43 protein-coding genes, 2 rRNA genes and 1 pseudogene (2 of these 46 only partly in view) are annotated in these 57,671 nt (G+C 63.6%); 27 read left to right on the top strand and 19 right to left on the bottom strand.

What is annotated here, in order from left to right; all coding sequences use genetic code 11:
• On the top strand, positions 1-1,572 hold the 3' portion of the coding sequence (locus tag AC0ZJQ_RS07280) for a patatin-like phospholipase family protein (protein WP_476477597.1). 612 nt of this gene lie to the left of the window's left edge; the window shows 1,572 of its 2,184 coding nt (coding positions 613-2,184); its start codon lies off the left edge, out of view; the stop codon is at positions 1,570-1,572.
• Here the strand turns inward: AC0ZJQ_RS07280 and AC0ZJQ_RS07275 are convergent.
• On the bottom strand, positions 1,569-2,009 hold the full coding sequence (locus AC0ZJQ_RS07275) for a MarR family transcriptional regulator (protein WP_008570121.1): 441 nt from the start codon (positions 2,007-2,009) through the stop codon (positions 1,569-1,571). The two genes, AC0ZJQ_RS07280 and AC0ZJQ_RS07275, sit on opposite strands and share 4 nt — an antisense overlap.
• Before the next feature lie 174 nt (positions 2,010-2,183).
• Positions 2,184-4,310: a DNA helicase RecQ gene (recQ, locus tag AC0ZJQ_RS07270; RefSeq protein ID WP_476477596.1), complete on the bottom strand. Its 2,127-nt coding sequence runs from the start codon at positions 4,308-4,310 to the stop codon at positions 2,184-2,186.
• Positions 4,311-4,464: 154 nt separating this feature from the next.
• Here recQ and AC0ZJQ_RS07265 point away from each other — a divergent pair, with 154 nt between their 5' ends.
• The 4 genes from AC0ZJQ_RS07265 to AC0ZJQ_RS07250 are packed head-to-tail and all read left to right on the top strand — an operon-like array spanning position 4,465 to position 8,209.
• Positions 4,465-5,052 carry a UPF0149 family protein gene (locus tag AC0ZJQ_RS07265; protein ID WP_008570123.1) on the top strand — a complete coding sequence of 196 codons (588 nt, stop codon included), beginning with the start codon at positions 4,465-4,467 and terminating at the stop codon, positions 5,050-5,052.
• Positions 5,053-5,068: 16 nt separating this feature from the next.
• Positions 5,069-5,488, top strand: a complete 420-nt coding sequence (locus AC0ZJQ_RS07260; RefSeq protein WP_008570124.1) for a YbaN family protein — start codon at positions 5,069-5,071, stop codon at positions 5,486-5,488.
• Between the two features lie 44 nt (positions 5,489-5,532).
• The gene (gene lapG, locus AC0ZJQ_RS07255) at positions 5,533-6,246 is read left to right on the top strand and encodes a cysteine protease LapG (protein WP_008570126.1); all 714 of its coding nucleotides are present in this window, start codon (positions 5,533-5,535) and stop codon (positions 6,244-6,246) included.
• Positions 6,247-6,271: 25 nt separating this feature from the next.
• Positions 6,272-8,209, top strand: coding sequence for a bifunctional diguanylate cyclase/phosphodiesterase (locus tag AC0ZJQ_RS07250; protein WP_476477595.1), 1,938 nt, complete (start codon positions 6,272-6,274; stop codon positions 8,207-8,209).
• Positions 8,210-8,306: 97 nt separating this feature from the next.
• On the opposite strand, the gene AC0ZJQ_RS07245 is transcribed toward AC0ZJQ_RS07250, so the two are convergent.
• Positions 8,307-8,651 carry a tryptophan synthase subunit beta gene (locus tag AC0ZJQ_RS07245; RefSeq protein ID WP_476477594.1) on the bottom strand — a complete coding sequence of 115 codons (345 nt, stop codon included), beginning with the start codon at positions 8,649-8,651 and terminating at the stop codon, positions 8,307-8,309.
• A gap of 58 nt (positions 8,652-8,709) precedes the next feature.
• Positions 8,710-14,034 carry a retention module-containing protein gene (locus AC0ZJQ_RS07240; protein WP_476477593.1) on the bottom strand — a complete coding sequence of 1,775 codons (5,325 nt, stop codon included), beginning with the start codon at positions 14,032-14,034 and terminating at the stop codon, positions 8,710-8,712.
• A 427-nt stretch (positions 14,035-14,461) separates the two neighbouring features.
• Here AC0ZJQ_RS07240 and AC0ZJQ_RS07235 point away from each other — a divergent pair, with 427 nt between their 5' ends.
• Genes AC0ZJQ_RS07235 through AC0ZJQ_RS07225 form a run of 3 tightly spaced genes read left to right on the top strand, consistent with a single transcriptional unit; the run spans position 14,462 to position 19,398 of the window.
• The gene (locus AC0ZJQ_RS07235) at positions 14,462-15,814 is read left to right on the top strand and encodes a TolC family outer membrane protein (protein ID WP_102829375.1); all 1,353 of its coding nucleotides are present in this window, start codon (positions 14,462-14,464) and stop codon (positions 15,812-15,814) included.
• A gap of 31 nt (positions 15,815-15,845) precedes the next feature.
• Positions 15,846-17,996 carry a type I secretion system permease/ATPase gene (locus tag AC0ZJQ_RS07230; protein ID WP_476477757.1) on the top strand — a complete coding sequence of 717 codons (2,151 nt, stop codon included), beginning with the start codon at positions 15,846-15,848 and terminating at the stop codon, positions 17,994-17,996.
• A gap of 49 nt (positions 17,997-18,045) precedes the next feature.
• Positions 18,046-19,398: an HlyD family type I secretion periplasmic adaptor subunit gene (locus AC0ZJQ_RS07225; RefSeq protein WP_476477592.1), complete on the top strand. Its 1,353-nt coding sequence runs from the start codon at positions 18,046-18,048 to the stop codon at positions 19,396-19,398.
• 52 nt (positions 19,399-19,450) lie between these two features.
• Here the strand turns inward: AC0ZJQ_RS07225 and AC0ZJQ_RS07220 are convergent, their stop codons facing one another.
• A complete protein-coding gene (locus AC0ZJQ_RS07220; RefSeq protein ID WP_476477591.1) occupies positions 19,451-20,032 on the bottom strand; it encodes a tRNA-uridine aminocarboxypropyltransferase in 582 nt (193 codons plus the stop codon).
• Positions 20,033-20,119: 87 nt separating this feature from the next.
• Here AC0ZJQ_RS07220 and AC0ZJQ_RS07215 point away from each other — a divergent pair, with 87 nt between their 5' ends.
• The gene (locus AC0ZJQ_RS07215; protein WP_476477590.1) at positions 20,120-20,791 is read left to right on the top strand and encodes a glutathione S-transferase; all 672 of its coding nucleotides are present in this window, start codon (positions 20,120-20,122) and stop codon (positions 20,789-20,791) included.
• A gap of 22 nt (positions 20,792-20,813) precedes the next feature.
• On the opposite strand, the gene AC0ZJQ_RS07210 is transcribed toward AC0ZJQ_RS07215, so the two are convergent.
• Complete coding sequence (locus AC0ZJQ_RS07210) at positions 20,814-20,939, bottom strand: PA1414 family protein (protein ID WP_306047907.1); 126 nt, start codon at positions 20,937-20,939, stop codon at positions 20,814-20,816.
• Between the two features lie 223 nt (positions 20,940-21,162).
• Positions 21,163-22,881 (bottom strand): bifunctional isocitrate dehydrogenase kinase/phosphatase, encoded by a 1,719-nt coding sequence (gene aceK, locus AC0ZJQ_RS07205; RefSeq protein WP_476477589.1) that lies wholly within the window; start codon positions 22,879-22,881, stop codon positions 21,163-21,165.
• A gap of 158 nt (positions 22,882-23,039) precedes the next feature.
• Between aceK and AC0ZJQ_RS07200 the strand changes: the two genes are divergently transcribed.
• A complete protein-coding gene (locus AC0ZJQ_RS07200) occupies positions 23,040-23,954 on the top strand; it encodes a DMT family transporter (protein WP_165594923.1) in 915 nt (304 codons plus the stop codon).
• A 58-nt stretch (positions 23,955-24,012) separates the two neighbouring features.
• Here AC0ZJQ_RS07200 and cysK read toward each other — a convergent pair whose 3' ends face one another.
• Positions 24,013-24,987 (bottom strand): cysteine synthase A, encoded by a 975-nt coding sequence (cysK, locus tag AC0ZJQ_RS07195; protein ID WP_008566970.1) that lies wholly within the window; start codon positions 24,985-24,987, stop codon positions 24,013-24,015.
• A gap of 125 nt (positions 24,988-25,112) precedes the next feature.
• Here cysK and AC0ZJQ_RS07190 point away from each other — a divergent pair, with 125 nt between their 5' ends.
• From AC0ZJQ_RS07190 to AC0ZJQ_RS07175, 4 genes are all read left to right on the top strand, one after another.
• Complete coding sequence (locus tag AC0ZJQ_RS07190) at positions 25,113-26,183, top strand: DUF748 domain-containing protein (RefSeq protein WP_476477588.1); 1,071 nt, start codon at positions 25,113-25,115, stop codon at positions 26,181-26,183.
• 141 nt (positions 26,184-26,324) lie between these two features.
• A complete protein-coding gene (locus AC0ZJQ_RS07185) occupies positions 26,325-27,173 on the top strand; it encodes an AAA family ATPase (RefSeq protein WP_102829368.1) in 849 nt (282 codons plus the stop codon).
• Between the two features lie 52 nt (positions 27,174-27,225).
• Positions 27,226-27,624 (top strand): GFA family protein, encoded by a 399-nt coding sequence (locus AC0ZJQ_RS07180; protein ID WP_008566965.1) that lies wholly within the window; start codon positions 27,226-27,228, stop codon positions 27,622-27,624.
• 46 nt (positions 27,625-27,670) lie between these two features.
• On the top strand, positions 27,671-28,849 hold the full coding sequence (locus AC0ZJQ_RS07175; protein WP_008566963.1) for a vWA domain-containing protein: 1,179 nt from the start codon (positions 27,671-27,673) through the stop codon (positions 28,847-28,849).
• 43 nt (positions 28,850-28,892) lie between these two features.
• Here AC0ZJQ_RS07175 and AC0ZJQ_RS07170 read toward each other — a convergent pair whose 3' ends face one another.
• Genes AC0ZJQ_RS07170 through AC0ZJQ_RS07160 form a run of 3 tightly spaced genes read right to left on the bottom strand, consistent with a single transcriptional unit; the run spans position 28,893 to position 30,685 of the window.
• Positions 28,893-29,408: a DUF2937 family protein gene (locus AC0ZJQ_RS07170; RefSeq protein ID WP_155553189.1), complete on the bottom strand. Its 516-nt coding sequence runs from the start codon at positions 29,406-29,408 to the stop codon at positions 28,893-28,895.
• Positions 29,402-30,184 (bottom strand): class II glutamine amidotransferase, encoded by a 783-nt coding sequence (locus tag AC0ZJQ_RS07165; protein ID WP_155553187.1) that lies wholly within the window; start codon positions 30,182-30,184, stop codon positions 29,402-29,404. Before AC0ZJQ_RS07165 ends, AC0ZJQ_RS07170 begins: the two co-directional genes overlap by 7 nt.
• Positions 30,185-30,214: 30 nt before the next feature.
• A complete protein-coding gene (locus tag AC0ZJQ_RS07160; RefSeq protein WP_301620165.1) occupies positions 30,215-30,685 on the bottom strand; it encodes an MFS transporter in 471 nt (156 codons plus the stop codon).
• Between the two features lie 198 nt (positions 30,686-30,883).
• Here AC0ZJQ_RS07160 and AC0ZJQ_RS07155 point away from each other — a divergent pair, with 198 nt between their 5' ends.
• Positions 30,884-31,324 carry a universal stress protein gene (locus tag AC0ZJQ_RS07155; RefSeq protein WP_008566959.1) on the top strand — a complete coding sequence of 147 codons (441 nt, stop codon included), beginning with the start codon at positions 30,884-30,886 and terminating at the stop codon, positions 31,322-31,324.
• A 30-nt stretch (positions 31,325-31,354) separates the two neighbouring features.
• Here the strand turns inward: AC0ZJQ_RS07155 and AC0ZJQ_RS07150 are convergent, their stop codons facing one another.
• Positions 31,355-32,047 (bottom strand): DUF6901 family protein, encoded by a 693-nt coding sequence (locus tag AC0ZJQ_RS07150; protein ID WP_008566958.1) that lies wholly within the window; start codon positions 32,045-32,047, stop codon positions 31,355-31,357.
• Between the two features lie 134 nt (positions 32,048-32,181).
• Positions 32,182-34,095 (bottom strand): ATP-binding cassette domain-containing protein, encoded by a 1,914-nt coding sequence (locus AC0ZJQ_RS07145; RefSeq protein ID WP_476477587.1) that lies wholly within the window; start codon positions 34,093-34,095, stop codon positions 32,182-32,184.
• A 212-nt stretch (positions 34,096-34,307) separates the two neighbouring features.
• On the opposite strand from AC0ZJQ_RS07145, the gene AC0ZJQ_RS07140 reads away from it, so the two are divergent.
• A complete protein-coding gene (locus AC0ZJQ_RS07140; protein WP_476477586.1) occupies positions 34,308-36,230 on the top strand; it encodes a transglycosylase SLT domain-containing protein in 1,923 nt (640 codons plus the stop codon).
• A 39-nt stretch (positions 36,231-36,269) separates the two neighbouring features.
• On the opposite strand, the gene AC0ZJQ_RS07135 is transcribed toward AC0ZJQ_RS07140, so the two are convergent.
• The 3 genes from AC0ZJQ_RS07135 to yegS form a co-directional block, all read right to left on the bottom strand.
• Entirely contained in the window at positions 36,270-37,070 is an 801-nt protein-coding gene (locus tag AC0ZJQ_RS07135) for an MOSC domain-containing protein (RefSeq protein ID WP_167138138.1), read from the bottom strand.
• A 46-nt stretch (positions 37,071-37,116) separates the two neighbouring features.
• Complete coding sequence (locus AC0ZJQ_RS07130) at positions 37,117-38,049, bottom strand: chemotaxis protein CheV (protein ID WP_314020250.1); 933 nt, start codon at positions 38,047-38,049, stop codon at positions 37,117-37,119.
• A 123-nt stretch (positions 38,050-38,172) separates the two neighbouring features.
• Complete coding sequence (gene yegS, locus AC0ZJQ_RS07125) at positions 38,173-39,072, bottom strand: lipid kinase YegS (RefSeq protein WP_165594918.1); 900 nt, start codon at positions 39,070-39,072, stop codon at positions 38,173-38,175.
• Between the two features lie 378 nt (positions 39,073-39,450).
• On the opposite strand from yegS, the gene AC0ZJQ_RS07120 reads away from it, so the two are divergent.
• The 11 genes from AC0ZJQ_RS07120 to AC0ZJQ_RS07070 all read left to right on the top strand — a co-directional run bounded on the left by AC0ZJQ_RS07120 (position 39,451) and on the right by AC0ZJQ_RS07070 (position 53,025).
• The gene (locus AC0ZJQ_RS07120) at positions 39,451-40,884 is read left to right on the top strand and encodes an undecaprenyl-phosphate glucose phosphotransferase (protein WP_008566951.1); all 1,434 of its coding nucleotides are present in this window, start codon (positions 39,451-39,453) and stop codon (positions 40,882-40,884) included.
• Between the two features lie 160 nt (positions 40,885-41,044).
• Positions 41,045-41,482 (top strand): low molecular weight protein-tyrosine-phosphatase, encoded by a 438-nt coding sequence (locus tag AC0ZJQ_RS07115; RefSeq protein ID WP_037019287.1) that lies wholly within the window; start codon positions 41,045-41,047, stop codon positions 41,480-41,482.
• Positions 41,483-41,497: 15 nt separating this feature from the next.
• The gene (locus AC0ZJQ_RS07110; RefSeq protein ID WP_008566948.1) at positions 41,498-43,711 is read left to right on the top strand and encodes a polysaccharide biosynthesis tyrosine autokinase; all 2,214 of its coding nucleotides are present in this window, start codon (positions 41,498-41,500) and stop codon (positions 43,709-43,711) included.
• Between the two features lie 130 nt (positions 43,712-43,841).
• Positions 43,842-44,915, top strand: coding sequence for a glycoside hydrolase family 5 protein (locus AC0ZJQ_RS07105; protein WP_458989457.1), 1,074 nt, complete (start codon positions 43,842-43,844; stop codon positions 44,913-44,915).
• Positions 44,916-44,935: 20 nt separating this feature from the next.
• Positions 44,936-46,123, top strand: a complete 1,188-nt coding sequence (locus AC0ZJQ_RS07100) for a polysaccharide pyruvyl transferase family protein (protein ID WP_167138129.1) — start codon at positions 44,936-44,938, stop codon at positions 46,121-46,123.
• A 2-nt stretch (positions 46,124-46,125) separates the two neighbouring features.
• A complete protein-coding gene (locus AC0ZJQ_RS07095) occupies positions 46,126-47,355 on the top strand; it encodes an oligosaccharide flippase family protein (RefSeq protein ID WP_165594914.1) in 1,230 nt (409 codons plus the stop codon).
• Between the two features lie 61 nt (positions 47,356-47,416).
• Entirely contained in the window at positions 47,417-48,667 is a 1,251-nt protein-coding gene (locus AC0ZJQ_RS07090; RefSeq protein ID WP_476477585.1) for a Coenzyme F420 hydrogenase/dehydrogenase, beta subunit C-terminal domain, read from the top strand.
• A 44-nt stretch (positions 48,668-48,711) separates the two neighbouring features.
• The gene (locus tag AC0ZJQ_RS07085) at positions 48,712-49,965 is read left to right on the top strand and encodes a hypothetical protein (RefSeq protein WP_476477584.1); all 1,254 of its coding nucleotides are present in this window, start codon (positions 48,712-48,714) and stop codon (positions 49,963-49,965) included.
• Positions 49,925-50,803: a glycosyltransferase family 2 protein gene (locus tag AC0ZJQ_RS07080; RefSeq protein WP_165594912.1), complete on the top strand. Its 879-nt coding sequence runs from the start codon at positions 49,925-49,927 to the stop codon at positions 50,801-50,803. The genes AC0ZJQ_RS07085 and AC0ZJQ_RS07080 overlap by 41 nt, the downstream gene beginning before the upstream one ends.
• Positions 50,793-51,560 (top strand): WecB/TagA/CpsF family glycosyltransferase, encoded by a 768-nt coding sequence (locus AC0ZJQ_RS07075; protein ID WP_165594911.1) that lies wholly within the window; start codon positions 50,793-50,795, stop codon positions 51,558-51,560. Before AC0ZJQ_RS07080 ends, AC0ZJQ_RS07075 begins: the two co-directional genes overlap by 11 nt.
• A gap of 364 nt (positions 51,561-51,924) precedes the next feature.
• A complete protein-coding gene (locus AC0ZJQ_RS07070) occupies positions 51,925-53,025 on the top strand; it encodes a polysaccharide biosynthesis/export family protein (RefSeq protein WP_008566939.1) in 1,101 nt (366 codons plus the stop codon).
• A gap of 654 nt (positions 53,026-53,679) precedes the next feature.
• Here the strand turns inward: AC0ZJQ_RS07070 and AC0ZJQ_RS07065 are convergent.
• From AC0ZJQ_RS07065 to AC0ZJQ_RS07055, 3 genes and pseudogenes are all read right to left on the bottom strand, one after another.
• A pseudogene (locus AC0ZJQ_RS07065) lies at positions 53,680-54,832 on the bottom strand (IS3 family transposase).
• Between the two features lie 372 nt (positions 54,833-55,204).
• Positions 55,205-55,320 (bottom strand): 5S ribosomal RNA (rrf, locus tag AC0ZJQ_RS07060).
• 130 nt (positions 55,321-55,450) lie between these two features.
• A 23S ribosomal RNA gene (locus AC0ZJQ_RS07055) occupies positions 55,451-57,671 on the bottom strand; it runs 670 nt beyond the window's last position.

The following is a 57,671-nucleotide window of genomic DNA, read 5'->3' as shown; positions in this document are numbered from 1 at the left end:
CTGGTGGACGGCGGCATGGTCGACAACATTCCGATGGACGTGGCGCGCGACATGGGCGTCGACCGGCTGATCGTGGTCGACATCGGCACGCCGCTGATGCGCCGCGAAGACCTGCTCACCGTGTTCGACGTGCTCAACCAGACCACCACCATGATGACGCGGCGCAACTCCGAGGAGCAGCTGGCCACCCTGCGCGCCGAGGATCTGCTGATCGAGCCGCCGCTGGCGGCCTACGGCTCCACCGATTTCGGCAGCGCGGCGCAGCTGATCGACGCCGGCTACCGCGCCACCCGCGCGCTCGAAGGGCGCCTGACCGGCTTCGCGCCGCCCAGCGGCGGCAACCCGGCGCTGAGTCTGGCGCGCTCGAACGATCCGCGCACGCCGGTGATCACCGCAGTGCGTATCGAGAACGACTCGAAAGTCGGCGACGCGGTAATCCGCCGCCACATCCGCCAGCGTCTCGGCGAGCCGCTCGATCTCGCCGATCTGCAGAAGGACATGGGCACGCTGTATGGCCTGGACTATTTCGACCGCGTCGAATACCGCGTCGCCCATGGCAAGCTGGGCAACACGCTGGTGATCCGCACGCGCGAGAAGCGCTCCGGCACCGACTACCTGCGCCTCGGGTTGAGCCTGTCCGATGATTTCCAGGGCGACAGCGCCTTCAACATCGGCGCCAGCTACCGCATGAACGGCATCAACGAGCTGGGCGCCGAGTGGCTGACGCGGGCGCAACTGGGTGATCGCCAGGAGCTGTTCAGCGAGTTCTACCAGCCGCTGGATGCCGGCTCGCGCTGGTTCGTTGCGCCGAACGCGTTCCTCGAAGCACAGAACGTCGAGGCGACGCTGGAGCACGACCCGATCGCCGAATACCGCCTGCGCCGCTACGGCTACGGGCTGAACCTCGGCCGGCAGATCGCCAACAACGGCGAGATCCGCTTCGGCGTCGGCCAGGCGTGGGGCGAGGCGGACGTGCGCGTCGGCGAGCGCGACCTGCCGGATTTCAGTTTCAGCGAGGGTTACTACGCCCTGCAGTACTCGTTCGATACGCTCGACGACGTGGATTTCCCCCACGAAGGCGAGGACATCAGCCTGACGCTGCGCCAGTACACACCGGGGCTCGGCTCGGATGAACGCTACCGGCAATGGCACATCCGCCTGGACAAGGCGCTCGGCTATGGACCGCACACCTGGGTGCTGGGCGGCCGCTACGGGCGCACGCTCGACGACACCGAGGTGGTGACCTCCAGCTTCCTGCTCGGCGGTGCTCGCCAGTTGTCAGGCTTTCGCCAGGACGCGCTGTCGGGGCAGAACATCAGCCTCGGCCGGGTGGTGTATTACCGACGCATGACGCCACGCGGATTCCTGCCGCTGGATTTCCCGCTGTACCTTGGCGGCTCGCTGGAACGCGGCCGCGCCTGGAACAACGACAACGAGTTCGACAGTGGCTACATCAACGCCGCCAGCGTGTTCATCGGCTACGACACCCCGCTGGGGCCGATGAACCTCGGCTACGGCGCCAACGACGAAGACGAGCAGGCGCTCTATCTGAACCTGGGCCGCAGCTTCTAGAGCGCGCGGCTCTTGTTCAGATTGGCGAGGATGCGCGCGTGTACCTGCTGGCACTTGCGCAGGTCTTCCTCGGGAATGCCGGCGAACAGCTCCTCGCGCACCTGCGTCGAAATCGCCTCGATGCGTTCGATCAGCGGACGCGCCGGCGCGCCGAGCAGGATGAGCTTGGCGCGGCGGTCCTCGAGCGAAGCCTGACGATGAATCAACCCCTGCGCTTCAAGGCCGTCCAGCAGACGGGCCAGTGTCGGCCCTTCGACGGCGACGCTTTGCGCCAGCTCGCGTTGGGTGGGTGAATGGTCGAAACGGGCCAGGTGCAGAAGCACCAGCCAGCGGGCCTGCGACAGCCCCAGATCGGCGAGACGCCGATCCAGTTCCGCGCGCCAGCCACGCGAGAGTTGCGCCAACTGCATGGCGAAGCGATGTTGCTCGGCGTACATGAAGCCTGTATTCCTGCAAAAACAATTATTAGCGAGCTAATCACAGCTTCGATATGCAGGCAAGCCTACCAACGGCCAGTCACACCCCTCCTTCGGTACCCGGAAGTACTTGGCAGCCTCGCTAGGACGCGGGTTTGCGCCGCACCAGCATGCGCGCGGCGGTGACGCAGCCGGTTACAACTCGAACTCGGCCTGCAACGCCGCGCGCACGCAGTACAGCACCGCTTCCGGCACCCGCGTGGCGAATTGCGGGGCGATCTCGGCCACTGGCGGCAGCTCGCCTTCGCCGTCGAGGAAGGCTTCCTGAATCTCGCCGAGCAGGTCATCGGGCAGGTCGAGCGCCTGCTCCAGACTCAGCTGCTGCTGGCCGATCGCCTCGGCCAGCAGGGCGTAGACATTCTTCTCGCTACAATCGAGCTGACGGGCGATCTGCGCCGGCGTCATGCCCGCGCGCGCCAGCGTGACCAGTTCGTGACGCAGATCGCCGGGGGACTTGGCGGGCTCCGTCGCGCCCTGCAGCACTTCGAGGAACGCCGCGCCGTAGCGCTCCAGCTTGCGTGCGCCCACCCCGCTGACGCGCGCCATGTCCGCCAGCGAGGCCGGCTGGCTGCGCAGCATTTCCAGCAACGTGGCGTCGGGGAAGATCACATACGGCGGCACGCCGTGCTCCTCAGCCAGACGCCGGCGCAGCGCGCGCAACGCTTCCCAAGTGTCGCGCTCCTCGATTCGCACCAGCTGGCTGGCAGGACTCTTCTGCCCCTTGGCCGCCTGCTGCGGCTTGAGATCGCGGCGCAGCGCCAGGCTCACTTCGCCGCGCAGCAACGGCCGGCAACTGTCGCTCAGGCGCAGGCCGCCGAAGCCTTCGAGATCGACATCCACCAGCCCGCGCGCCACCAGCTGGCGGAACAGCGAGCGCCAGTCGCCCTCGGCGAGGTTCTTGCCGACGCCGAACACCGAAAGATGCTGATGGCCCAGGCCGCGCACCTTGTCGTTGTCGCGCCCCAGCAGGATGTCTACCAGATGCCCGACGCCGTAGCGCTGCCCGCTGCGGTAGATCGCCGACAGCGCCTGACGCGCCGGCTCGGTGGCATCCCAAGTCTGCACATCGTCTACGCAGTTGTCGCAGTGTCCGCACGGCTGCGGCAGGTCTTCGTCGAAATAGGCCAGCAGCACCTGGCGCCGGCAGCGCGTCTCCTCGCACAGCGCGAGCATGGCATCGAGCTTGTGCTGCTCAATGCGCTTGTGGCGCTCGTCGCCCTCGGAGTTGTTGAGCATCTGCTTGAGGAAGATCACGTCCTGCAGGCCGTAGGCCATCCAGGCATCGGCCGGCAGGCCGTCGCGCCCTGCCCGTCCGGTTTCCTGGTAATAGGCCTCGAGCGACTTGGGCAGGTCCAGATGAGCGACGAAGCGCACGTTAGGCTTGTCGATGCCCATGCCGAAGGCGATGGTCGCCACCATGATCAGCCCCTCTTCGTTGAGGAAGCGCTTCTGGTGATAGGCGCGCAGTTCGTTGGGCAGCCCGGCGTGATACGGCAGCGCCGGAAAACCCTGCTCGGTGAGAAACGCCGCCAGATCGTCGACCTTCTTGCGCGACATGCAGTAGACGATGCCGGCATCGCCCCGCCGCTCGGCGAGGAAGCCCAGCAGCTGTTTGCGGGGCTGCTCCTTGGGCACGATACGATAGAAGATGTTCGGCCGGTCGAAGCTGGAGAGGAACCGCTCGGCATGCTCCAGATGTAGGCGCTGGACGATCTCCTCGCGGGTGCGCATGTCCGCCGTGGCGGTCAGGGCGATGCGTGGCACGCCGGGGAACAGCTCGGCGAGCTGGCCGAGCTGCAGATACTCGGGACGGAAATCGTGGCCCCACTGCGACACGCAATGCGCCTCGTCGATGGCGAACAGCGCGATCTGCAGCCGCTGCAGGAACGCCAGCATGCGCGGTTGCACCAGACGCTCCGGCGCGAGGTAAAGCAGCTTGATCTCGTTGCGGCGAATGCGTTCGGCGATCTCGCGCTGCTCGTCGGCCCTCAGCGTGGAATTGAGCGCCACTGCCGCCACACCCAGCTCATCGAGCGTGGCGACCTGATCGTCCATCAGCGCGATCAGCGGCGACACTACCACCGCCAGCCCGTCGCGCAGCAGCGCCGGTACCTGATAGCACAGCGACTTGCCGCCGCCGGTGGGCATCAGTACCAGCGCATCGCCGCCGCCGGCGACCTGCTCGATGATCGCGCCCTGGTTGCCGCGAAAGGCGTCGTAGCCGAATACGTCTTTGAGGATGCGCTGTGCCTGGTCGAGCATGCCGGTCTCCGAAACAAGGCGCGCAGTATACGCGAGCACCTGCCGGAGTTCAGGCGCGGTGGTCGGCCGCGCGGGCGCAACGGCCATCGAAGTAGCCTGCATCCCGCGCCTCGTCTAGAATCCCGCTTGTCTTCCCACCCCAAGGTAGTTCCCGATGTCTTTCGCCGAGCAACTCACCCGCCTGCAGGTTTTCCTCGATGCCGACGACCTGCATGAAGAGGCGCTGGATTACATCGCCGCCCACGGCTACCTGACGGCTCTGAGCATCTGCTCCGAAGCGGTACCGGAGCGCGAATGGATCGATGCGCTGTTCTCCGAGCCACCGAAGTACAAGGACGACACCGAACGCGACGCCATCGAGGCAACGCTGGTACAGCTCAAGGCGCATATCGCCCGTCAGCTGGCCAGCGACGAAGACATGGAGCTGCCCTGCGAGCTGGACCTCGGCGAGGAACCGGACGAGTCCGATCTGCGCGGCTGGTGCATCGGCTTCATGGAGGGCGTATTCATGCGCGAGGAGGTCTGGTTCGAGGATTCCGAGGAGGAAGTCAGCGAACTGCTGTTGCCGATCATGGTCGGCTCGGGCCTGTTCGACGAGCAGCCGGAGTTCGCCGAGATCGCCGAGAGCCCCGAGCTGGTAGACGAGATGGTGGCGCAGATTCCGGAAATCCTGACCGCACTGTACCTGCTCTGCCACGCCCCCGAGGAAAAGCCGGCGCTGCTCAAACCGCGCCGCCACTGATGACCGGGTAGCCGCCATGGCGCACCGCGATATTCCTCAGCAGCGCAACGCCGTGGTGCGCTATGCGCTGCTGACGGTCGGCTGGCTCGCGGTGGCGCTCGGCGTGGTGGGTATCTTCCTGCCGGTGCTGCCGACCACACCCTTCATGCTGCTGGCAGCTGCCTGCTTCGTGCGCAGCTCGGAGCGCTTCTACGTCTGGCTCGTCGAGCACCCGCGCCTCGGCCCCTGGTTTCGCGACTATCTGGAAGGAAACGGCATTCCGCTCAAGGGCAAGGCCTACACCATCCTCACCATGTGGGTGAGTATCGGAATTTCCTGCTGGCTGGTGCCGCTCGTCTGGGCGCGCATCGCCATGTTGCTCAGCGCTGCGCTGGTCACGCTGTACATCGTTAAACAGAAAACCCTGCACACGGTCGAAGCCAAACCACGCCAGTGAGCACGAATCCGCCCACCGGCAGGATTCGCTATGGAGAGCAGCCCATGCAGTCTTTGCAGTCTGGTCGTGCAAGCCGTCGCCGCCCGCTGGTGCTGCTTCTTGCGCTCGCCCTGCTCAGCGCACCGCTATGGAATCTCGCGCGCTCGGCCAACTGGCAGCAGTGGGATTTCGAGCGCATCTACCCCGTTCTGAAAAAGCGCTACGGGGCGGCGGAAGATGCGCTGCCACGGATAGCAGCCTGGCAGGACCTTCTGCGAGACAGCGGCGCACTGCCCGAGCGGGAGCAGCTTGCCGAGGTCAACCGCTTCTTCAACCGAAACATTCAGTTCAGCGACGACATCTGGGTCTGGGAGCAGGACGATTACTGGGCCACGCCCGTCGAATCGCTGATCCGCGGTGCCGGTGACTGCGAGGACTATGCCCTCGCCAAATACTTCACCCTGCGCCGGCTGGGCGTGCCCAGCGAGAAGCTGCGCATCACCTACGTCAAGGCACTGCGGCTGAACCAGGCGCACATGGTGCTGACCTACTACGCGACGCCCGGGGCCGATCCGCTGGTACTGGACAACATCGACGGCGTCATCCGCCCCGCCTCGCAGCGCAGCGACCTGCTGCCGGTGTATGCCTTCAACGCCGAAGGGCTCTATCTCCCTAGTGCGGGCGGTGGTAAACGTAGCGGAGATGGCAAAAGGCTGTCACGCTGGCAGGACGTTCTGCGAAAGATGCACGCCGAAGGATTTACGGTCGGCGAGGGCTAGTCGAGAGCAGTTTCAGGAGGGAAGTATGTCATTACTCAAGCAGCTGTTTCTCGCCATTTGCCTGTTCCTCGTCGTGGCGTTCGCCGGGAGCTTCTTCGCCAGCGTCGAGCATTCGCGCGAACAGTCGATCAGCCAGCTTCGCTCCCATGCCCAGGACGCCGCCACCGCACTGGCGCTGTCGATGACGCCGCATGTCGATGATCCGGTCATGCTCGAATTGCTGGTCAATTCGATCTTCGACAGCGGCTATTTCAGCAGCATCCGCATCGTCTCGATCGCCGACGGCCAACCGATCGTCGAACGTACCAGCAACATCGTCACCGAGCAGGTGCCGAACTGGTTCGCCGCGCTGGTGAATCTGCCGGCACAGGGCGGCGACGCGCTGATCATGCGCGGCTGGGAACAGGCGGCGCGCGTAGAGGTAATCAGCCACCCCGCCTTCGCCCTGGCCAAGGTCTGGGACAGCGCTGTGGCCACGCTCTACTGGCTGCTGGGCTGTGGCCTGGTCAGCGCCCTGCTCGGCGGCTGGTTGCTGCGCAGCCAGTTGCGCCCGCTCGATCGCATGGTGGAGCAAGCGCAGGCCATCACCCGACGCGAATTCGTCACGCTGCCCGAGCTGCCGCGCACGCCGGAGCTACGGCGCGTGGTGCAAGCAATGAACCAGATGGTCGCCAAGCTGCAAGCCCTCTTCGCCGAGGAGGCGGCGCGTAGCGAGCGGCTCCATCAGCAGGCCTTCCGCGACGAGCTGACCGGGCTGGCCAACCGGCGCCTGCTGGATCAGCGCCTGGCGATCCAGCTGACGCCGGCCGAGCATCACGGCGGCGGCTATCTGATGCTGATCCGCATCCACGATCTGAACCGTCTCAACCAGCAGCTCGGCAGTCAGCAGACCGACCAGCTCGTCGCTGCGGTCGGTGCACGACTCGGGCGCGTACCGGAGGAACAAGGCCAGCCGCACTGGCTGGCTGCACGCAGCCGCGGCGGTGATTTCGTCCTGCTGGCACCCGGTCTGCACGAAGCGCATGCCGCCCGCCTCGCCGAAACACTGAGCGCCGATCTGCAAGCGCTGCGTCCGCTCGGCACGCACGTTGAGGGCCCGCTGGCTCACATCGGCTATACCGCCTTTCACATCGGTGATTCGCCCGCGGCGGTGCTGGAGCGGGCCGACCATGCGCTGGCGCAGGCACTCGGTAGCGACAACGCATGGCAGGAATGCAGCCATGCGACAGCGCTTCTGCACAGCGAACACGAGTGGTATCGCGCGCTCGACGAGGCGCTGGAGCGGCGCGATCTGGCTGTCTTCGTGCAACCGGTGGTGCTGGCCGACAATCCGCAGCAGCTCGTGCATCAGAAGTTGCTGGCGCGCCTGCCGATCGCCGATGGCGCCGTCCTCACTGCCGGCAGCTTTCTGCCGTGGCTGGAACGGCTGGGCTGGACGGCGCGCTTCGACCGGCTGATGCTCGAACTGGCCATCGAACACCTGCGGCAGGCCCCCACTCCGCTGGCCGTCAGCCTTTCCAGCGCCACGCTGCGCGACCCTGACGGTCTGGAACCGATCATCCAACTGCTGCGTGACCACCCCGAGCAAACCCGCCTGCTCTGCCTGGAACTGGACGCCCGCCACCTGCCGGCGAGCGCCACGCTGCAACACTGCAGCCAGGCGCTGCGCGACACCGGCGCGCAGGTCGGTCTGCAACATTTTGGCGGCGATTTCAGCAAGCTCGGCAGTTTGCTGAGACTGGCATTGGTCTATCTGAAAATCGACGGGACCTACATCCGCAATATCGACCAGGACGACGACAAGCGCGACTTCATCGAGGCGCTTTACCGCACGACACACAGCATTGATCTGCCGCTGATCGCCGAGATGGTGGAGACCGAAGGCGAACGCACGACGCTGGCTGCGCTCGGCGTGCATGGCGTCATGGGCCACGCGGTTGGCGCGCCGCACCCGTGGCATTAAGGAAAGAGAACGGCTGGTCGCAACGACCAGTCGGCGTCACGAGGGAAGGGAAAATCGGGGTCTGTTGCGGTTTCAGCGAACGAAACGAAAACGCCGGCTAAGGCAACCGCGGTTCCTCATCGTCGCTCAACAGAGCGCTCAGCCCACCCAGTCGCGCACGGGTCTGCTGACGGGCGCGCAGTTTGCGTTGGGCCGCTTCCGGCAGGTCGGTAAAACGGATCACGCCGCGATCGATCAACACGCCGATCAGGTCTTCCAAAACCCGTACCATTTCCAGGTCGGATGCCTGCAAGCCGACTCGTTGCGTGTGTTCATCCTCACTGTTTGCGAACCAGCTCAGCGCTTCATCGCAACCCGCGGGGATCGTTCCGGTCATCTCGTCGAACGGCTCGGCCTCGACCCGCCGAAGCTGCCCGTCCGCGCCTCGCTCGATATAGAGCATTCAGTTTCTCCCGCAAAGACAAGCCCACCGTTCCTGCGAACGGTGGGCTTGAGTGCCCTCAGGTGTTATCGACCTTCAGGATGTTGTCGGCAAGCAGGCTATCGATCACCGTCGCCTCGTTGGTGGTGCCGTACAGATCCGCCAGATCCACGCCGGCCAGGGTAATGTCCTGCACCGGCGCACCGCCCGGCGTGACGCTGACCGAGATGACCGTGTCGTTACCGAAGGCGAACGTCAGGTAATTGTCCAGCGTCGCGCTGTCGGCATCCACCCCGGACAGCAGCTCCGAAAGATCGAGCACGTCCGAGGCCACACCGGCCGGGTCGATATGGAAGTCGCTAATGGTATCGCTGCCATTGTCGCCTGCCCGCCAGACGAACGTGTCGCGACCCGCACCGCCCGTCATGCTGTCGTCACCCAACCCGCCGATCAAGACGTCGTCACCGCCGCCGCCGGAAAGGATGTCATCGCCGCCACCACCGGAGAGGATGTCGTCGCCCAGCCCGCCATCCAGGGAGTTGCCCTGAGCGTCGCCAGTCAGCAGATCGTCGCCGCTGCCACCTATCACGCCCTCCATGTCGAGGTAGGTATCACCGGCCGCCAAGCCGCCAATACCCGGTGCGCCACTATTCAGATCGACCGTGATGCCGACGTCGTCGGCGCTGTAGTCGGCGATATCCATGCCGGAGCCGCCGTCAAGCTCATCCGCGCCGGCTCCGCCGATCAGCACGTCGTCACCGATACCGCCCTGCAGGACGTCGGCTCCGATCCCGCCGTCGAGAACATCGTCGCCCCCACCGCCTACCAGCGTATCGCTGCCAACGCCACCGGCCAGGTAGTTGTCCAGCGAGTTACCGGTCAGCACATCGTCCCCCGCCCCGCCAACCAGACCTTCGATGCCCGTGTAGCTATCACCGAGCGCATCCCCCGCCGTGCCCGCTCCGCTGAGCAGGCTGGCGGCAATGGCCGTGGTCGCGTCGCCGTAGTCGACAATATCGAAGCCGGTATTACCGCTGATTGCGTCGGTCAGGCTGCTGCCGGCGATGACATCGTCGCCTGTCGTACCCATCAGGGTGAAGACATCTGACGAGTCGGCCGCCGTAATCTGCACGTCGAGGGCAGACGGCGCGCTCAGGTCGCCATCGCCGTCCTGCGCTACGATGCCGAAGGACAGACTCTGGTCGTCCGGCAGCACTTCGCGGGAATAGGAGAAATCTTGCACCCGGATACCGCCGCTGGTTGCACCGATCACATCGACACGTACCACCAGATTCTCGAACGAGACGCCCGGGTCGATGGTGACCCAGCCATCTGCGGTCAGCGATATGCTCTGCGTGCTGACGGCCAGCGGCGTACCGCCGACGGTGCTGCCATAGGCGGCCCAGGAAATCTGTACAGAGCCCTTTCCTTCCAGGCTCGATGAGATATCGGCGAAGAAACGCAAGCTGTCCGCGCCACCTTGTTGGGTGTACAGGAAGCCGGCGTTGTCCGGAACGGATTGCGCACTCCCCATGCCGAACCCATTTCCCGAGACGTTGAGCAGATCGCTATTGGAGCCGCTGCCGCTGTTGGGATTGGTAAATGACGTTGGGGATGTTCCGCTGAACAGCAGGCCGTCGAACGTCCAACCACTTTCGCTGCTGGAAGCCACGGAAATCGGCTTGCCGGGCTCCAGGCTAGTGAAGTCGATGGCCTCGGTGTAACCGGCCTCAGGCGCGATCAGCTGGAAGCTGTAGGTGCCGTCGGCGCTCACCGTCAAGGTGAAGACCTGCTGGTTGGTGCCCGTCAGCGCTGTGAGCGTGGTGCTGACGAACGTACCGCCGCTGAAATTCTGCGTGGTCTGATAGGTCACGCCGTCCAGTGTCGGCCCGGTGATCTCGAAGCCGCCCAGCCCATCCGCCCCCGGCACCACCGCAAAGGTGCCGTTTACCGTGCCGACTTCGTTAGGAATCGTCGCGGCAACGAAGGCGCCAAGCGATGGCAGATCATCGGCGATACCGATAACCAGATCGCTCGACGTACTGGCCGCGCCATCCGAAACGCTGATCGTGAACGTATCGGCTTCCGTCACGCCGGTTACATCGGTGGTCGGACTGGTCAACTGGTACTGATAGCTGACCACACCCGTCTCGTCGTTGTAGCCGAGGATGTTCAGCACGCCGTACGCGCCGACAAAACTGCTGCCGATCAAATTGGTGATGCTGACAGGGGCGCTGGCGCCGATGGTGACGGTCTTGATGTCATCCAGCCCGTCCGCATCGCCCAGCGTGAACGTGCCAGTGGTGAATTCGGTGGTGGCTGCCGCATCCGAACCGGCTGGCAGGCCGGATTCATAGACGGAGCCATCGACCACGCTCACGCTCGGGCCGTCGTTGCTGCCGGTGATGGTGATGGTCAGCGTCGCGCTGGACGGGTCACCGTCGGCGTCCTGCATGGTGTAGGTGAAGGTCTCGGTGAGGGTTTCACCGTCATCCAGGCCTTGCACCGCGGCATCGTTCGGGTTGATCAGGTAGCTGTAGTTGCCAGCGCCCAGGTCGGTGAAGGTGCCGTGTGCCGCCGTGGTGCTGGTCCAGTTGACGAAGCTGTTCGGGGTGTCGGCACCCGGTTGGCCGTTGGCGTGCAGGTCGTTGGTCAGCACGTTGCCGGTGATGGCAGCGACGCTGTCCTCGCCCACGCTGGCGCTGTCGGCCACGGCCTGCGGGACGTCGTCGACGATTTCGATGACCAGGCTGGCCGGGGTCGAGCTGCCGGTGCCGTCGGTCACGCTGAGGCTGAAGCTGTCGGTCTCGGTACCGGCGCCGTCGGTGGTCGCTTCGGTCAGTTCGTAGGTGTAGCTCGCCACGCCGGTGACGGCGTTGTAGGCGGTGATGGTCAGGGTGCCGTGGTCACCGGCGAAGGTCTCGCCCTGCAGGTCACCAATCGCCACGGTCTTGCCGTTGATGGTCACGCTCTGCAGGTCGTCCAGGCCGTCGGTGTCGGCCAGGGTGAAGCTGCCGGAGGCGAACTCGCCAGCGCCGCCGGCGGCCGAGCCGCTGATCAGCCCGGCTTCTTCGGCGAGGCTGTCGGTGGCCACCAGGCTCAGGGTCGGGCCGTCGTTGCTGCCGGTGATGGTGATGGTCAGCGTTGCGCTGGACGGGTCGCCGTCGGCGTCCTGCATGGTGTAGGTGAAGGTCTCGGTGAGGGTTTCACCGTCGTCCAGGCCTTGCACCGCGGCATCGTTCGGGTTGATCAGGTAGCTGTAGTTGCCAGCGCCCAGGTCGGTGAAGGTGCCGTGTGCCGCCGTGGTGCTGGTCCAGTTGACGAAGCTGTTCGGGGTATCGGCACCCGGTTGGTCGTTGGCGTGCAGGTCGTTGATCAGCACGTTGCCGGTGATGGCGGTGACGCTGTCCTCGCCCACGCTGGCGCTGTCGGCCACGGCCTGCGGGACGTCGTCGACGATTTCGATGACCAGGCTGGCCGGGGTCGAGCTGCCGGTGCCGTCGGTCACGCTGAGACTGAAGCTGTCGGTCTCGGTGCCGGCGCCGTCGGTGGTCGCTTCAGTCAGTTCGTAGGTGTAGCTCGCCACACCGGTGGCGGCGTTGTAAGCGGTGATGGTCAGGGTGCCGTGGTCGCCAGCGAAGGTCTCGCCCTGCAGGTCACCAATCGCCACGGTCTTGCCGTTGATGGTCACGCTCTGCAGGTCGTCCAGGCCGTCGGTGTCGGCCAGGGTGAAGCTGCCGGAGGCGAACTCGCCAGCGCCGCCGGCGGCCGAGCCGCTGCTCAGCCCGGCTTCTTCGGCGAGGCTGTCGGTGGCCACCAGGCTCAGGGTCGGGCCGTCGTTGCTGCCGGTGATGGTGATGGTCAGCGTTGCGCTGGACGGGTCACCGTCGGCGTCCTGCATGGTGTAGGTGAAGGTCTCGGTGAGGGTTTCACCGTCATCCAGGCCTTGCACCGCGGCATCGTTCGGGTTGATCAGGTAGCTGTAGTTGCCAGCGCCCAGGTCGGTGAAGGTGCCGTGTGCCGCCGTGGTGCTGGTCCAGTTGACGAAGCTGTTCGGGGTGTCGGCACCCGGTTGGCCGTTGGCGTGCAGGTCGTTGGTCAGCACGTTGCCGGTGATGGCAGCGACGCTGTCCTCGCCCACGCTGGCGCTGTCGGCCACGGCCTGCGGGACGTCGTCGACGATTTCGATGACCAGGCTGGCCGGGGTCGAGCTGCCGGTGCCGTCGGTCACGCTGAGGCTGAAGCTGTCGGTCTCGGTACCGGCGCCGTCGGTGGTCGCTTCGGTCAGTTCGTAGGTGTAGCTCGCCACGCCGGTGACGGCGTTGTAGGCGGTGACCGTCAGGGTGCCGTGGTCGCCGGCGAAGGTCTCGCCCTGCAGGTCACCAATCGCCACGGTCTTGCCGTTGATGGTCACGCTCTGCAGGTCGTCCAGGCCATCGGTGTCGGCCAGGGTGAAACTGCCGGAGGCGAACTCGCCGTCGCCGGCGGCGGCCGAGCCTGCGCTCAGTCCGGCTTCGTCGACGACGCTGTCGGTGGCGGCCAGGCTCAGGGTCGGGCCGTCGTTGCTGCCGGTGATGGTGATGGTCAGCGTCGCGCTGGACGGGTCACCGTCGGCGTCCTGCATGGTGTAGGTGAAGGTCTCGGTGAGGGTTTCGCCCTCGTCCAGGCTCTGTACGGCCGGCAGGCTGCTGTTAAGCGCATAGCTGTAGGTGCCGTCGGCGTTAAGAACCAGCTGGCCGAATGTGCCAGCGACGGTGCCGACGGAAACCACGCGGATGCCGCCATCACTGCCCGGCTGGTCGTTGGTCAGCACGTTGCCTGCGATGCTCGACGTGTCCTCGCTGATCTGCGTCAGGTCATCGACAGCGAGGGGAATGCCATCCGCCGGCTCCGGCGTTTCCTCGAGCGGTGCTACTTCCAGATCAGGAAACTCCGGGATGCCGCCCAGGCCCCGGGTGGGGAAACCGATAGTGGGGTCGATAGCGCCACCGACTTCATTCAGCAGCACGAAGGAATTACCGCCGCCGGCGCCGCCCGCGCCGCCAGCTGCCGGACCGGCGGCCGTGGCCGGAGCGACCAGAGTCGGGTCTTCACCGGCCGCGATGGCGCGCTGCAGAGCCTCGACATCAGCCAATTCGGTGGCCGACGTGATCGGTGGTGCCGCCTGGGTGCCGCCCTCGGCAGCGACCAGCAGTTGCTCGTCGAGCAGCAGGTCGGATTCACGCCCCAGCATGAGCTCGCCAGCTCCGACCAGGTCGATATCCACCGCCCCGCCTGCGCTGGTTATCACCCGCTCGCCGGCATACAGGCGATCGCCTTCGATAAGCAACCGGCGCACGCCGTCCTCACCGACCGCGAAAGCCTCACCCACAACTTGCCTGACGGTACCGATCAACTTGGCCATGTTTTCCTCCGAATCGCCTCTGCGACGAACGCCATACCGTAATGTCACGGTAGTGGCATTCTGCTTTTAAATTGAACCAATCAATTAATAAATGCTATTTCCGAAACATCTTCGCAGATTAACGACTACCTCGATTTAAACGAATTCAATTAATACCGTAGCACCGCTTTTCATGCTTTCACGCTATCTCCAAAAGAAATCCCGACAATGACCCATATCAATGCATGCCCCGTTTTACGGGGGCTAGGATGCATATCAAATTGCTATCAGAATTTTTTTTATAGGAAAATTTTTCATAACCAAACCTTTTTTCGTTCTGCATATACTGAAATCAGGAATGTGGAATTAATCACAAAACGAAACAACGATCGATAGTTACAACTTATCGATCACCTGCTTCATTTACTCAACAGGTAGGGCTCGAAAAATGCGTAGACTGACCCCCCTCTGGAGCGCGATGCTGATTGCTATGGCCTGTTCCGAGTCGCAGGCCATGAATCTCACGGAAGCCATTCAGAGCACGCTGACCAATCACCCCGAGCTACGCGCGGACATCAACAGCCGGCTGACGGCTGATGAACAGGCGAAGATGGCCAAGGGCGGCTACCTGCCGACTGTCGACATGCTGCTGGGCTACGGCCGGGAGAACACCGACAGCCCGAGCACACGCATCGGCGGCGATCACTCCGAAACACTCAACGCGCGTAACGCGGAGCTGCGTCTGCGCCAGATGCTGTTCGACGGTTTCAACACGCCGAATGAAGTCGATCGCACCGAGGCCGTCGTCAACGCGCGCGCCTATCAGGTGCTGGGAACCACGGAAAGCCTGGCGCTGCGCACCGTCCAGGTTTACCTGGATGTGCTCAAGCGCCGCGAGATGGTGGCGCTGGCCGAGAACAACCTGAAAACGCACCTGCGAATCAACGATCAGATCGGCCTGCGCCGTCAGCGCGGCGTCGGCAGTAGCGCCGACTCCGACCAGTCAGAGGCCCGTCGCGCGCTGGCCGAGAACAACCTGTATACCGAACAGGTCAACCTCGCCGACGCCGAAGCCAACTTCATCAGCGTGGTCGGTCGCATGCCCGATGAGCTGGAAGCGCCACCATCGCTGCGTGGCGAGATGCCGGGCAATGTGCTGGAAGCCAGGCAGCGGGTGGTCGAGAACAACCCCTACCTGAAATCCGCGCAGGCCGATGTGCAGGCCGCGGAGAAACAGTACGAGATCGCCAAGTCGCCGTTCTATCCGCGCTTCGATGTCGAGCTGGCGACGATGGCCAATGACAACATCAGCGGCGAGGAAGGCCACTACAACAAGTGGCGGGCCGCCGTGGTGATGAACTACAACCTGTTCAACGGCAATCGCGACAAGGCCCGCCTGCGTGCCACCTCGCACCAGATCAACCAAGCCATGGATATCCGCAACAACGCCTTGCGCCAGTTGAACGAGAACCTCTCGCTGGCGTGGAACGCGATGGAAAACGCCCGCCTGCAAACGCCCAAGGCACGCGAGTACGCCGACTACACCAGCAACGTCCGCCAGGCCTACCAGCAGCAATTCGGCCTCGGGCAGCGCACGCTGCTCGACCTGCTGGACAGCGAAAACGAGCTGTTCACCGCCAACCGTCGCTACACCGACGTGCGCTACACCGAGGAGTACTCGATGTACCGCGTGGTCGCCGCGATGGGTGATCTGCTGCGGATGAAGAACGTCGTGGCTCCAACCGAAGCCACCGCGCTCACGGAAGTGAGAAGCGAGGCGCAACTGCCTGATCTGCGCTGATCGTTCGACTGGAGTACGCAACTTGACCACGATGGAGCGGGTAGCACCTTCGACCGATCCGCGGCTCAGTCATGACGATCCGTTGCTGGATGGCCTGCTGATCCTGTGTCGGCAACACGGTTGCGTCGCCAGCCGCGCCAGCCTTAGCGCTGGCTTGCCGATGCCCGAGCAGCGCCTGTCGGCGGCCCTGCTACCCCGCGCCGCGGCGCGCGCGGGGTTGCAGGGGCGTGTGCTCAAGCGCGAGCTGACGGCAATCAATCCGCTCAACCTGCCGGTGCTGCTGCTACTGCGCGACGGCACCAGCGCCGTGCTCAGCAAGTGGGGCGACAACGGCAAGGCGCTGATCCTGCCATGCGAGGCCGACGGCGGTGAGGAATGGGTCGAGGTCGCCGCCCTGCAGGCCGAGTACGGCGGCTACGCGTTCTTCGCCCGCCCGCAACATGAACTCGAAGAGGCGCGCAGCCCGCTGCTGCCGCGGGTGCACGCGTGGTTTCGCGATACGCTCAAGCTGTCGCGCTGGCTGTATGCCGATGCGATGCTGGCGTCGCTGCTAATCAACGTGCTCGGTCTGATGGTGCCGCTGTTCGTCATGCAGACCTATGACCGCGTGGTGCCCAACCAGGCCACCGCCACGCTCTGGGTACTGGCGATCGGCCTGTTCATCGGCACTTCGTTCGAGCTGCTGCTGCGCGTGCTGCGCGCGCATCTGCTGGATACCGCCGGCAAGAAGACCGACATGGTGCTCTCGGCCACGCTATTCGAGCGCATCACCGGCATGAACATGAGCGCCCGGCCGGCCACCGTCGGCGGCTTCGCACAGAGAATTCATGACTTCCAGGGGCTGCGGGACTTCCTCACCGCGGTCACGCTGACGAGCCTGATCGACCTGCCCTTCGCCCTGCTGATCATCTTGGTGATCGGCCTGATCGGCGGCTGGCTGGTGGTGATCCCGCTGCTCGCCTTCCCAATCACCGCGCTGTTCGCCTTCATCATCCAGACACGCCTGCGCGACACCGTGCGCCGCAGCCTGACGCTGGCAGCCGAACGCCAGGCGCTGCTGGTGGAAACCCTCGGTGGACTGGAAACGCTGAAAGCCTGCGGGGCCGAAAGCGAGCGCCAGCACCGCTGGGAAACCACCCACGGCGCGCTCACCCGGCTGGACAGCGACGCCCGCCTGCTGTCCGCCGTGGCCATCAACGGCACGCTGTTCCTGCAGCAGTTCGCCGGCATGGCGACCATCGTCGGCGGCGTTTACCTGATCATCGCCGGCCAGCTCAGCGTCGGCGCACTGGTCGCCTGCTACATGCTCGGCAGCCGCGTGCTGTCGCCGCTCGGGCAGATCGCCAGCCTGATCACCCGTCTGCAACAGGCGCGGCTGACCATGAAGAGCACCGATGCGCTGATGGCCCTGCCGCAGGAGCGAAGGGACAAGCAGCGCCCGCTGGAGCGCACCCGCCTCAAGGGCGCGCTGGATATCCAGCAGCTCAACTTCACCTATCCCGGCCTGGATACGCCGTCGCTGCGTGGCATCAACCTGCGCATCGCCCCCGGCGAGCGGGTCGCGATCATCGGGCGCAGCGGTTCGGGCAAGAGCACCCTGGCGCGCCTGATCATGGGCCTGCACACGCCCACCGAGGGGCAGATCCTGCTCGACGGGCTGGATCTGCGGCAGATCGACGTCGCCGACCTGCGCAGCCAGATCGGTTATGTCTCCCATGACATGCCACTGCTGGCCGGCAGCCTGCGCGACAACCTCACGCTCGGCGCGCATTACGTCAGCGACGAACGCATGCTCGAGGTCGCTCAGCTGACCGGCGCGCACGAACTGGCGCGCCAGCATCCGCTGGGTTTCGACCGCCCGGTGGGCGAGCGCGGACAGCTGCTTTCCGGCGGCCAGCGGCAGATGGTGCTGATGGCGCGCGCGCTGCTGCTCGATCCACCGATCCTGCTGTTCGACGAGCCGACCAGTGCGCTGGATAACAGCACCGAAGACACCCTGCGCCAGCACCTGCAGGCCTGGGCGAACGGCAAGACGCTGCTGCTGATCACCCACCGCATGTCCATGCTGAGCTTGGTCGAGCGGCTGGTCGTGCTGGACCACGGCCGCGTCGTCGCCGATGGCCCCAAGGCTGCGGTGATCGAGGCGCTGCGCAAAGGCCATATCGGTCAGGCGTCGGTATGACGGTCTGTGCCATGCAGTATCCCTGTGTTCTGTCTGTGGGAGTTTTGGCATGAGGTTCTTTCCCTGGGTCTACTTCCCCGGCACCGCTCGAACGCGGCAGGACGCCGAGTTCATGCCGGCGCTACAGGGCGCGATCCTCGAGGATTCGCCGTGGATCAGCCGGCTGACGGTATGGCTGGTGGCATTGCTGATCGCCGCCGCGCTGACCTGGGCGCATTTCGCCGTGCTCGACGAAGTCACCACCGGCGAGGGCAAGGCCATTCCGTCGAGCAAGGTGCAGACGATCCAGAACCTCGAAGGCGGCATCGTCGCGGAAATCTTCGTGCGCGAGGGTCAGGTGGTGAACAAGGGCGACATGCTGCTGCGCCTGGACGACACCCGTTTTCTCTCCAACCAGGAGGAGTCGGAAGTCGAGCGCCTCGCCTTGCAGGCGCATGTCGAGCGGCTCACCGCGGAGGCCGAAGGCACGCCACTGGTGCTCTCGGAGGCGATCACCCGCGCTCAGCCACAGCTGGCCGAGGATCAGATGGCGCTCTATCAGTCACGCCAGCAGCGCCTGCAGAGCGAGCAGAGCATCCTGCGCGAGCAACTGGCGCAGAAGCAGCAGGAAGTGGCGGAATTTCGCTCCAAGCAGCAGCAGTATCGTTCCAGCCTCGGGCTGATCCAGCAGGAACTGAACATGTCCAGCCCGCTGGTTGCGGCCGGCGCGGTATCGGAAGTGGAAATCCTGCGCCTGCGCCGCAGCATGGTGGACGTACGCGGCGCGCTGGATGCCACCACCCTCGCCCTGCCGCGCGCCGAGGCGGCCACCAAGGAAATCCAGAGCCGCATCGAGCAGTCCGAGCTGGCTTTCCGTGCCGAGGCCTTCAAGGAACTGAACGAGGCGCGCACGCACCTGCAGAAGATCACCGCCACCAGCGTGGCGATTCAGGACCGCGTCAGCCGCACCTCCGTCGTCTCGCCGGTGCATGGCGTCATCAAGCAGCTGAACGTGAATACCATCGGCGGCGTGGTGCAACCGGGCAGCAACCTGCTGGAGATCGTCCCGCTGGAAGACAACCTGCTGATCGAAGCGCGCGTACGCCCGCAGGACATCGCCTTCCTGCATCCGGGCCAGCGCGCGATGGTGAAGTTCAGCGCCTATGACTACACCATCTACGGTGGCCTGAAGGCGAACCTGGAGCTGATCAGCGCGGACACCATCACCGATCGCGAAGGCCGCAGCTTCTACCTGATCCAGGTGCGCACCGAAAAGAACTTCCTGGGTTCGCCCGAGCGTCCGCTGGTCATCATCCCCGGCATGGTCGCCACAGTGGACATCATCACCGGGCAGAAGAGCGTGCTCGACTACATGCTCAAGCCGGTGCTCAAGGCCCGTTACGAGGCGCTACGCGAGCGCTAACCGGCTGTTGAAGGGCGAGGCAGCCTATGCGCTAACAGTGCTCACAAGGCTGTCAGCGCTCGTGGTTGCGGCGATAGACCTCCTCCCCCATCGCCGCGATCTGCCCTTCGATCAACGCCTCGAACGGTCGCAGCAGCGCCTCGAAACGCGTGGTGCCCTCCAGGCCGTTCAGCGCACAGGTCACCGCCTCGATGGTCGACAGCGCATCGGCGGACGGCGCCTTGCGCAGGCGATAGCGCGACGGCTGCCCAGGCGGCAGCGCCACTCGCGGCAGGGCCGCCAGCCAGGGATTCACATGCAGCAGCTTGCGCGCCTTGCGCCAGGTGCCGTCCGGCACGATGAGGCGCACCGCCTCCGCGCGGCCAGCCAGACTGTCCAGCGCAAGCGCATCCTCGCCGGGAAACAGCAGATAAGTGGGGCGGCCGTCGTCGCACGGTTCATCGAAGCGCTCGCCGACCAGCAACTGCGCGTTATGCAGCCCGAGCGCCGCCAACCGCGCGGTATTGAGCGCGTGCCCAGCCTCGCTCGTGTGCTGCAGGATCAGCACGTGCGTTCGGCTCTCGAGCGACGGAATCAGCGCACACAGGCACTGCATCAGGGGGCGCTGGCAGCGCGGACAGCGGGGTCGGGACATGGCTTCACCTCGGCGGAGCAGTCTGCCATAGCGAGCCGTTCGGCGCAGGCCGTCTATGCTTGCCGCGGGTCGTCACGAGGAAACACCATGATCACTGTCCATCATCTGGAGCATTCGCGCTCGCACCGCGTTCTGTGGCTACTGGAAGAGCTGGAGCTGCTCTACGAAGTCGAACGCTATGCGCGCGATCCGAAAACCATGCTCGCTCCGCCGGAGTTGAAGGCCGTACATCCCCTGGGCAAATCGCCGGTGGTGACCGACGGCGAGCTGACGCTCGCCGAGTCGGCGGCGATTCTCGAATACCTGCTGGAGCGCTACGGCAATGGCCGCCTGATGCCGCCCAGCGGCAGCGCCGAGCACCTGCGCTTTCGCTACTGGATGCACTATGCCGAAGGCTCGGCGATGCCACCGCTGCTGCTCAAGCTGGTCTTCGACCGGATCGCCGAGGGGCCGCTACCGTTCTTCGTGCGGCCGGTGGCACGCGCCATCGCCAAAGGCGCGCACTCGGCGTTCATCGGGCCGCAGCTGAAAACGCATCTGGATCACATGGAAGCGGCACTGGAACAGACGAAGTGGTTTGCCGGCGACGCGTTCAGCGCCGCCGACATTCAGATGAGTTTTCCGCTGGAGGCAGCGCAGGCCCGAGCCGGCCTGGACGCCAGCCGTCCACGTCTGATGGATTTTCTCCAGCGCATCCGCCAGCGCCCGGCCTATAAACGTGCCACCGAACGCGGCGGACCGGCGCAACCGTCACAGTAGGGCTGACGGTTGCGCTATCGGCTTACCGGCGCCGTTGTGCGGCGGGGTCGCGTTCCGCGCGGATGGGGATGGGCTGCATGCGCGGCGGCTCGACCAGCCCGAGCGTAACAGCCAGCTTCCAGCACATTTCTCTGAGCCTTGCGTTCATGGTCGAACCCTCCTGCTTGGTAACGGGCCACATCGGAGCCATGCCGGCTTCATCAACAGCGTAATCCAACTCGGGGCCGATTGCCCGCCTCGTAACGCAAGCGGCGCTCCTCGGCCACGCATGAGCCGCGTCTCCTGAGCGGCACCTCCTGAGCGGCACCTCCTGATAGTTGCGACCGCTCCTCGCGCGCAGGGGTTCACCGGATCGCTAGCCGGCACCCGTCTCAGTAGCGCTCACCCTTGCGGCGATACGGGAACACGTCGATCACCTTGCCGGCGCGAATGGCCGCCTGCAGACCCTTCCAGTAATCGGCGTCGTACAGGTTGCCGTGCAGCCGTGCGAACAGGCGACGCAACGCCGGATCGGTGAAGAGAAAGCGTGGAAACTCCTCGGGAAACACGTCGTTGGGGCCGACCGAATACCAGGGTTCGGAGGCCATCTCATCCTCCGGGTAGCGCGGCGGCGGGATGTGCCGGAAGTTCACCTCGGTGAGAAAGCAGATTTCGTCGTAGTCGTAGAACACCACGCGGCCGTGGCGGGTGACGCCGAAGTTCTTCAGCAGCATGTCGCCGGGAAAGATATTCGCCGCCGCCAGTTGCTTGATCGCCAGTCCGTAGTCCTCCAGCACTTCGATGCACTGCTGTTCGCTGGCATTTTCCAGGTAGAGGTTCAGCGGCGTCATGCGTCGCTCGGTCCAACAGTGCCGCACCAGCACCGTGTCGCCGTGCACCTGCACGGTGGACGGCGCAACCTCCAGCAGCTCGGCCAGGCAGTCGGGATCAAACTTGGAGACGGGGAAGCGGAAATCGGCGAACTCCTGGGTATCGGCCATGCGCCCTACCCGGTCGACGTTCTTCACCAGCCGGTACTTCTCGATCACGGTGGCGCGGTCGACGCTCTTGATCGGCGAGAAGCGATCCTTGATGACCTTGAACACGGTGTTGAAGCCCGGCAGGGTGAACACGCTCATCACCATGCCGCGCACGCCGGGCGCCATGATGAAACGGTCGTCCGTGCCGGCCAGGTGGTTGATCAGCGCGCGGTAGAACTCCGACTTGCCCTGCTTGTAGAAGCCGATCGAGGTGTACAGCTCGGCGATGTGCTTGCCGGGCAGGATGCGCTTGAGGAAGCCGATGAATTCCAGCGGAATCGGCACCTCGACCATGAAGTACGAGCGCGTGAAGGAGAAGATGATCGACACCTCCGCCTCGTCGGTGATCAGCGCATCGGCGACGATGCCCTTGCCCTCACGGTGCAGCAGCGGGATCGCCAGCGGCCACTGCTCGTCACGCGTGAAGATGCGGCCGATCAGGTAGGCGCCCTTGTTGCGGTAGAGCACCGAAGCGAACAGCTCGATGGTCAGCTCGGGGTCCTTGCACACCCAGTCCGGCAGCGAGTCGCAGAGCTGCCCCTGCAGCCGCGTCAGGTCGCCCGCACGGTCGGCATAGGGCACGGCGAAGGCGAAGTCGTCGAGAATCTGCTCCAGCGCGCCGGTCAGATCGCCCTTGGGCAAATACTTTCGCGTTTGCGCCACCCGCTGGCGGGCTTGCGCCGACGGGCGGGTGGTATGGACGAACATGGTGCCGTCGCTGATGCAGTCGTGGCTGAACAGCCGGCAGAAGATCGAGTTGTACCAGGTTTCGGACAGCTCATCGTCGAAGCGTGGGTTGATCTGCTCGATGTAGGCGCTCTTGATCTGCGGCCAGTACTCGACCTGCAGCAGCGGCTCCTTGGGGAAACTCGCCAGCAGGCGGTGGTGGGTTTCGCTGACCTTCTGCTCATAAAGCGCGATCCGCGCCGCCGAGGCCTGTTGCGCCTCCTGCCACTGCGCCTGCTCGAAGCGCGCACGCGCGCCCTCGGTAATCAGGCGGAACTGCTCGCGGTAGTCGTCGAAGCCCAGCAGTATCTGCCGGGCGATTTCGGTAGCCGGTTGCTGCTCCATGGGGAGTCTCTGCGGCGAGGAAGGAATGGCGAGCTTAGCCAGTGCCCCCACGCAAGGAAAGTCGGCCGACCGTCCGGCACCGGCTTTGAAAGTCGTTTTCCGGCTTGCCGGCTGCGTGGGCACCGACAACACTTGCCGCTCCGCGACAGGAGCGCCACATGCGAGCCATCGACCTGTTCCGCCTCATCAGCCTGGCCGCCATCTGGGGTGCCAGCTTCCTGTTCATGCGGGTGATCGCCCCGGTGCTCGGGACCTTTCCCACCGCCTTCTTCCGCGTTGTGCTGGCCACTCTCGGGCTGCTGGTGATCCTGCTGGTGTGGCGCACACGCTGGGACTTCCGCGGCAAGCTCGGGCTGTGCCTGCTGCTCGGGGTGATCAATTCGGGCGTTCCCTTCGCTTTGTACGCGCTCGCCGCTCAGCTGCTGCCGGCCGGCTATTCGGCGATCTTCAATGCGACGACGCCGCTGATGGGCGTGCTCATCGGCGCGCTGTTTTTCGCCGAGGAGCTGACGCTGGCCAAGGTGGTCGGGGTGCTCTGCGGATTGGCCGGCGTGATGGTGCTGACGCGTACCGGGCCGGTGTCATTCGATGCCGATCTTTTGATCGGCGCCCTCGCCTGCCTGGGCGCGACCGCCTGCTACGGACTCGGAGGTTTTCTTACACGGCGCTGGATCAACCATCACGGCGGCCTCAGCAGCGAACTGGTGGCGTTCGGCAGCCAGGCCGGTGCCACGCTCTGCCTGCTTCCGCTGTTCGGCTTATCGCTGCTGCAGGCGCCGCCGGCGAGCTGGGGCGGAGGCTCCGTGTGGTTGAGCCTGATAGGCCTCGGCGTGGTCTGCACGGCCTTCGCCTACATCCTGTATTTCCGCCTGCTCGCCGATATCGGCCCGGTCAAGACCCTGACCGTCACCTTCATCATTCCGCCGTTCGGTGTCTTCTGGGGCGCATTGCTGCTCGGCGAACCGCTGTCGTGGGCCTACGTTTATGGTGGCGCGCTGATCGCGCTGGCGTTGTGGCTGGTCCTGAAGCAGGCACCGGCGCAACCGGTGCCTGTCACGGATGGACGGACATGAGTGCCCGTCGGGCGAGCCTGCGGACGCAAGCAGGTGCGCCCCAAGCCCGTCGCGGAAGTTACTGCACCAGCTCCTGCTCGCTGAACAGGTCGGCGAACAGCATGGTCGACAGGTAGCGCTCACCCGAGTCCGGCAGGATCACCACGATGTTCTTGCCCTGCATTTCCGGCCGCTCGGCCAGCCGCACGGCGGCTGCCATCGCCGCGCCGCAGGAGATGCCACAGAGGATGCCTTCCTCGCGCATCAAACGCAGGGCCATGTTCTTGGCCTCCTCGTCATCCACCAGCTCTACGCGGTCGATCAGCGACAGATCGAGGTTCTTCGGCACGAACCCGGCGCCGATGCCCTGGATCTTGTGCGGGCTCGGCTTGATCTCCTCCCCGGCCAGGGCCTGGGTGATCACCGGCGAGCTGGTCGGCTCGACCGCCACGCTGACGATCTGCTTGCCCTTGGTGTTCTTGATGTAGCGCGAAACGCCGGTGATGGTGCCGCCGGTGCCCACGCCAGCGACCAGCACATCGACGCCGCCATCGGTGTCGTTCCAGATTTCCGGACCGGTGGTGCGCTCATGAATGCCCGGGTTCGACGGGTTCTCGAACTGCTGCGGCAGGAAGTAGCGTTCGGGATCGGACGCGGCAATCTCGGTGGCCTTGTCGATCGCACCCTTCATGCCGAGCGCCGGCTCGGTCAGCACCAGCTCGGCGCCGAGCGCCTTGAGCACCTTGCGCCGCTCCAGACTCATGGACGCCGGCATGGTCAGCATCAGCTTGTAGCCACGCGCAGCGGCGACGAAGGCCAGGCCGATGCCGGTGTTGCCGGAGGTCGGCTCGACGATGGTCATGCCCGGCTTGAGACGGCCGGTCTCCTCAGCGTCCCAGATCATTCCGGCACCGATCCGGCACTTGACCGAATAGCCCGGGTTGCGGCCTTCGATCTTGGCCAGGATGCTCACGCCCTTGGGGCCCAGGCGGTTGATCATCACCAGCGGCGTGTTGCCGATGGAGCGTGCGTTGTCGGCGTAGATGCGGCTCATCAGTCTGTCCCTGCGCGAAAGAAAACCAAGGCCCGAAAGCCTATGCGCACTCCCGCGCGTCGTCCAGCCGAACTCGCCGCGCGGGCCGGCGGTCCATTTTGGACAGACCGCGCTACCGGATCGCCATGAAACGACGCTATTTGCCACTGTGGCTGCTGCTCGTCCTCGCCACGCTGCTGGTGCTGCTGCACCTGGCGCTGCCGCCACTGGTGCGCCACTACCTCAACCAGAACCTGGCCGACATGGGCGAGTACCGCGGCCAGGTGGACGATGTCGACCTGGCCTGGTGGCGCGGTGCCTACCGCATCGAGGGGCTGCTGATCGAGAAGAAGGACAAGCGGGTGCAGGCGCCGCTGTTCACCGTGCCCGGCATCGATATCGCCATCAGCTGGCGCGCGCTGTGGCACGCGCACGCGGTGGTCGGCGAGGTGGAATTCGAGCGGCCGACGCTGAACTTCGTCGACGGTGGCGACAAAGGCGAGTCGCAGACCGGCGAAGGCGTCGACTGGCGCGACCAGCTGGACGCGCTGCTGCCGATCACGATGAATGAAATCCGCGTGATCGAGGGCCAGCTGTCGTTTCGCAACTTCACCGCCGAACCGCCGGTGCACGTCTACGTCAGCGGTATCAACGCCACGCTGTACAACCTGACCAATACCGCCGACGCGCAGGGGCGTCGGGTCGCGACGTTCGAAGGCACCGGCAAGCTGTTCAACCGCTCGCCCATAGAAGCCACCGCGCGTTTCGACCCGTTCACCGAATGGGAAGACTTCGAGCTGAACCTGCGCGCCACCAACATCGAGCTCAAACAGCTGAACGACTTCAGCCGCGCCTACGGCAAGTTCGATTTTGCCGGCGGCAGCGGCGATCTGGTCGTCGAGGTGCAAGCCACCGACGGTCGGCTGAACGGCTACATCAAGCCGCTGTTTCGCAATGTCGATGTGTTCGATCTCGAACAGGATGTGGAAAACGAAGACAAGAGCCTGCTGCGCGGACTCTGGGAAGCGGTGGTCGGCGGCGGCCAGGAAGCGCTGCAGAACCAGCGCGAGGACCAGTTCGCCACGCGCATCGAGCTGTCCGGCAGCACACGCAATGCCGACGTCAGCCCGTTCCAGGCGTTCATCGCCATCCTGCGCAACGCCTTCGTCGAAGCGTTCAACGCCCGCTTCGAGCGCTCCTCAAACGACGAACGCTGAATCTGGCCGAAATCCGCAGCAACGATCATTCAGTGACTGAATAATCCCCTCGCGTTCACAGGCGACGGCCCATCACTTATAGTCGGGCTCTTTCATTCCACACCAAGCGCCTGCGTGCCAGGCCGGCCCAAGGAATCCGCGATGAAATTCGAAGGTACCCAGTCGTACGTCGCCACCGACGACCTCAAGCTCGCCGTCAACGCCGCCATCACCCTGCAGCGTCCGCTGCTGGTCAAGGGCGAACCGGGCACCGGTAAGACCATGCTCGCCGAGCAGCTGGCCGAATCCTTCGGCGCCAAGCTCATCACCTGGCACATCAAGTCCACCACCAAGGCGCATCAGGGCCTCTACGAATACGATGCGGTGAGCCGCCTGCGTGACTCGCAGCTGGGCGTGGACAAGGTCCACGACGTGAAGAACTACATCAAGAAAGGCAAGCTGTGGGAGGCCTTCGAGAGCGAGGAACGGGTCATCCTGCTGATCGACGAGATCGACAAGGCCGACATCGAGTTCCCCAACGACCTGTTGCAGGAACTCGACAAGATGGAGTTCTACGTTTACGAGACCAACGAGACGATCAAAGCCACCCAGCGGCCGATCATCATCATTACCTCGAACAACGAGAAGGAGCTGCCCGACGCCTTCCTGCGTCGCTGCTTCTTCCACTACATCGCCTTTCCGGATCGCGAGACGCTGCAGCGGATCGTCGACGTGCACTACCCGAACATCAAGAAGGAGCTGGTCAGCGAGGCGCTGGACGTGTTCTTCGATGTACGCAAGGTGCCGGGGCTGAAGAAGAAACCCTCGACCTCCGAGCTGGTCGACTGGCTGAAGCTGCTGATGGCCGACAACATCGGCGAAGCTGTGCTGCGCGAGCGCGACCCGACGCGGGCCATTCCGCCGCTGGCCGGCGCGCTGGTCAAGAACGAGCAGGACGTGATGCTGCTCGAGCGTCTAGCCTTCATGAGCCGACGCGCCAACAGCCGCTGATCGACGCCGGTTTCCGGTGGAGCCGGCCGTGCACTCACTGGAGGAAGAAACCATGCAAACGCATACCGGTAGTTGCCTGTGTGGCGTCGTGCGCTATCGCATCGACGCCCCCATCGACGCACTGACCCACTGCCACTGCAAGATGTGCCGCAAGGCCCATGGCGCCGCCTTCGCCACCTACGCGAGCGTGCCGCTGGAGGCCTTCCACTTCATGTCCGGCAAGGATCAGCTGGGCGTCTACCACTCCTCCGAACACGTGACGCGTACCTTCTGCATCCGCTGCGGCTCCAACCTGTTGTTCGTCGACAACCGCGAGCACGAGGTCGGCGTCGCCGCTGGCACGCTCGACTCGCCGCTGCCGGTACCTGCGCAATCGCACATCTTCGTCGGCTCCAAGGCCGACTGGTACGAGATTCGCGACGGCCTGCCCCAGCACGACCGTGACCTTTAACCCCATCGCCATCGCGCGCCGCCAAGTGCGCGCCTGAGGTTCTGCCATGTTGCTTGGCCTGTTCAACGAAATGCGTGCCGCCAAGGTTCCCGTCTCGGTGCGTGAACTGCTCGACCTGATCGACGCCCTCAAACACCGCGTGGTGTTCGCCGACATGGACGAGTTCTACTTCCTCGCGCGCACCGTGATGGTCAAGGACGAGCGCCACTTCGACAAGTTCGACCGGGCCTTCGGCGCCTACTTCAACGGCCTGCAGAACCTCGACCAGCATCTGGAAGCGCTGATTCCCGAAGAATGGTTGCGCAAGGAATTCGAGCGCAGCCTGACCGACGAGGAGCGCGCGCAGATTCAGTCGCTCGGCGGACTGGACAAACTGATTGAGGAATTCAAGAAGCGCCTGGAGGAGCAGAAGGAAAAGCACTCCGGCGGCAACAAGTGGATCGGCACCGGCGGCACCAGCCCGTTCGGCTCGGGCGGCTACAACCCGGAAGGAATCCGCATCGGCGATGCCGGCAAGCGTCAGGGCAAGGCGGTCAAGGTCTGGGACCAGCGCGAGTACAAGAACCTCGACGACCAGGTCGAGCTGGGCACGCGCAACATCAAGATCGCCCTGCGCCGCCTGCGCAAGTTCGCCCGCCAGGGCGCGGCGGAAGAACTGGACATCGACGGCACCATCGACCACACCGCGCGCGACGCCGGCCTGCTCAACATTCAGATGCGTCCCGAACGACGCAACGCGGTCAAACTGCTGTTGCTGATGGATATCGGCGGCTCGATGGACGCGCACGTCAAGGTCTGCGAGGAGCTGTTCTCGGCCTGCCGCACCGAGTTCAAGAATCTGGAGTTCTTCTACTTCCACAACTTCATCTACGAGTCGGTGTGGAAGAACAACTTCCGCCGAACCTCGGAGCGCACCTCCACGCTCGACCTGCTGCACAAGTACGGCCCGGACTACAAAGTAGTGTTCGTCGGCGACGCGGCGATGGCGCCCTACGAGGTCACCCAGCCGGGCGGCAGCGTCGAGCATTGGAACGAGGAAGCCGGTTACGTGTGGATGCAGCGCTTCATGGAGAAATACCGGAAGCTCATCTGGATCAACCCGTACCCGAAGGACACCTGGGGCTACACATCGTCCACCAGCATCATCCGCGAGCTAGTGGAAGACCGCATGTATCCGCTGACCCTGAGCGGGCTGGAAGACGGCATGCGCTTTCTCGCCAAATGAATCCGGGCTGACGCCGGGGCGGGTCGCGAAACGACGCGCCCGCTCAGCGATACAGCCGGTGGCGACGCCGACGCTGACGCAGCGGAAAGCTCAGAGCGAGCAAGACGCTTTCCACCAGCCAGGCCAGCAGCAGCGCGCAGCCCAGCCCCCAGGCAATCGCCTCCGGTGCCAGCAGCACCTGGTAGCGGTAGCCGGCGAGGGTTTCCCGGCGCAGTTCGGGGTCGGCACCGAGCAGCACGTGCCAGCTGCGCACGAACCAGGGCTGCTGCATGGCCTGCCATTCGCGATCCAGCAGGCGCATGCGCTGCACCAGCGCCTCCAGGCTGCGTGCATCGCTCTGGATCACCGCATCGTCGCTGGCACGGTAGTGCTCGACCAGCGCATTCAGATCGCCGTCGAAGAAGCGCTGCGCGGTATCGCGAAAGCCCTGCAGGCCGCGCTGCGCCTCCTGCCGATGCGCCTCGACGCGTTGCGCGTAGGCGTCGATGAAGCCCGGCACCTGCACGCCGACCAGCAGGCCGAAGGCGAACACCAACAGGCGCAGATAGCTCCTCAGCATGCGGCGTCCCGCCCCTGCGCGACGCACTCGCCACGCCGCCACAGGCTCCACTGCCCAGGGTCGTGGATGGTCCAGCATTCGTTGTCGGTCAACGGCTCGGTGGCGAGCACGGTCACCACGTCGCGCGGCGTGGTCTCGGCCTGGAAGTCCACCGTCAGCTCGGCATCCTTCAGCTGCGCCGGGCCGAACGGCGCGCGCCGGGTGATCTGCGCCAGCTTGGTACTGCAGAAGCTGAACAGCCATTCGCCGTTGCTCAGCAGGCAGTTGAACACGCCCTTGCTGCGGTAATGCCGGCAGGCCGCCAGCAGCGTCGGCAGCAACGCCTCGGCCTCGACGCGCTCGGGGAAGTCGGAGCGGATACGGTTGAGCAGATCGCAGAACGCCGCCTCGCTGTCCGTCTCGCCGACCGCCCGGTAGAAGCTGCCCGAGGGCTCGAAATCGCTCAGTTGACCGTTATGCGCGAAGCACCAGTACTGCCCCCACAGCTCGCGCATGAACGGATGGGTGTTGGCCAGCGTGACCCTGCCGACATTGGCATGGCGGATGTGGCCGATCACCACCTCGCTCTTGATCAGATAGTGCTGGACCATCTTCGCCACTTCCGACTCGCAGCTGGCCACCGGGTCCTGGAACAGCCGCAGGCCGCGCCCTTCGTAGAAGGCGATGCCCCAGCCATCCTTGTGCGGGCCGGTCCGGCCGCCGCGCTGCATGAGTCCGGTAAAACTGAAGACGATATCGGTGGGGACATTGGCGCTCATGCCGAGCAATTCGCACATAGGTTGATTCCCCGTGAAAACGCGAAGGTATTACAGGCGCGGTTCGGTCCGCACCCGGCGACCCGGCTGCGGAAAATAGTCGTCATCCTCGTCGTCGGCCATGCGCTCGCGCAGGGTACGCGGATCATCATCGGCCGCGGCGGTCGTCTGCCTGGCGGCGCGCTTGCGCCGCTCCAGCGGCCAGCGGATGGCCACCAGCAGCAGATACAGGGCGAACGCGATCAGGCCGTACAACGCCAGATCGGCAACCGCGCGCCAGGCGTTGTTGCCGACCTTGAGCAACACGTCCATTGCGGTAATGGCCACGGCGGGGGCGAAGAGTTCCTTGGCAGGATCGACGATAGTCGGCGTCAGCAGCAGGATCGCCGCCAGCAGCCGCAACGGCTCGCGCAGCCAGCGCCACATCCAGCGCGTCGCGCGGAACCAGACCAGCAGACAGCCCAGCGCGGCCACGCCGTAGACGGCCCAGGCCAGGGAATAATCGGTGTATGGCATCGACATCGGAATTCTCTCGGTGAGCCGGCCGGACCGACCGGCTGGCGCGACGCAGCATCATAACAGCCCGGCGCGCCCTGAGCGGCGCAACGGGCACTGGCGAAGCCATCGGCAACGCCGTATAAACCCTTCAATACATCGGTTCAATGCCAACCCCGTCGGCCCATCGAACTGCCCAGGCCGACCCGCTCAGGAGGAGTCATCATGCCCTACCAGCACATTCTGGTCGCCGTCGACCTGACCGACGAGTGTCACGCGGTAGTCGCGCGAGCCCAGGCCCTGGCCACCACTACCGGCGCCACGCTGACGCTGGTGCATATCATCGAGCCGATGGCGATGGCCTTCGGCGGCGACGTGCCGATGGACCTGTCGATGCTGCAACAGCAGCAGTTCGACCAGGCCCGCGAACGGATGGACGGCTTCGCCGATATCTATCCCAGCCTCACGCCGGAACAGCGCCACCTGGCCTACGGTCAGCCGCGTCAGGAAGTACACCGGCTGGCCAAGGAACAGCAGTGCGACCTGATCGTCGTTGGCAGCCACGGCCGCCACGGTCTGGCGCTGCTACTCGGTTCGACTGCCAACGACATCCTGCACGGCGCGCCGTGCGATGTGCTCGCGGTGCGCCTGAAGAAAGTCGACTGATCGAGTCGGCCTGAGCGGGCCGAGTCCCGCTCAGAGCGCTTCGGCCCCCTCGCCGGCGCTCATCACCAGCGGGCGGATTTTCTGCAGCTGGGTTTCCAGCGAGTAGGTCAGGCTGGAAGCCATCGAGAAGAAGCTGAGGAACGCCTTGAGGTTGCAGTCGCCCTCGCAGGTATCGACGATCCGCTGCCAGAACGCCTGATTGACCAGCTGCAGCTGCTGGAACGAACGCACCAGCCCGCGCAGCTCCCAGTCCGCATGCCGCCCTTCACGCAGGTTGAAATACTGACGGGCCAGGTACAGCGACACCGCCCGTAGCACGAACTCGCGGTTGCTGGCGAACGGCAGGTGCTGTTGGGCCATCGGCTTGAGCCGACCGAGTACCGGACAGGCGCTGGTGGCCATGATCACCCCGAGCAGCGCCCGCAAGCCCTCTTCGAGACCGACCAGCTTGGTGTATTCGCGTTCTGGTGTGCGTACCCAGACCAGCGCCTTCTGGATCGCCGGCAGGCCCTGGAAGTCTTCGATGACCCGGTGCAGGTCGACCGCCGCCGGGCAATGGCTGAATTCGTTCTGACTCAACGGGCAATTGCTGCAACGCTGATGCTCCAGGCGTGTCCACTTCGGTGCCCGCGCGGCAGCTTCCTTGTCGTAGGCGCGATCCAGTTCGATCCGGTAACTGAAATCGTGCTCATCATCCAGGGTGATGCGGTATTCAATAGCCATCAATGCTCCATCGTCATGACTGCAAACCGCAGCGAACTTAACCAGCAGGCTTCCGTAAGGTATTGATCCACCTCAGGAAGCCCGCTGCGCGCTGCGGACATCTTCAAGCACGACCGGCGCCCGTGGAGGCCGTTTCAGTCCTCCAGCTCAGCCCAGCGCTCCAGCAGCTGATCGAGCTCCTGCTGCACTGCTTCCAGGCGCGCCAGTGCCGCGCCCGTTACCTCGGCTGGCTGCTGGTAAAACGCCGGATCGGACACCTGCGCCTGCAACGCCGCGATAGCCTGCTCCGCTGCGTCGATCTGCCCCGGCAGCGCCTCGAGCTCGCGCTGCAACTTGTAGCTGAGCTTCTTCTTCGTCGGTGCCGGTTCGGCAACCGCCGGTGCCACAGGCGCAGGCTCCGTCCGCGGCTGGGCGCTGGCCTTGCTTTCGGCGGCTTCACCCACCCCAAGCAGGCGTGGCGAACCACCCTGACGCAGCCAGTCCTGATAACCGCCGACGTACTCGCGCACCTCGCCGTTGCCCTGGAACACCAGCGTGCTGGTCACCACGTTGTCGAGGAAGGCCCGGTCGTGGCTGACCATCAGCACCGTGCCCGGGAAGCCCAGCAGCACCTCTTCGAGCAGCTCGAGCGTCTCGACGTCGAGGTCGTTGGTCGGCTCGTCCAGCACCAGCAGGTTGGCCGGCTTGCTGAACAGCTTGGCGAGCAAGAGGCGTGCCCGCTCGCCCCCCGACAGCGCCTTGACCGGCGTGCGCGCACGTTGCGGGCTGAACAGGAAGTCGCCGAGGTAGCTCAGCACGTGGCGGTTCTGTCCGTCGATGGTGATGAATTCGCGCCCCTCGGCGAGGTTGTCGATCACCGTCTTTTCCAGCTCCAGCTGGTGACGCAATTGGTCGAAATACGCCACTTCGAGCTTGGTGCCGATCTCGATGCTGCCCGCGGTCGGCTGCAGCTCGCCGAGTAGCAGTTTGAGCAGTGTGGTCTTGCCGGTGCCGTTGGCGCCAAGCAGGCCGATACGGTCGCCGCGCTGCACGACCATGGAGAAATCGCGGATCAGCGGCTCGCCACCCGGATGGGCGAAGCTCACCTGCTCGGCGGCGATCACCTGCTTGCCGGACTTGTCCGCGCTTTCCAGCTGGAAGCTCGCCTTGCCCTGACGCTCGCGGCGCTGACTGCGCTCGACGCGCAGCGCCTTCAGCTCGCGCACGCGGCCCTCGTTACGGGTGCGGCGCGCCTTGATGCCCTGGCGAATCCAGACTTCTTCCTGGGCCAGCTTCTTGTCGAACAGCGCGTTCGCGGTTTCCTCTGCCGCCAGCTGCTGCTCCTTGTGCACCAGGAAACTGGCGTAGTCGCCGTTCCAGTCGATCAGATGGCCACGATCGAGTTCGAGGATGCGCGTGGCCAGATTCTGCAGGAAGGCCCGGTCGTGGGTGATGAACAGCACCGCGCCGTTGAAGCCGGTCAGCGCCTCTTCCAGCCAGGCGATGGCGCCGATATCCAGATGGTTGGTCGGCTCGTCAAGCAGCAGCAGGTCGGGCTCGGAAACCAGCGCCTGGGCCAGCAGCACGCGCCGCCGCCAGCCACCGGAAAGCTCGGCCAGGGTTCGGTCGGCCGGCAGTTGCAGGCGGCTCAGGGTGCTTTCGACCAGCTGCTGCAGGCGCCAGCCATCCTTCGCTTCCAGCGCCTGTTGCACGTGCATCAGCTTGTCGAGATCGTCCTGGTCCTGGATGTTCATGCTGAGGTGGTGGTACTCGGCCAGCAGTTCGCCGACACCTTCCAGCCCCTCGGCGACGACATCGAACACCGTACGGTCGTCGGCGCGCGGCAGCTCCTGCGGCAGCTCGCCGATCTTCAGACCTGGCGCGCGCCAGATCTCGCCGTCATCGGCGCTGCGGTCGCCCTTGACCAGGCGCAGCATGCTCGACTTGCCCGTGCCGTTGCGGCCGATGATGCAGACCCGCTCACCCCGCGCGATCTGCCAGGACACGCCGTCGAGCAGCGGCGTGGTGCCATAGGCCAGGGATACATCGGTGAACTTGAGCAGGGTCATGACTACCTCCGGAAAACAGGGCGCGCAGTCTAGCAGATGCGCGCCTGTGGACCGCGGATACGCCCGTTCCAACGGCAGATCGGGAGCGGCTCGCGCACGCCCCGGCCAGACGCCGCGCAATAGTTCCCGGCACTCGTCCAAAGCGCATTTAACTGACCGCCCCGGCAGGCTAAGCTAGCGCGGTAATACACCCGCCTCTTCCCGGAAGTCTCATGCGCAGTCGACTCTCCAACCTGCTGTTCTGCCTGTGTTTTTCAGCGCTGGCCATGGATGTCTCGGCCGCCAGCCTGGCCCAGCAGCGCCAGCTCTACGATGAAGCCAAGCGCGCCCTCGCCAAGGGCGACAGCGCGCCGTACCGGCGCCACGCCAGCGCACTGCGCGACTATCCGCTGGAACCGTACCTGGCCTACGACGAGCTGACCGCCCGACTCAAGACCGCGAGCACCGCGGAAATCGAGAAATTTCTTGCCGAACACGGCGACCTGCCGCAGATCAGCTGGATGAAACTGCGCTGGCTGCGTCTTCTGGCAGCGCGCGGCGACTGGCCCACGTTCCTCAAGTACTACGATCCGAAGCTGAACTTCACCGAGCTGGACTGCCTGTTCGGCCAGTATCAGCTCGGCCGCGGCCTGCCCGAAGGCGATGCTACCGCCGAGCGCCTCTGGCTGGTCGGCAAATCGCAGCCCGAAGCCTGCGACGTGCTGTTCACGCAATGGACCGCCAAGGGCGGGCTCACCGAGGAACGCCGCTGGAAACGCACCAAGCTCGCGGTGGAGACCGGCAACTACGGACTGGCCAGCTTCCTCAGCAAGAACCTGTCGAGCCTGCGCGGCCACGGCGAGCTGCTCGTCGAGGTCGCGCAGAAGCCGCAGATGCTGAGCCAGACCGAGCGTTTTTCCGGCGGCCATCCGGCCATGGCCGACGTGGTCGCCATCGGCCTGCGCCGCCTCGCCCGCCAGGACCCGGAGAAGGCGCTGGCCTTGCTCGACGGCTATGCCCGGCGTCACGCCTTCTCCGCCGAAGAGAAGGTGGCGATCGCCCGGCAGATCGGCCTGACGCTGGCCAAGCGTTTCGACAGCCGCGCGCTGCAGGTGATGGCCGAGTACGACCCGGAGCTGCGCGACAACACCGTCAGCGAATGGCGCGCGCGCCTGCTGCTGCGTCTGGGCCGCTGGGAGGATGCCTACGCCCTGACTCAGCGTTTCCCTGACGAGCTGGCCAAGAGCAACCGCTGGCGCTACTGGCGGGCGCGCAGCCTGGAGCTGGCCAAGCCGCAGAGTCCGCAGGCGATCTCGCTGTACCAGCCGGTTGCCGCCGAGCGCGACTTCTATGGCTTCCTCTCGGCCGATCGCATCCAGGCGCCGTACAAGCTCAACCACCAGCCGCTGGCCTTGCCGCCGAAGCTGGTGCAGAAGGTCCGCAACACCGCCGGCATCCGCCGCGCGCTGGAATTCCACGCACGTGGGCAGATCGTCGATGGCCGCCGCGAGTGGTATCACGTCAGTCGGCTGTTCAGCCGCGACGAGCTGGTGGCCCAGGCGCGACTGGCCTACGAGATGGGCTGGTATTTCCCGGCGATCCGCAGCATCAGCCAGGCACAGTACTGGGACGACCTCGACATCCGCTTCCCGATGGCGCACCGCAGCACGCTGGTCAACGCGGCGAAGGCACGGGAAATCCATCCGAGCTGGGTGTTCGCCATCACCCGCCAGGAAAGCGCGTTCATGGCCGATGCGCGTTCGCACGTCGGCGCCAGCGGGCTGATGCAGCTGATGCCCGCCACGGCCAAGGAAACCGCGCGGCGCTTCGGCATTCCGCTGTCCTCGCCGCAGCAGGTGCTCAACCCGAACGTCAACATCCAGCTCGGCGCGGCGTATCTCAGCCAGATCTACGCGCAGTTCAACGGCAATCGCGTGCTGGCCTCGGCCGCCTACAACGCCGGCCCCGGCCGCGTACGGCAGTGGCTGCGCGATGCCGGGCACCTGTCGTTCGATGTCTGGGTGGAAAACATTCCGTTCGACGAAACCCGCCAGTACGTGCAGAACGTGCTCACCTACTCGGTGATCTACGGGCAGAAGCTCAACGCGCCGCAGCCGCTGGTGGAGTGGCACGAGCGCTATTTCGAGAATCAGTGAGGCGATGCCGGGGCGGCGGCAAGTGCCGCCCCGGCCGGATCACTCGAGAATTTCCACCGGCATGCCCACTTCGAGCAGCCCCCTGCCTTCGGCGATCAGGTTCTGGCCGAAGAACACACCGCCCGCCCGTTTGCGATAGCCCAGCAGTGTCGCCAGCGGCTCACTGTCGGCGCTGCGCTCGGCGGTGTGCAGGTCGATGGTCGGAATCGCGCAGCGCGAGCAGGGTTTGGCCACGCGGAAGGTCAGCGCACCGATGCGGATGCGCTTCCAGTCATCCTCGGCATAGGGCGCGGCGCCGGCGACCACCAGGTTCGGGCGAAAGCGCAGCATTTCCAGCGGCCGGCCGACCCGCGCGCAGAGGTCGTCGAGCGAGGCCTGGCCGATCAGCAGAAAGGGGAAACCGTCGCTGAAGGCCGTGTTCTCGCCGAGTCGTGCATAGTCGAGGTCGACCTGGATGCCGTAATCCTCCGGCAGGTAGACCAGACGGCAGGCCTGGCCGAGAAACTCCGACAGCCAGGCAGCCGCGGCTTCACCGGCATCCGGCACCACCGGGTGGTTGTTCCAGACCTGCACACAGCGCATCAGCTGGTCACCCGGCACGCTCACCAGCAGCTCGGGCATGCCCGGCGCCGCCAGCTGCAACGCCGTATCGCCCTGCCAATGCGCACGCAGCAACGCCATGCGCGGCACCGCGCGCTGGGTGAGGAAGCGCCCGGTACCGGCCGCGACCACCATCCAGCGGCGATCGCCGATCAGGCCGAGGGAGTCGCTGGCGCAGCGCTGTAGCGATTCGCCGGCGGCAGATTTGAGGGGGAAACGGTACAGCGAGGACAGGTGCATGCTGCGCCTCCAGCGAGCGGAAAGCGCAGCAGCATAGCAGAGCGAATCAGGCCAGTTCGTCGCGCTGCAGACGCTCGCGGATCACGTCGACCAGCTTCTCCGGCTGGAACTTTGAGAGGAAGTTGTCGCAACCGACCTTCTGCACCATCGCCTGGTTGAAACTGCCCGACAGCGAGGTGTGCAGCACCACATAGAGATCGCGCATGCGCGGGTCCTGGCGGATCTCGGTGGTCAGCCGGTAGCCATCCATCTCCGGCATTTCGGCATCGGTGAAGACCATCAGCAGCTTGTCGGTCAGCACCTCGCCGGCGTCGGCCCAGGCCTTGAGCTGATTCAGGCCCTTGAGGCCGTCGCTGGCGGTATGGATCGTCAGGCCGAGCTGGGTCAGCGTTTCACGCAGCTGCGCCAGGGCGACGCTGGAATCGTCGACGCACAACACCTCACGGCCGCGCGCCCGTTCGAGCAGCGGATCGGCCAGGCGATCAGCGGAAATGCTGGTGCTGTAAGGGACGATCTCGGCCAGGACCTTCTCGACGTCGATTACCTCGACCAGCTCGTCGTCGACCTTGGTGATCGCAGTGAGGTAGTGCTGGCGTCCGGCGGTTCCCGGCGGCGGCAGCACTTCCTCCCAGTTCAGATTGAGGATGCGGTCGACGCCGCCGACCAGGAAGGCCTGCACCGTGCGGTTGTACTCGGTGACGATGATGGTGCTGCGCTCGTCCGGCACCAGCGGGCGCAGGCCGATGGCGCGCGACAGGTCAATCACCGGCAGCGTCTGGCCGCGCAGGTTGACCACTCCGCAAACCGAGCTGTGACGATGCGGCATGAGCGTCATCTTCGGCAGCTGGACGACCTCCTGCACCTTGAACACGTTGATGGCGAACCGTTGGCGCCCGGACAGGCGGAACATGAGGATTTCCAGCCGGTTCTGGCCCACCAAGCGGGTGCGCTGATCGACTGAATCGAGAATGCCGGCCATTGCGGGCTCCTTGGACGAAGTGGATATCGTGATATCGGCCACATTGCCGCGCCCTTTAAGCGCGATGTCGATCCGCCGGTTAAATCGACCGCCAGATCCGCCCTCACCCGCCCGCGCAGCGACTCAATCCTGGTGCAGCAGCGGCGAATCCGCCGGCAGGTGCATGCGCAACGCGCCGGGCCGCACGCGGAAATGCAGGTTGGCCTCGGCCACCGGCTCGCCATCCAGATTGATGTCGATCGGCTCCGGCGCCTCGACTTCCAGCCACGCCAGCCGCGCGTTGACCGAGACGGCCTCGACGCCACGCAATCCGCCGCTGAGCAACGTACCCAGCGTGCCCACGGCATCTTCCGGGGCCGGCACGATACAGACATCCAGCAGGCCGTCATCGATCAGCGCCTGTGGACAGAGCAGCTGTCCGCCCCCGGCCTGACGACCGTTGCCGATGCCGAGCGCGAGGAAGTCGCCCTCCCACTCGAAATCCGGCCCGCGAAAACGGCCATAGGCGGAATGGATCTCGGCGAAGCGCGTCAGCCCGGTCAGCAGGTAGGCACCACCGCCGAGCACGCGCTTGAGATCTTCCGAGGTGTTGGCCGTGACCTTCGAGCCGAATCCGCCAGTGGCCATGTTGACGAATGGACTGCCGTTCATTTCACCGAGGTCGATCGCCACTGCCGGCTGGTCCAGCAGCCCCAGCGCGTCGAAGGGCTCCGAGGGAATCCCCGCGGCGCGGGCAAAATCGTTGGCGCTGCCCAGCGGCAGCAACGCCAGACTGGCATCGGCTGGATGCCGCAGCATGGCTTCGGCCACTTCGTGCAGCGTGCCGTCGCCACCGCCGGCAATCAGCAGGCGATGGCCGGCATCGAGCGCCTCGCAGACCAGCCGTTCGACATCCCCGGCCTCCCAGGTGACGCGCACGGCCAGGTCCCAGCCGAGCTCACGCTGCCGGTCCACGGCCGCGCGCACCTCGTCATTGAGCGACTGCTTGCCATGCAGGATCAGCAAGGCTTTGGGCTGGCTCATGAAAGCGCTTCCTTCTAGTCGGATACGCAGATCAGACCTGTCGCGCCGGTGGAAAGTTGTAGCGGGCGGCTCGTTCGGGATTAACCCAAAACTTCGATAGGTGCGGCCACCGGTCGGCAGCCCACGCCGCTCTGGCGCAGCCTTGATGGTGCGCCGGAATAGCGACACCCCATGAAAATCAACGAGTTACAGGACAGAACAGATTTTTTACAGATTCCTGGCGGAGCCTCGCGAGCCAATGAACTCATTTCACCGAGGACGGTCGGAGCCATTGTCCTAAATGAGGTTGCGATAGCCGCCTGCCATCAGGCAGTGCGTGCCGCGGCGATTCGAAACGAGCAAAGACCAGCCGTAGTAGCTGAGGAAGGGAGCCTTGTAATGCGTTTACAGTCCGTGGGAACACTTGAGTACGCTCACCCCAGTTTCGTCGATTACTTTCTCGCCAGCGTCCGCCTAATCCACGGCCTGACGGCCATTCTGCCGGGTTTGCTGCTGCTGATGTTCCTGCAGGACCTGCCGGCCGGTGGCGGTGCGTTCAGTGCCTTCCTGATGTTCTTCGGCGTGCTGAGTATCGTCATCTTCCAGTCGGTCGGCATCTACAGCGAGGAAGTGTTCAGCACCCTGCTGCGCTTTCGCATCATGCTGCTGGCCTGGGCTGCGGCGTTCAGCCTGCTGATTTTCATGCACCAGGGCATGGGCCTGTTCAGCTACCTGGACGCCGAGCATCTGGCCTTCTGGTTCGTCACCAGCGCGGTGCTGTTCGGCGCCGAGCGTCTGGCAATGCTCGCCCTGTTCCGCCGTCTGATGGCGCGCGGCATGTACCTGCAGAACGCGGTGATCCTTGGTGGCACGGAGAACGGCCAGCGCGTCGCCGAATACCTGCAGCACAACCGCGACATCCGCACCGGCGTGCTCGGCTTCATCGATGACCGCCTGGAGCGCCTGCCGAGCGAACTGTGCAACCTGCCGCTGCTGGGTAACACCCGTGATCTGGAGCGCATGATTCGCGAAGAAAAGGTCACTCAGGTGCTGGTCGCCTTGCCCTGGTTCGCTGACAGCCGCATCGGCCAGGTCATCAATGAACTGCGCAAGCTGCCGGTCAACGTGCTGCTGGTGCCGGACATGGTCGCCTTCCGCCACGCCAACAAGCGCATCACCGAAGTCGCCGGTCTGCCCACGCTGATCGCCTCGGACCTGCCGCTGCGTGGCTGGTCACCGCTGTTCAAGCGCCTGGAAGACCTCGTGCTGTCCAGCATCGCCCTGCTGGCCGCCGCGCCGGTGATGTTGCTGATCGCGCTGGCGATCAAGATCGACTCGCGCGGGCCGGTGTTCTTCAAGCAGAAGCGCTACGGCTACAACAACCGGCTGATCGAGGTGTTCAAGTTCCGCTCGATGTACCACGAGAAGAGCGACGCCAACGCCGACCGCCAGACCACGCGCCACGACGACCGCATCACCCGCGTCGGCCGCTTCATCCGCAAGACCAGCCTCGATGAGCTGCCGCAGCTGATCAACGTGTTCCTCGGCAGCATGTCGATGGTCGGTCCGCGTCCGCACGCGACCGCCACCAAGGCCGCCGGCGTGCTGTTCGAAGATGCCGTGGCCGAATACTCGGCACGCCACCGGGTCAAGCCGGGCATCACCGGCTGGGCGCAGATCAACGGCTATCGCGGTGAAACCGACACCCTCGAAAAGATCGAAAAACGCGTCGAGTACGACTTGGACTACATCGAACGCTGGTCGGTCTGGTTCGACCTTTACATCCTCTTTCGCACCGTTCCGGCGCTGCTCTTCAACAAAGACGTCTACTGATCCGCACGCGCCCGCCGGGCCGCGTTTCATGGGCAGCGATGCCCACGGCGCGGCGGGCGCGGCAGGAAGGAACTAATGAACCCCACCACTATCTCACTTTGGCGTTCAGCACCGGCGGGCTCCGCCGTGGCCGGCAACCAGCCGGCAAGGCGGAACGCACATGTTTGAAAACATCTTGATCGTCTGTGTCGGAAACATCTGCCGCAGCCCCACAGCGCAGGCGTTGCTGGCCCACAGACTCAGCGGACAAGGCCTGACGATCAGTTCGGCAGGTATCGGTGCATTAGTAGGTAACCCGATGGACAAAACCGCGCATGACGTACTGCAGGAGCACGGATTGGACTTCACGGCCCACCGCGCCCGCCAGGTCGACAGTCACATGCTGCACGACGCCGACCTCATCCTGGCCATGGAACACAGCCATATCCAGCACATCCGCCAGATCGCGCCGGAAGTGCATGGCAAGACATTCCTGATCGGCAAGTGGCAGGACGAGCTGGAGATCCCCGATCCCTACCGCCAGTCCCGGCCCGCCTTTGAACACGTACACACGCTTCTGACGCAAGCCGTCGAAAGCTGGCTTCCTTACCTGAAATAAGAAGAAGGAACTTCGATGACAACCATGCCCCGCCCGATCTATGAAACCAAAGAGGACAAGGACATCGACCTGGCCCACCTCTTTGACACGTTCCTCAACAACCGCGCGCTCATCATGAGCATCACCGGCTTCTTCGCCGCCCTGGGCATTGCCTACGCGCTGCTGTCGACCCCGGTGTATCTCGCCAGCGCCATGATCCAGATCGAACCAAAGAACGGCTTGCCCAGCCTGACCGACGTGGTCAACACCAACCCACCGGTTTCGCCGGCACAGACCGAGATCGCCCTGCTGAAATCCCGCTCGGTGGTGGGTGGCGCGGTACAAAGCCTGAATCTGGACATCATCATCGAGCCGCATCATTTCCCGATCATCGGCGGCTTCATGGCACGCCGCTTCGAACCCAAGGAAGAAGGCGAGCTGGGCTGGTACCCGGACGGCTTCGAGTCCTACGCCTGGGGCGGCGAGCAGCTGAAGATCACTCAGCTGGATGTGCCGGATCAGCTGCACGGCGAAGAACTGGTCCTGGAGGCCGCGGAAAACAACGGCTTCATCCTGCGCGACCCGGACGACGAAGTCGTGGTCCAGGGCGTGGTCGGCGAGCCGGTGGAAACCGAGGAATTCCGCGTCAACGTGGAGAAGCTGATCGCCCGTCCCGGCACCACCTTCACGGTGATCAAGAACCGCACCTACAACACCACCGAAAGCTACCAGCAGCGCCTGTCGGCCGCTGAACACGGCAAGCAGTCCGGCATCGTCAACGTGACGCTGGAGGACACTGACCCGGAAGAAGCGGTCCGCGTACTGGAAGAAGTCGCGCAGCGCTATGTCGAGCAGAACGTCGCGCGCAACGCGGCCGAAGCCACGCAGAGCCTGGAGTTCCTCAACGAGCAGGTGCCGGCTGTGCGCAAGCAGCTGGAAGCCGCCCAGACCGCGCTGAACAAGTACCAGACCGGTTCCAAGACCGTCGACATCACCGCCGAAACCCAGTCGGTGCTCGACCGCATCGTCGATCTGGAAGCGCAGATCTCCGAGCAGAACCTCAAGCGTACCGAGATGGAGCGCCGCTTCACCCGTCAGCACCCGAACTTCCAGGCGCTGATCAACCAGATCAACCAACTGCAGACGCAGAAGGCTGAACTGGAGAAGCAGATCGGCACCCTGCCGTCGACCCAGCAGGAACTGCTGCGTCTGAACCGCGACGTCGAAGTGTCTTCGGAAACCTACTCGATGCTGCTGAACAAGACCCAGGAGCTGGACATCATCCGCGCCGGCACCGTGGGCAACGTGCGCATCATCGACCACGCTGCCGCCGACCTGGAAAACCCGGTCAAGCCGAACAAGCCGCTGCTGGTCATCGTCGCCACCCTGCTCGGCGGGCTGCTCGCCGTGGCGTTCGTCTACGTGCGTGAGGCACTCAAGCGCGGCGTGGAGAACCCGGAAGACATCGAGCGCGCGGGCACCCCGGTTTACGCGGCGATTCCGTTCAGCGAGAAGCAGGCCGGTCTGGAGAAGCGCCTGGCCAACTTCAAGCGCGACAAGAGCACGGCCTCCTACCTGCTGACGGTCAACGACCCGGCCGATCTCGCCACCGAAGCCATGCGCAGCCTGCGTACGAGCCTGCACTTCGCGATGATCGAGGCGAAGAACAACGTGCTGATGATCACCGGCCCGAGCCCGGCAGTCGGCAAGTCGTTCGTCACCACCAACCTGGCCGCGGTCATCGCCCAGTCCGGCAAGCGCGTGCTGCTGGTGGACGCCGACATGCGCAAGGGTTACCTGCACAAGGTCATGCGCGCCGACGGCGAAAAGGGCCTGTCCGACATCCTCTCCGGCCGCATCACCCTGTTCGATGCGATCCAGAAGACCCAGCTGAACAACCTGCACGTGATCAGCCACGGCCAGCTGCCGCCGAACCCGTCCGAACTGCTGATGCACGAGAACTTCGCCCGGTTCGTCAAAGAAATCAGCACCATGTACGACCTGGTGATCTTCGACACGCCGCCGATCCTCGCCGTCACCGACGCCGCGCTGGTCGGCAGCCAGGCCGGTACCACGCTGATGGTCACCCGCTACGGCATGAACGGCATCAAGGAAATCGAGGCCGCCAAGCGCCGCCTCGAGCAGAACGGCCTGCTGGTCAAGGGCGTGATCTTCAACGCAGTGATCCGCAAAGCCTCCACCTACGGCGAGTACGGTTACTACCAGTACGAATACGTAAGCAACAAATGACGCAACGGCACCGCGGCCCGAGGGCTGCGGTGCCTGTCCGCGCCGCATAGCCGGCCCAATTTTCCCGTTCCCCGCTGCGAGGCTGCGTGCCTCGGCGGACCTCCTTTTGCCGATCGACAGGTGTAACGCAATGACGCTCCTCTTCCGCCAGCGACCGAAACAGGCGACACGACTGGCTGCCGCCCTCGCTGCGCTGCTGCTCGTGGCCCTGCCCGTGCAGGCGGCCGAGGACGCGCAGCGCGGTATCGACCTGATCGGCGTGAACCTGTCCGGCGCCGGTTTTGCACCGCACGTCGTGCCGGGCAAGAACGGCACGCACTACTTCTATCCCGAGAAAAAGCACTTCGCCTACTACCGTCAGCAAGGCATCCGCCTGATCCGCTTCCCGTTCCTCTGGGAGCGCGTGCAGCACCGCCAGGGCGAAGGGCTGAACTTCGACCAGGTGCGCCTGCTGAAGAAGACCCTCGACCTGGCCATGCAGCATGACCAGAAAGTCATCCTCGACATGCACAACTACGGCCGCTACCAGGGCGAGCTGATCGGTTCGGCGACGGTGCCCTACGCCGCGTATGCCGATGTCTGGCGCAAGCTCGCCGAGCGCTTCAAGGATCATCCGGCGCTGTACGGCTACGACATCATGAACGAGCCGCACGGCACCGTCGGGCTCTGGCCCGGCGCGGCGCAGGCGGCGGTCGATGCCATCCGCGAGGTGGACACGCAGACGCTGATCTTCATCGAGGGCGAGCGCTGGGCCAGCGCCTACCACTGGCCGCTGGTGAACGCCAACCTGCTGATCGACGACCCGGCCGGGCGCATCGTCTACGAGGCACACCTGTATTTCGACGAGGACTTCTCCGGCAAGTACCTGCCGGGCAAGAGCCGCAACATCGACCCGATGCTCGGCGTGAAACGCGCCCAGCCATTCGTCGAGTGGCTGCAGAAGCACGGCCAGAAAGGCTTTCTCGGCGAATACGGGATTCCCGACGACAACCCCGAAGCAGCGGTGGCGATGGACAACCTGCTCGCCTACCTCAACCAACACTGCATACCCAGCGCCTACTGGGCCGGCGGCCCTGGCTGGGGCCGCTACAAGCTGGCGGTCGAGCCGCGCAACGGCCAGGACCGCCCGCAGATGGCGCTCATGCGCAAGCACCTTGCCAACGATTGCACGGCCATCGGCCCCACGCCCGCTCACCGGCCCTGACCTTTTCTGGAGTGATCAACATGAAATTCGGACTGCTATGGCACTCGTTCTCTTCCGGCAATCTCGGCGTCGGCGCGCTGAGCATTTCCAACATGCTGCTGATCGACGAGGCCGCGCGTAAATGTGGCATCACCCCTGAATTCCTCATCATCGGCTCGTCGGGTCCCTGCGATTACCCGCCGTCGACCGAACGCTTCAAGTACGAATTCATCGAGTTCAACGAGCAGAACCTGCTGAAGAACCCGCACGGGCTGTACCGCGCGATCGCCTCGTGCGACGCGATCTTCGATATCGGCGAGGGCGACAGCTTCTCCGATATCTACGGTGCCAAGCGCCTGATCAAACTGCTGGTGAGCAAGGGCATGGCGTTGGGCGCGCGGGTACCGCTGATCCTCTCGCCGCAGACCATCGGCCCGTTCAAGTCGGGCTGGGGCACCAAGGCGTCGGCCTGGGTGATGAAGAAGAGCACGCTGGTGTTCGCCCGCGATCACCAGTCGTTCGATGTGCTCAAGCAGCTCGGCATCGTCAACCGTGACGAGGTGATCGACGTCGCCTTCCACCTGCCCTTCGAGCGCCAGGTGCGCGAGCGTCAGCCGGACCGGCTGGCCATCGGCATCAGCGTTTCGGCGCTGTTGCATCACGGCGGCTACGAAGGCAGCGCCAACCAGTTCGGCCTCCGCGCCGATTACAAACAGCTCACCGACGAACTGATCCGCGCACTGCTGGCGCGCGGTCATGAGGTGCATCTGGTGCCGCACGTGATCCCCATCGGCTTCCCCGCCGAGGATGACTACACGGTATCCCTGCAACTGCAGCAGCGTTATCCGGAGCTGAAACTGGCGCCGCGCTTCAAGGGGCCGATCGAGGCGAAGTCGTATATCAGCGGGCTGGACTTCTTCGTCGGCGCGCGCATGCACGCGACTATCGCCGCCTTCTCCGCCGGCGTGCCGGTGGTGCCGCTGGCCTACAGCCGCAAATTCTCCGGGCTCTACCAGTCGCTCGACTACCACCGCGTGGTAGACCTCAAGACCGAGTCGACCGCCAGCGCACTGGAAGCCGTGCTGGAGCACCTGGACAACCGCGAGCAGCTGAAGACGGAAGTCGCCGCCAGCGGCGCGATCATCCGCCGCAAGCTCGATGCCTACAGCCTCGGGCTGGAGCAGATCCTGGTTTCGCTGAACCAGGGCCAGCCTGCGTACCAGAGATAAGCATGCGCGACCACGCCCTGATGGGAGTCACCACGGCGGCCCGCACCGCCGTGCAGCTTGGCACGCTGTTGATCCTGGCACGGACGCTCGGCCCCACCGACTTCGGTTTCATCTCGATCGTCATCACCTGGTCGACCATCGTCGCGCTGGTGACCGACTACGGCTTCGGCATGCGCGCGCTACGTGACATCGGCGCCGAGCGCGAGCGTGCCGGCGAGATCATGTCGGCCAGTCTGGCGGCGAAGACGCTGCTGGTGCTGCCGGCGTGCGCGATCCTGTTGCCGGTGATTCTGTTCGTGCTGGACCTGAGCATGGCCGAGCGCGTTGCCTCGGTGCTGTTCCTGCTCGGTACGCTGGCCTCGTCCTATGGCGATCTGGCGCTGACGGTGTTTCGCAGCATCGGTCAGTTCCAGCGCGAAACGCGCATCGTGGTCGTCACCGCACTGATCCACTTCGTGCTGATCGGGTTGGCCATCGTGCTGCGTAACGATGTGGTCGCGATCGGCCTGGCGTTCCTGGTCTCGCGCCTGATCTACGCGGCCGGCGCATTGCGCGCGCTGGCGAAGATCGTCCATCTGGCGGGCATCGTGCGCAATTCCTGGCAGGTACTGGCCGAGCGCTTCAAGAGTTCGACCAGCTTTGCCGTGGACAGCGGCGCCACCAACATCTTCGCGCAGCTGGACGTCATCCTGGTCAACCACCTGGCCGGGCGCGAGGCCGCTGGCATCTATTTCGCCGGCTCGCGCCTGCTGCAAGGCGCGGTGCCGTTCAGCGTACTGCTGGCCAGCGTACATATTCCGCGCTTCGCCTACCGGCTGCACAACCAGAGCCGCGAACTGGTGCGCTACGGCGCGCGCATCCTCGGCGAGTACGTCGCGATGGGCCTGATATTCGCCCTCGCCTTCTATTTCATCGGTCCGCTGTTCACCGATTACTTCCTCGGCGCCAGCTACGCCGAACTCAACACGCTGTGGCTGGCCTTCGCCTGCTTCACCTTCGCCCGTTTCGTCGCCGCCGGCCTCGGCGTACAGCTGATGGCGATGGGCACCGGCTTCCTGCGCACCTTCGGAATCATCTTCTCCGGTGTGATCACAGTCGCGTGTTACTGGATTTTCATTCCCGGCCACGGGATACAAGCAGCACCTTGGGTGTCCACTCTGGGCATGGCGGTGCTGACCCTCATTTACGGTTATGCGGTGCAGAACATCTACCGCAGGCAGCGCAGCGCATGACCGGCATCGTCAAACACCGGGACCGCTTCGCGCGCGTCCCGCAGCTCAAGGGAAGGCTGGTATGAAAGCTTTGTTGAATCGCGTCCTGAAGAACGACCTGTGCAGCGGCTGCGGCATGTGCAGCTCGGTTGCCTCGGACGATGCCGTACAGATCCGGCTGAACGCCGATGGCTACCACCGCCCGGTGCTGAACAAGGCCTACGCGGGCAAGGCGATTGCCAGCGAAGAGGCCAGCAGCGCCTTCGCCAAGTCCTGCCCGGCACTGAACCTCGATATCCGTCCGTACAAAACGGCCAACTATCACCCGGTATGGGGGGAAATCCTCGAGACGCTCAAGGGCCACGCGCTGGACAACGAAGTGCGTCAGGCCGGCTCTTCGGGCGGAGTGATTTCGGCACTGGCGCAATACTGCCTGGAGCAGAAACTGGTCGACGGGGTGATCCAGATCCAGGCGTCGCAAACCGATCCGCTGGAGAACGTCGCCACCATCAGCCGCTCGCGGCAGAACATCATCGCCTCGTCGGGTTCGCGCTACGCGCCGGCCTCGCCGGCTCAGGCGCTGAAGTGGGTGGCGATGTCCACCGAGAAGTACCTGTTCATCGGCAAACCATGCGACGTGGCCGCGGTACGCCAGATGCAGGCGCACGACCCGCGCCTGAAGCAGAACATCCCCTACGTGGTGTCGTTCATGTGCGCCGGCACGCCGAGCCTGCACGGTACCGAGCAGGTTCTGGATCAGCTGGGTGTCGAGCGCGAGGACGTTACCAGCTTCCGCTATCGCGGCGACGGCTGGCCGGGGCTGACCAAGGCGACGTTGAAGAACGGCGACGCGCGCACCATGACCTACAACGATTCCTGGGGAAAGGTGCTCAACCGCCACCTGCAGACGCGCTGCAAGATCTGCCCGGACGGCATCGGCGAGTTCGCCGATATCGTCTGCGCGGACGGCTGGGAAGGCGACGAAAAAGGCTATCCGTCGTTCGAGGAGCGCGACGGCAATTCGCTGATTCTGATCCGCACCGACAAGGGGCGCGAATTGTTTCGCAACGCCGAGGCCGATGGCGTTGTCCAAGCGGAAGCTTTCGATACGGCCGGCATCTTCGCGATCCAGCCGTTCCAGTATTACCGGCGCACCACGATCCTGCCGCGGTTGTGGGCCATGAAGCTGCTGATGCTCAAGACGCCCAGCTACAAGGGCTTCGAGCTGGGCAAGGGGATCAGAGAAATCGGCCTCTACCAGAGCTTCAAGGCGTTCACCGGCCTGCTGGTACGGCGCAAGAAGATCAAGCGGCGGTCCTTGGAGTCCGCATGAAGCGGCCCTGCGGACAGGGACCTCAAACCTAAGGATTCAGGTTGATGAACACATTCACTTCGCGCTTCTTCTATTTCCCGCTGCTGTTCCTGGTGATCGTGCTGCATTTCTCCGTGTTCGGCGACAGCCCGCACAACCCCTACGGTCTGAAGGGGGTGAACGAGCTGTACCTGGCGATCTGCATCATCTTCGCGCTGTTGCTGGTGCTCGCTTCGGCAGAGGAAGCGCCGCGCGAATTCCGCGTCCTGATGTACTACTGCCTGTACAGCATGGTGGTGTTCTGGATATTGCCGGCGGTATTTGCCTACTTCACCTATGGGCAACCGATCGTCTACGGCCTGATCGAAGAGCGGCGTGTGCTGTTCTGCCTGGGCTTCGCGCCCGTGCTGTTTCTTTCCAAACGGGTCAGCACGCTACAGTTCGAACGCGCCTTCATCTATGCCGCCTTGTTCGCCGCCTTCTTCTCGTGGTGCTTCAAGTTCGGGGTGATTCCCGACATGCGTCCGGAAGTGCGCTCGGATGACCGCCCGGACCGCTCGTCCATCGGCCCCTTCCTGATCTGCTTCGGTTACTTCTATTGCATCCAGATCTGGTCCAAGGGCGCCTCGCCGATCTCCGGCGCCGCGCGCAGCAAGACGCTGTATCTGGTGCTGGCCGCCCTGCTGCTGCTGACGCTGGTATTCGCCACCCAGACCCGCCAGCTGATCGTGCTCTGCCTGGCGTTCACGCTGTTCTGCCTGCGGGCGAAGGCGATCATCTGGGCCGCGTCGCTGACCATCCTGTTGTCGCCGCTCTACTTCTATCCGAGCCTGCTCGAACTACTGGGCCTCAATGTCGAGTTCTACGACAGCTCGCTGGAAAGCGTGGAGGACGGTGCACGCTCGATCACCATCGCGGCGATCATGAACCATCTGGATATCGTCAACTGGCTGCCCAGCGGCTCGCTGTCACTGATGTGGCAGGACGGTTTCATCCCCTACTTCGGGGAACACTTCTTCCTTTCCGACGTCGGAATCATCGGCACGCTATTCCGCTTCGGCTTTCTGACCTTCCTGGTGATTCCGCTGACGCTGATGATCTATCGCCGGATCGCCAAGAACATCAGCCCGGACATGAGTTTCATCTACCCCGTCATGCTCGCGTACTTCGTCATCTGGCCGCTCAACGGCCTGATGGAATACGGGCAACCCGTCATCGCCATGCTCTTTGTCATCCACGCCTTGAAAGCTCGCTACCTCCGCAGCCAGGAACGAATCCATGAACGTCGCACTTATTCTCAACTACAAAGCTGCTACTGAAACGATCAGTTGCGTAGAGAGTCTGCTCGCGCACTGCCCGGCGGTCGACCATGTGGTGGTCATCGACAATGACTCGCAGGACGGCTCCTTCGCGGCCTTCACTCAGTGGCGCGAAGAGCGTGGCCTGCAGAACGTCACGGTTCTCGCCAACCCGGAAAACAACGGCTACGCCGGCGGCAACAACTACGGCCTGCGCTGGGCGCTGGAGAATCTGCAGCCCGAGTATTTCTGGATCGTCAACAACGACACCTACGTCGACTCCGATGCCTTTGCGCCATTGCTGCAGGCGTTGAAGCAGAACGACAACCAGTTCGTCGGCTCGGTGATCCTCAGCGCCGATACCGGCCGCCTCGAGTGTTACGGCGGCGGCAAGCTTTATCCGCTACTGGGCAAGGCGAAGCTGCTCGGCAAAGACCAGCCTCTGGAGGCCATGCAGCAAACCCGGGAAAAGCCCGATTACCTGATGGGGTGCAGCCTGGCGTTCTCCGCAGCCCTGCTCGCACGTATCGGCATGATGGACGAGGCCTACTTCATGTACTCGGAGGAAGTGGACTGGCAATACCACGCCAAGAAGTTCGGCGTCTCCATCCAGGTCGTACCGCAGAGCCGGTTGTTCCATTACGGCTCGCTCAGTTCGGGCGGACGCTCGGCGTTCTACCACTACTACCGCAATCGCGCGGCCACGCGCTTCAACAAGCGCTTCTACGGTGCGCCGTTTGCGCTGGCCTCGGCGTGTTTCCTGTCGGCGATAACCGTCATGAAGGAATTCAACCATCCCGGCCTCGCGTGGTCGGGCATCAAGGGTGCTTTCAAGGGAGTAACGATGCGTGTCGAGTGATACGAACCATGCCTTCGGCGTGTCCTTCTACACCGGTAGCAAGGCGGCCCTGCTCGCCTCTATCCGTGAAGGGGTGAAACAGCCCTACTCGTTCGTGGTGACGCCCAACGTGGACCACCTTGCTCAGCTGCAGCACAACGCGGCGCTGCGCGCAGCCTATTCGAAAGCCCGGCTGCGACTGTGCGATAGCCGCGTGCTGATGCCGCTGTTGCAGCGTTTGGGCGTTGCCGTGGAAGAGGTGATCCCGGGCAGCGATCTGACTATCGACCTGCTCCGCTGGGCCGATAGCGAGCGGCTAAGGATTGTCCTGATCGGCGCGTCGAACGAGGAATGCACCAAGCTGCAGAACCTCTATCCGGGAATCACGGTTTATCACCACAACCCGCCGATGGGCTTCATCGACCGACCCGACGAAGTCAGGCGTTGCCTGGAGTTTATCCGCGAACATCCCTCCGAGCTGGTCTTCTATGCCGTCGGAGCGCCGCGCCAGGAGATCCTGGCCAGCTCCATCGAAAGTCATGAGCGCACGGGCATGGGCTTCTGCATCGGCGCGTCCATTTCCTTCGCTACCGGCAGCATCAAGCGTGCACCGCGCTGGATGCAGAACTGCAAGCTGGAATGGCTGCACCGGATGCTTTCCGAGCCTCGCCGGCTGGTCAGGCGCTACGTCCACGATGCGCTGTTCATCGTCCCGGCCTATCGCAGGGAGAAAAGCAATCGTACTCAACGGGCCGCGCCGATAAATCAGGATCTGTAGCGAAAAGATCGAAAAATCTGGCGTAAAGACACGAATGTGATTTGAACCAGACCAAAGCGAGACGGTCTATCCGTACTGAAGCGAATGGCAGGAGTGGCGTTTCGACATTGTCGTTTGAGCGCGAGCTAACGCCCGAGATATCCGGGCTTCCTGTCCTTCAACCGTCGACGCCGGTAGTGCGGAGGCTACTCAGAAACAGACCCTTTCTTCGCTGCGCACCCAGCGAGGGAGGAACGGTCAGAAGGAGAGAAATTTTGGCTGTCGTCTTTGCCAGGCAGAACGAACGCGATGCCTTACCCAGACCAGTGAACCATGCCGTCTCACTTTTTGAACAAAAACCACTCCGTCAAGGATGAACATACCCATGAAAGCATTTACCGCTCTTGCATTGACTTCCGCCCTAGCGCTTCAGGGCTGTGCCTTCGCGCCTGGTCAGTATCTCGATCCGGATGAGTTCACCGAAGGCGCCGAAGCGGAACACGGCACCGTGCACCTGATCCGAATCACTCCCGAGATGCTCAAGGGTGACCTCGCTTCTGACGCGGGTACGTCGAGCAAGCAGGAACTGCTGAGCTACAAACCATCGGCCTACCGCATCGGCCCGAACGACCTGCTCTACATCACCGTCTGGGACCATCCTGAGCTGACCGCGCCGTCCGGCCCGCAGCAGCAGCTCGACGCCAACGGACGCCTCGTCCGGCCGGACGGCACGCTGTTCTACCCGTATATCGGCAATGTCGAAGCAGCAGGTAAAACCATCGAAGAGCTGCGCTCGACCATCGCCCGTCGCCTGACCAACTACATCGACAGCCCGCAGGTCGACGTGTCCATCCTGCGCTTTGGCAGTCAGCGCGTAATCGTTTCCGGTGCATTCGATACCGCCGGCGAAGTTCCGGTGACTACCGCGCCGATGACGATCGTTCAGGCAATCGGCCAGGCCGGCGTCGACACCGAAACCGCCGATCTCACCGGCCTGATGCTCAAGCGTGACGGTCGCGAATACATGCTGGACGTCGACTCGCTCAACCGCCCGGACTCCTGGCTGCATCAGGTTTACTTGAAGGATGGCGATCAGCTCCACCTGCCCTACAACGACCAGCGCAAGATCTACGTGCTGGGCGAAGTCAGGCAGCCACAGGCTCTCTCCTTCAAGGCAACCAGCATGAATCTGATGGATGCGATCGGCACCGCAGGCGGCATTGCTCAGGAAACCGCCGACGGCGAGGCGCTGTATGTCATCCGCGGCGCAGAAGACATGGCCAAGGAGCCAGCCAAGGTATTCCAACTGAATGCCAAGTCACCTACCGCGTTTGCCCTGGCGAAGCACTTCCCTCTCCAGCCCCAGGATGTGGTGTTCGTCGGCCCAGCGAATATCACCCGCTGGAACCGCTTCATCAGCCAGCTGCTGCCTTCGGCCAGCGTGATTGGCACCGGTGCTGCAGCGGAGTACAACCTGTCCAAGTAAGGGCCGGTTAACCCCCGAAGCCGCAGATCAACTCAGTTCATCTGCGGCTTTTTTATTCAACATGTCAATTTTCCGTCTCTCAGGTCGCAGCTGAGCCCGTCATGCTGGAAAGATCTGTTGAGGTAAGCGGGAGTCGGTGGAAGTGTCTGTTCGATCCTCAGCTTGATGCGGCCTCGCTGCCACGAGCACCGTATTCGACGCTATCGTGTGGCTGCCCCGCGCTTGCACTGCGCAGCCAGGACGCCGGTCGGAGCATCTCGGGATGCTGCAAGCGAAGGCATCCGGCTAAAACGCGATTCACTACCAAATGATCCGACTAGGTGTGTTCCGGCAACATCAGTTACATCTTGGCGCAACGGGTCTGGCACTTCCGCCAAGCCAGATGCAAAAGGGTTAATCAAAGTTCTGATATGGCCTACGAACAGCGAGCCAAGCTGTTTCATTACGATCGGGCCACTGGTACTACCGCCGCTGTTCTGACAGCGGCAGTAGTGATATCGGATGAAGCAGAACATGAACCGTCAAGGCAACCTCTGGGACAATTCACGAATGGAGCGATTGTCCTCGGCGGCTGCAGTTGGAGTGAATTCCAACAATCGGTCATCACGGTCCAAGAAGCCCAGCTGGGTGTCAGACTGAATAGCCTCGACTTTCCTAGAGGCCGCCCTGCCTCAGAAAATAACGTCGCTCGAACTCTACTGGCGACAGCTTCTCGGCGAAACCATTGTCGCCGCTTGGGGTTGTAAAACATCTCGATGTAATCGAACACATCGCTTCGTGCCTCATCCCGGTTGCCGTAAATCCTGCGCTTGATCCGCTCACGCTTGAGCAGCTGGAAGAAGCTCTCGGCCACGGCATTGTCATGACAGTTGCCACGGCGACTCATGCCGCTGACCAGGTTGTTAGCCTTGAGAAAGCTCTGCCAGTCCGAACTGCTGAACTGGCTGCCCTGGTCGGAGTGAATCATCACTTCCTGTTTGGGCTTGCGTCGCCAGACCGTCATCAGCAATGCATCAATGGCCAGGTCGCTGCACATCCGTGGCTTCATCGACCAGCCACTCACTTGGCGTGAAAACAAATCCAGCACCACCGCCAAGTACAACCAGCCCTCATACGTGCGGATGTAAGTGATGTCGGTAAGCCAGAACTTGTTTGGCTCACTGACATTGAACTGCCGCTCCAGGCGGTTGGGCGAGGCCACCGTCGGCTTGCCACCATAATAGCCGGGGCGCCGACGGTAGCCGGTCTGCGAGCGCAATCCTTCTGCACGCATCAGCCTGGCTACTCGATGCCGTCCGCAGCCTTCGCCCAACTCGCGCAGATCTGCATGGATCTTGCGATAGCCGTAGACGCCACCGCTCTCAAGCCAGGAGTGCTTGATCAAACCCAGCAAGCGCTGATCGTCTTTGGCGCGTGCCGACTTGGGCTCGGCGCGCCAAGCGTAGTAACCACTGGGATGCACTTTCAGAACCAGGCAGAGGTGCTGGATCGAATAGTTCGCCGCTAACTGACTGATGAAGGCGTACCTCAGCCGGACTCCCTGGCAAAGTACGCGGCGGCCTTTTTTAGGATGTCTCGCTCTTTAGTGACGCGTTTGAGTTCGGCGCGCAGACGACGCAGCTCGGCCTGCTGATCATCCTCTTGATTACGCTGGGCTTCTGGCTTGCTGTAGCGCTTGATCCACGCATACAGGCTGTGTGCAGACATGCCCCAGACGGGCCGCTACCTCGGCAACGGGAAGACCGCGTTCAGTCACTTGCCTGACCGCTTCGATCTTGAATTCTTCGGGGAAACGCTGGTTGCTCATGGCACCTCCTAGTGGACCTCATTATGAGGCTTGGAGGTCTCTAGAGAATCCGGGACTATTCAAACTCCCTGATGAAGCCCATATGTTGCCTGAGCGTAATCGAAGGATGAGGTTTGGTTACCCGAGCGGAACAGGCATCACAGCTTCGGCACTCGGGATCGCTGCTACGCAGCCAACGACCTGAAGTCCCTGCATAAGCTGGCGCAGAAAACCACCAGGCTGATGAGGGGCGGCTCTTTTCAGGAAAAGAACGAGCGCATTCCCTCGTATCCTGGCCGGCATCTTGGCACGCCGCGCTCGGTCACTCGACATTTCTTGCGCGCAAAGACAAACCCCCGATCCGCATAAGCAGATCGGGGGTTTGGGATAGAAGCTTGACGATGACCTACTCTCACATGGGGAGACCCCACACTACCATCGGCGATGCGTCGTTTCACTACTGAGTTCGGGATGGGATCAGGTGGTTCCAACGCTCTATGATCGTCAAGCAATTCGGTTGCTGCTTCGGTTTTAGCCGCTGCAGCGAATTGGGTATGTGATCTTGGTAACGCGAATTCTTGCAAATTTTCGGTTTGTTTGTCGACTTACCGTCTAACAGCCAAATTGTTTGGGTGTTATATGGTCAAGCCTCACGGGCAATTAGTACTGGTTAGCTCAACGCCTCACAACGCTTACACACCCAGCCTATCAACGTCGTAGTCTTCGACGGCCCTTCAGGGAGCTCAAGGCTCCAGTGAGATCTCATCTTGAGGCGAGTTTCCCGCTTAGATGCTTTCAGCGGTTATCTCTTCCGAACATAGCTACCCGGCAATGCCACTGGCGTGACAACCGGAACACCAGAGGTTCGTCCACTCCGGTCCTCTCGTACTAGGAGCAGCCCCTCTCAAATCTCAAACGTCCACGGCAGATAGGGACCGAACTGTCTCACGACGTTCTAAACCCAGCTCGCGTACCACTTTAAATGGCGAACAGCCATACCCTTGGGACCGGCTTCAGCCCCAGGATGTGATGAGCCGACATCGAGGTGCCAAACACCGCCGTCGATATGAACTCTTGGGCGGTATCAGCCTGTTATCCCCGGAGTACCTTTTATCCGTTGAGCGATGGCCCTTCCATACAGAACCACCGGATCACTAAGACCTACTTTCGTACCTGCTCGACGTGTCTGTCTCGCAGTCAAGCGCGCTTTTGCCTTTATACTCTACGACCGATTTCCGACCGGTCTGAGCGCACCTTCGTACTCCTCCGTTACTCTTTAGGAGGAGACCGCCCCAGTCAAACTACCCACCATACACTGTCCTCGATCCGGATAACGGACCAGAGTTAGAACCTCAAAGTTGCCAGGGTGGTATTTCAAGGTTGGCTCCACGCGAACTGGCGTCCACGCTTCAAAGCCTCCCACCTATCCTACACAAGCAAATTCAAAGTCCAGTGCAAAGCTATAGTAAAGGTTCACGGGGTCTTTCCGTCTAGCCGCGGATACACTGCATCTTCACAGCGATTTCAATTTCACTGAGTCTCGGGTGGAGACAGCGCCGCCATCGTTACGCCATTCGTGCAGGTCGGAACTTACCCGACAAGGAATTTCGCTACCTTAGGACCGTTATAGTTACGGCCGCCGTTTACCGGGGCTTCGATCAAGAGCTTCGCTTGCGCTAACCCCATCAATTAACCTTCCGGCACCGGGCAGGCGTCACACCCTATACGTCCACTTTCGTGTTTGCAGAGTGCTGTGTTTTTAATAAACAGTCGCAGCGGCCTGGTATCTTCGACCGGCATGGGCTTACTGAGTAAATCATTCACCCTCACCGGCGCACCTTCTCCCGAAGTTACGGTGCCATTTTGCCTAGTTCCTTCACCCGAGTTCTCTCAAGCGCCTTGGTATTCTCTACCCAACCACCTGTGTCGGTTTGGGGTACGGTTCCTAGTTACCTGAAGCTTAGAGGCTTTTCCTGGAAGCATGGCATCAACCACTTCGCTTTCTAAAAGAAAGCTCGTCATCAGCTCTCGGCATTAAGACCCCGGATTTACCTAAGATCTCTGCCTACCACCTTAAACAAGGACAACCAACGCCTTGCTGGCCTAGCCTTCTCCGTCCCCCCATCGCAGTAACTAGAAGTACGGGAATATTAACCCGTTTCCCATCGACTACGCTCTTCAGCCTCGCCTTAGGGACCGACTCACCCTGCGTCGATTAACGTTGCGCAGGAACCCTTGGTCTTTCGGCGTGCGAGTTTTTCACTCGCATTGTCGTTACTCATGTCAGCATTCGCACTTCTGATACCTCCAGCAAGCTTCTCAACTCACCTTCACAGGCTTACAGAACGCTCCTCTACCGCTCAACTTACGTTGAACCCGTAGCTTCGGTGCATGGTTTGAGCCCCGTTACATCTTCCGCGCAGGCCGACTCGACTAGTGAGCTATTACGCTTTCTTTAAAGGATGGCTGCTTCTAAGCCAACCTCCTAGCTGTCTAAGCCTTCCCACATCGTTTCCCACTTAACCATGACTTTGGGACCTTAGCTGACGGTCTGGGTTGTTTCCCTTTTCACGACGGACGTTAGCACCCGCCGTGTGTCTCCCGTGCTGACACTTGCCGGTATTCGGAGTTTGCATCGGTTTGGTAAGTCGGGATGACCCCCTAGCCGAAACAGTGCTCTACCCCCAGCAGTGATACACGAGGCGCTACCTAAATAGCTTTCGAGGAGAACCAGCTATCTCCGAGCTTGATTAGCCTTTCACTCCGATCCACAGGTCATCCGCTAACTTTTCAACGGTAGTCGGTTCGGTCCTCCAGTCAGTGTTACCTAACCTTCAACCTGCCCATGGATAGATCGCCC

It is taken from the genome of Stutzerimonas sp. 21-1, assembly GCF_056336065.1.
The sequence above is the reverse complement of the archived record's forward strand: the minus strand, read 5'-3'. Positions and strand labels throughout refer to the sequence as shown.

Bases quoted from the DNA above. Each gene is read 5' to 3' on its own strand.
- AC0ZJQ_RS07275 (WP_008570121.1), bottom strand. From the start codon at position 2,009: ATGTACGCCGAGCAACATCGCTTCGCCATGCAGTTGGCGCAACTCTCG.
- recQ (WP_476477596.1), bottom strand. From the start codon at position 4,310: ATGCTCGACCAGGCACAGCGCATCCTCAAAGACGTATTCGGCTACGAC.
- AC0ZJQ_RS07265 (WP_008570123.1), top strand. From the start codon at position 4,465: ATGTCTTTCGCCGAGCAACTCACCCGCCTGCAGGTTTTCCTCGATGCC.
- AC0ZJQ_RS07260 (WP_008570124.1), top strand. From the start codon at position 5,069: ATGGCGCACCGCGATATTCCTCAGCAGCGCAACGCCGTGGTGCGCTAT.
- lapG (WP_008570126.1), top strand. From the start codon at position 5,533: ATGCAGTCTTTGCAGTCTGGTCGTGCAAGCCGTCGCCGCCCGCTGGTG.
- AC0ZJQ_RS07250 (WP_476477595.1), top strand. From the start codon at position 6,272: ATGTCATTACTCAAGCAGCTGTTTCTCGCCATTTGCCTGTTCCTCGTC.
- AC0ZJQ_RS07245 (WP_476477594.1), bottom strand. From the start codon at position 8,651: ATGCTCTATATCGAGCGAGGCGCGGACGGGCAGCTTCGGCGGGTCGAG.
- AC0ZJQ_RS07240 (WP_476477593.1), bottom strand. From the start codon at position 14,034: ATGGCCAAGTTGATCGGTACCGTCAGGCAAGTTGTGGGTGAGGCTTTC.
- AC0ZJQ_RS07235 (WP_102829375.1), top strand. From the start codon at position 14,462: ATGCGTAGACTGACCCCCCTCTGGAGCGCGATGCTGATTGCTATGGCC.
- AC0ZJQ_RS07230 (WP_476477757.1), top strand. From the start codon at position 15,846: ATGGAGCGGGTAGCACCTTCGACCGATCCGCGGCTCAGTCATGACGAT.
- AC0ZJQ_RS07225 (WP_476477592.1), top strand. From the start codon at position 18,046: ATGAGGTTCTTTCCCTGGGTCTACTTCCCCGGCACCGCTCGAACGCGG.
- AC0ZJQ_RS07220 (WP_476477591.1), bottom strand. From the start codon at position 20,032: ATGTCCCGACCCCGCTGTCCGCGCTGCCAGCGCCCCCTGATGCAGTGC.
- AC0ZJQ_RS07215 (WP_476477590.1), top strand. From the start codon at position 20,120: ATGATCACTGTCCATCATCTGGAGCATTCGCGCTCGCACCGCGTTCTG.
- AC0ZJQ_RS07210 (WP_306047907.1), bottom strand. From the start codon at position 20,939: ATGAACGCAAGGCTCAGAGAAATGTGCTGGAAGCTGGCTGTTACGCTC.
- aceK (WP_476477589.1), bottom strand. From the start codon at position 22,881: ATGGAGCAGCAACCGGCTACCGAAATCGCCCGGCAGATACTGCTGGGC.
- AC0ZJQ_RS07200 (WP_165594923.1), top strand. From the start codon at position 23,040: ATGCGAGCCATCGACCTGTTCCGCCTCATCAGCCTGGCCGCCATCTGG.
- cysK (WP_008566970.1), bottom strand. From the start codon at position 24,987: ATGAGCCGCATCTACGCCGACAACGCACGCTCCATCGGCAACACGCCG.
- AC0ZJQ_RS07190 (WP_476477588.1), top strand. From the start codon at position 25,113: ATGAAACGACGCTATTTGCCACTGTGGCTGCTGCTCGTCCTCGCCACG.
- AC0ZJQ_RS07185 (WP_102829368.1), top strand. From the start codon at position 26,325: ATGAAATTCGAAGGTACCCAGTCGTACGTCGCCACCGACGACCTCAAG.
- AC0ZJQ_RS07180 (WP_008566965.1), top strand. From the start codon at position 27,226: ATGCAAACGCATACCGGTAGTTGCCTGTGTGGCGTCGTGCGCTATCGC.
- AC0ZJQ_RS07175 (WP_008566963.1), top strand. From the start codon at position 27,671: ATGTTGCTTGGCCTGTTCAACGAAATGCGTGCCGCCAAGGTTCCCGTC.
- AC0ZJQ_RS07170 (WP_155553189.1), bottom strand. From the start codon at position 29,408: ATGCTGAGGAGCTATCTGCGCCTGTTGGTGTTCGCCTTCGGCCTGCTG.
- AC0ZJQ_RS07165 (WP_155553187.1), bottom strand. From the start codon at position 30,184: ATGTGCGAATTGCTCGGCATGAGCGCCAATGTCCCCACCGATATCGTC.
- AC0ZJQ_RS07160 (WP_301620165.1), bottom strand. From the start codon at position 30,685: ATGTCGATGCCATACACCGATTATTCCCTGGCCTGGGCCGTCTACGGC.
- AC0ZJQ_RS07155 (WP_008566959.1), top strand. From the start codon at position 30,884: ATGCCCTACCAGCACATTCTGGTCGCCGTCGACCTGACCGACGAGTGT.
- AC0ZJQ_RS07150 (WP_008566958.1), bottom strand. From the start codon at position 32,047: ATGGCTATTGAATACCGCATCACCCTGGATGATGAGCACGATTTCAGT.
- AC0ZJQ_RS07145 (WP_476477587.1), bottom strand. From the start codon at position 34,095: ATGACCCTGCTCAAGTTCACCGATGTATCCCTGGCCTATGGCACCACG.
- AC0ZJQ_RS07140 (WP_476477586.1), top strand. From the start codon at position 34,308: ATGCGCAGTCGACTCTCCAACCTGCTGTTCTGCCTGTGTTTTTCAGCG.
- AC0ZJQ_RS07135 (WP_167138138.1), bottom strand. From the start codon at position 37,070: ATGCACCTGTCCTCGCTGTACCGTTTCCCCCTCAAATCTGCCGCCGGC.
- AC0ZJQ_RS07130 (WP_314020250.1), bottom strand. From the start codon at position 38,049: ATGGCCGGCATTCTCGATTCAGTCGATCAGCGCACCCGCTTGGTGGGC.
- yegS (WP_165594918.1), bottom strand. From the start codon at position 39,072: ATGAGCCAGCCCAAAGCCTTGCTGATCCTGCATGGCAAGCAGTCGCTC.
- AC0ZJQ_RS07120 (WP_008566951.1), top strand. From the start codon at position 39,451: ATGCGTTTACAGTCCGTGGGAACACTTGAGTACGCTCACCCCAGTTTC.
- AC0ZJQ_RS07115 (WP_037019287.1), top strand. From the start codon at position 41,045: ATGTTTGAAAACATCTTGATCGTCTGTGTCGGAAACATCTGCCGCAGC.
- AC0ZJQ_RS07110 (WP_008566948.1), top strand. From the start codon at position 41,498: ATGACAACCATGCCCCGCCCGATCTATGAAACCAAAGAGGACAAGGAC.
- AC0ZJQ_RS07105 (WP_458989457.1), top strand. From the start codon at position 43,842: ATGACGCTCCTCTTCCGCCAGCGACCGAAACAGGCGACACGACTGGCT.
- AC0ZJQ_RS07100 (WP_167138129.1), top strand. From the start codon at position 44,936: ATGAAATTCGGACTGCTATGGCACTCGTTCTCTTCCGGCAATCTCGGC.
- AC0ZJQ_RS07095 (WP_165594914.1), top strand. From the start codon at position 46,126: ATGCGCGACCACGCCCTGATGGGAGTCACCACGGCGGCCCGCACCGCC.
- AC0ZJQ_RS07090 (WP_476477585.1), top strand. From the start codon at position 47,417: ATGAAAGCTTTGTTGAATCGCGTCCTGAAGAACGACCTGTGCAGCGGC.
- AC0ZJQ_RS07085 (WP_476477584.1), top strand. From the start codon at position 48,712: ATGAACACATTCACTTCGCGCTTCTTCTATTTCCCGCTGCTGTTCCTG.
- AC0ZJQ_RS07080 (WP_165594912.1), top strand. From the start codon at position 49,925: ATGAACGTCGCACTTATTCTCAACTACAAAGCTGCTACTGAAACGATC.
- AC0ZJQ_RS07070 (WP_008566939.1), top strand. From the start codon at position 51,925: ATGAAAGCATTTACCGCTCTTGCATTGACTTCCGCCCTAGCGCTTCAG.